Here is a 56,761-nt window from a genome sequence, read left to right as displayed (position 1 = left end):
GCGCTGCATGGTTTGGGAGGACTGCCATTTGCAGTATGGAGTCTGTCTTCACAAAGCTCTGCGGCGTTTCTTTTTACTGCTGGATTAGGTGCGTTTTTGGCGATGATGTTCGCTTTGATGGAACTGGGTCTGGGGTATATAACAAAGAAAGGTCGTATCGGGTGGCTTGTGTTGTATGTACCTTTTCTAGCTTATCTGACTGTCTACATTATTGGTCAGGTACAATCGGTACCGCCACCCATTGAGGAGGCAGAATATGATGAACCGGGTTATTCTGCCAAAGAAGCAGTAGAATTCGTTACACAGCGTCATGGTCAGGAAGAAAACGGAGGATTCCCGGCAGAAACAGGAAAAGTAGAGCAATGGGAGCTGTTCGGTGAGCATTTTACAAGGGAAACGATTATTGAAAACGTTCCGGGGGAAAAGGAAACCTATTATGTGACACTGATGGAAAAGAATTTAGATCGACAGGAAGTCTATAAGACGACCTACCTGACGAAGGAAAATGACATGATGCTTCATGATAGAATAAGTGAACAACTAGAGGAGGGATAGAATGGACGACAAGGCAATCATTCTTTTTGATGGTGTATGCAACTTATGTAATAACAGTGTCCAATTTATCATCAAACATGACAAGGATGCTTATTTTAAATTCGCTTCCCTCCAAAGTGATTATGGCGGACAGTTGAAAGAGGCTAAGCAAATACCAGATCATGTAGATAGCATCATACTTGTGGAGAATGGAAAGGTGTATATGCAATCCAGTGCAATTTTGCGTATTGCACGTCATCTGAATGGAATTTGGAAGTTGGCAGCTGCTGCGCTGATTATACCGCGGCCGCTTCGGGATTTAGCTTACCGGTACGTAGCTAAAAATCGTTATCGATGGTTCGGCAGACAAGATCAATGTATGCTGCCATCACCCGAATTAAAAGAGCGATTTTTGTGAGAATAAAGATTTTATGAAGATTGAGCGGAGCTCCTATACAAATTGCCTGATGAAAGGTATCATACTAGCAGTAGCCAAGAACGGCAAATATTGCATAGAAAAGAGCTAGCTAATGAGAATAACGATCCTGGCCGCAATCGTACTGTGCTTGATTGGCGCAGGTATTTATTCGATTGCATCGAACAACAAGAAGGAAGTGGAAGCAGTAACCGCTTCGAAACAGCTTTTTGTCGCCACTGATGGAGACGATGACAATGAAGGAACGAAAGAAAAACCTCTTCGTACGATACAGGCAGCAGTGGATCAAGCCACTGCAGGTACGACCGTTTATATCCGCAGCGGCACCTATACAGATGGATTTGATGTAACGCATAGCGGAACGAAAGAGGCACCAGTTATCATTCGCAACTTTGAAGATGAACAAGTCATCATTAGCGGCAAAGAAAAGGTAATGAAAGAAGATGCAGCGCTTGTGAATGCGGACGGCAAGCAATATATCACAATCCAAGGTCTGACGATTCAGGATTTGAATGCAGATTCTCCAGACTTTGCGGTGATGGGGATTTTCGTGACCGGCAATAGCTCTCATATAAATATCATTCAAAATCATATTCATCATATAGGCAACATATCGGATGAAGGCAATGCCCACGGAATTGCTGTATATGGAACCGGCAAAATGGAGCAGATCCGAGTGATGGATAATATTGTGGAAGATCTGACTCTTGGCCTTAGTGAAGCGGTTGTGCTGAACGGTAATATCGATGGATTTGCTGTGACAGGCAATACTGTCCGCAATAATAACAATATCGGGATTGATTTGATCGGTTATGAGGGTACATCGGAAGACCCTGATTCAGATTATGTACGGAACGGAACGGTCCGGGGCAACGTGGTGCATGATAATTCTTCCTATGGAAATCCAGCATATGGCGAGGATTATTCTGCAGGCGGCATTTATGTCGATGGTGCTAAAAATATAAAAATCAAAAGGAATACAGTTTTCCGAAATGATTTAGGTATTGAAGCGACTTCCGAGCACAAAGGACAGTACGCAGATAATATCGAGATTACTGAAAATGCAGTATATGAAAATAACTATACTGGCATTTCTATTGGCGGCTATGACGAAGAGCGGGGCGGAACCAAAAATTCGTCCATCACTTATAACGTGCTCTTCCGGAATGACACAAAAGACCTTTCAGGAGGTCAGCTGCTTCTGCAGCATGATATCAGCGGCAATGATATCTCGCACAACGTATTTTCAGCCAGCAAGACAGGATTATTCATCGCAAATGACTTCCAGACAAACACAAACACTACGATGGATAGAAATGTCTACGATAAAAAGAAAGAAAACAGCTGGGTTTGGAAACAGCAGGAATATAACGACTTTGAGGAATATAAAGAAGCGGCCGGACAAGAAGAAGATTCTGCTTATATAGAAGTGGATTACATGGATGTCTCAAGTAAGGATTTCACCTTAAAAGAAGGCACGACTGCGCAAGCAGTAATAGACTGAAGAAAAACCTGCATGCTAATCATGCAGGTTTTTTCGTTTTCGTATGTAGGTTGTGAAATGATGATGAATCTTCCTTTTAGATAGTAGGATTATAGCTCTGCGTAAATATTCTCGAATTTTTGTAGCGTTTTTGTAAACGAATACAATAACGACAGAATATTTGCTATGCTTTATCTATTAAAACAAGGGAGGAATCTGCTCGTGAATAGAGCGATGGATTGGAAGTTCTTCGTATTGGCTGTTTTGCTTATTCCTTTTACTGTATTTGGCTATGCAGTGCAAAGTCAGGCCGAAACTGCATCTGACCCTGCACCAGAATTACAGCCTAAGGGGGAGGCGAACGGAAAAAAGGTCTTATTTGATAATACACATGGACAAACAGCAGGAGCTGCAGACTGGGTTATTGATGGTGCTTTTTCTGATTTTGGTGATGCATTAGCAGAAGAAGGTTATTACGTAAAGGAGTTACGAAAAACCTCGGCTATAACGTATGAGGATCTAAGTGCTTATGATGTTTTCGTCATTCCGGAACCTAACATTCCATTCAAGACATCAGAGCAGGATGCAATGCTGCGCTACACGCAAGAAGGCGGCAGTATCTTCTTCATTGGTGACCATTATAACGCTGATCGCAACTATAACCGTTGGGATTCTGGTGAAATCTTCAATGGTTATCGTCGTGGTGCGTTCGATGAGCCAACCAAAGGTATGTCAGCTGAAGAAGCAAACTCCGAACGTATGCAGGGTGTGGAGAGCTCCGACTGGCTTGGTGATAACTTCGGTATTCGCTTCCGCTTCAATGCTGTAGGTGATATCGAATCTGGACAGACTGTGGTCGAACCATCTGATTCTTTTGGAATTACAGAAGGTATCGAGGTCGTTGAATCCCATGCAGGGGCTACATTGACAATTCTCGACCCGGCGAAATCCAAAGGCTTGATTTATTTCCCGGAAAATATTCCAGCTTGGCCGAATGCTGTCGACCAGGGAGTGTATGCTGGGGGTGGAATAGATGAAGGAGCTTTTGCGGCGATTTCCAAAGTTGAGCAAGGTAAAGCTGCATTCATCGGCGATTCCTCACCTGTGGAAGATGCCACACCTAAATATCTGCGTGAGGACAGCGGTCGAACAAAGCGTACGTATGACGGCTTTACAGGAGAAGGCAATAACGGTCAGTATCTGCTTAATGTTATGGATTGGTTGAGTGAAAGGGAAAGCTATTCAAGCTTTGAGGAAACATCTATATCTTTGAGTGAGCCGACTCCTCTTCTAGAAACAGATACAATCAATGAAAATCCGGAACTAACTACTGAAACGGAAGCAGAGCCTTGGTCGAATCCGCCAGCTGGATATCGCTGGTATGATCCGAACACGTTTGCAGCAGGTGCTTACGGATCTGATGAAGTAGCCTCAAATCCAACGTATGATATTGTGACACCTGCTACACTGCCGACACAGCAGGAGTTTACTGTACGTGTTGTCGTAGAGGATCTACAGCCTGGAGAAACACTGACAGGTTTGCAGCTGGGCAGCTATTTGCCAGGCGGGCAGCAAATCGGAAAATTCAATACAACTGGATCTTGGCCGAGCAGCTATGGATATAGCAGCAGCTTCTCTGTGACAGCAGATGCGACAGGACGAGCTGTAGCAGATATCCCTGCACAATTAAATCCGTCGACTGCGGATGGTACAGCAAGCCTGCGACTTCGCAAGGATGGCAGCAATCTGCTGACGAAATCGGTGCAGGTTGGAAACGTGGAAACAGAACCATTACCGGAAGACGAAGTTGAGCTTCCGCAGCAAGTAGCTATTGAGGAAGCGCGTAACGTCCAGGATGGAGAAGTTGTCACTATAGAGGGGATTGTAACATCTACCCCTGGCAGCTTTGGTGGAAAAGGTTTCTACGTACAAGACGACACTGCCGGTATTTATGTTTTTCAAGACAGTGACAGTTTCAAAACTGGAGACCTAGTCCAAATCAGTGCTGTAAAAACTACTTATAACGGAGAAGTGGAAGTAACTGATGTCATCAAGTCCGAAGTTATAGGACAAGCAGAGTTACCTGAACCTAAGTCTGTTTCTGTAATTGATGACACAAACCAAGGACAGCTTGTTAAGCTTAGTGAAGTAACAATCCGAAATATCGGAGCAGTCGGCACATATGGTACGTTTGAGTTTGATGCAGAAAGTACTGATGGGAACGTAACACGTGTGCGAGTCGATAATCGAATTGGATTGAATTATGAAGATTTCACTTCACAGTTCCAAGAAGGGGATAAAGTTGATATCGAAGGCATTGCATCTATCTTCAATGACACGTATCAGCTAAAACCTGTTGCAACGGATAATATCGTCAAGTCGGCACAAGCTGAAGAGCCAGTTCCGTGTAAGACTGACAACGGAAAGCATAAGGGTGCGGATAAAGGTAAAGGGAAAGGCAAAGGTCACGATAAAAGCTGGAAATGTGCCGCATAAATACCAAAAGAAGCAGGAGTATAACAATTCCTGCTTCTTTTTTTGTGCTACTTCTTTCACCGTAACTTGCTTTCTTGCTATCGTTTTATAACCAAAGTACTGCCAAAACCATGTACATCTACCCGTTTTAAAATTGGATCAGCCCTTTAAATAGACTTACTTCCTAACTTCTCCGTATCTTGTTTATACGAAGAGTAACCGGGAATACATTTATCAAGCGCGGCCGCGCAAACGCAGACGTTAACTACTACGAAAGAGACATAAATTCTTGAGGAGGAGATTAACATGGCACAGAACAATAATAACAAGATGAGTAATGAAGAAGCTGGTAAAAAGGGCGGACAAGCAACATCAAATAATCATGACAGAGACTTTTATGAAGAAATTGGATCCAAAGGCGGACAAGCTAACGCAGATGCACATAGTAAAGAGCATTTTCAAGATATAGGATCTCAAGGCGGACAAGCAAATGCAAATGAGCATGATAAAGAACATTTCCAGAACATCGGCTCTCAAGGCGGCAATGCAACAGCAGACAGCCATGGACAAGATTTCTATGAAGATATAGGTTCAAAGGGCGGTAAGGCAAATGCAGATGCCCATAATAAGAAACATTTCCAGGAAATTGGATCGAAGGGCGGAAGCTCCAATAACAATAACAATTAAGAAAGCAGTGTGAGTAATTGAAGAGGCAAAAGTGATCGCTTCCGAATTCGTTGATTCGGGAGCGGTTTTTGCTGTTAAGAAACTTTTCTTTTTTGTTAATCGGTACGCATCCGATGTCATCTACATAGAATGACTTGAGTCAAAAAGGAGGGGATTTCATGTCTGAAGGTTACGGCGGTAAAGGATACGGGAGCGGTTTCGCGCTTCTAGTAGTACTATTCATCTTGTTGATCATCATCGGTGCTTCTTACGTTGGAGGCGGCTACGGTTACTAATCAATACAAAAAGAAACCGCGGTTATGTACTGCGGTTTCTTTTCCTCTTTTTCTTTTTATTATCCAATGTCACCTCTGTTAAGGAAATGAATGCTGCGATAACAATCTCTGTGTGCCATGCTATATGTACAGGTTCGTATAAGCCATTCACAATGGAGATGGCAAGCCAATTCATTAAAAAGTTCAATGAAAAAGCAACCATAAACTCATATAAATTCTGTGTTTTATGCTTCTTAGTGAGTATATAGTAGAAAGCTTTTGCAAATAACTCACCGAAAATACTTAGAACAAGGTATACACCGACGAATACGGCCAAATGGCTTGGTGATTCATAAGCAACACCAAGGATACTGAAAGCACCCAGGAATCCGAAATAATAAAGGACAGCTACGAATGCGAGCGGAACTCCCACCAGTATAGATATGATAATTGTTATCGAAATCTTTGAACCTCTATTTCTTTCCCCATTACGCTGCCGTATTGCCACTGCTATCACCTCGTGCATTCTCTCTGATCCTTAATACGAATAGTCCAGCTAAAGGTTTCATATAGATGGATAGTCAGAGCGAAGCAGGCTGTACATGACCATATCCAGGAATACACCATTCATTTTTTCATATTGACGCAGAATACCTTCTTCATGAAAGCCGGCTTTTTCGAGCAGACGACGTGAAGGTGTATTTTCTGGCTCCACCTTTGCTTCTATTCTATTCAACTGTAACGTCTGGAAACCTTCCTCAATCAAAGCATGCAGTGCTTGGCTCATATAACCTCTCCGCCAGAAGTCCTTTCCTATCTCGTAGCCTATTTCTCCGCGTTGGTTCATGGCATCAATGTAGTTGAACCCGCAAGTACCGACGATTGTGTCATCTTCCAGCACGATTGTGTAGCGGTCGGCATGTTCCAGCTGCGTTATGTACAGGATCATCTCTTCTGCTTGCTTTACAGATTGCATTGGAGTGATATTCATAAAGGCAGTTACATCCGGATCGGACCAGAATTGAAATAGGGTTGGCGCATCGGCAACAGATATGGGACGCAGATTGATTTGTTTTTTGGACAAGTTGTATACTCCTCTCATTGTATGATTAGTCAATATTACGTACATTTAATATATATGATAGGCGGTGATGCTCTTGTTATCTTTGTTTCTGACAAACGTGCTTTTAGGACTCTCCATCGCTCTCCCAGTTGGCACAGTGACGATTGAGATGACCAAACAAGGCTTAAAGAATGGTTTTGTTCATGGCTGGATGGTTGGCATAGGCGGCATGACAATTGATTTTCTGCTGATGGTGGCTCTTTTCCTTGGTCTGGCCCCCATTCTGGCTGCCCCAACTATCCAGACGGGCATGTGGCTGCTTGGTGCCATCTTCTTGCTGTATATTGCCTATGACAGTATCAAAAATGCGGACAAGCAGATTATGATCAACGGGGAAAAAACGACAAAAAAATTGCTGTCATCCTACAAAAATGGATTACTTGTAGCAATTTCACCTAGTAATCTCGTATTTTGGATAAGTGTTTTTGGAACGTTTCTATCAAGCAGTTTTTCAGAAGGAAACGAGCTTTCCTTTATTGTTGCTGGTCTCGGTATTCTAGCTGGTATCCAAGTGCATGATATTGGTCTGATGAGTATTGTTGCAGGTACCAGAAGAGTCGTCAATGAGACTTTCGTGAAATGGGTGTCCATCGGTGCTGGATTAGTGCTTAGTTACTTTGCTATCCTCTTTTTCACTCAGTTTTTGAAACGTATCCTCTAACCAGGGGCTATTTGTAGTTTACCGCTTTTCTCCTGTAGAATATAGATATAATCTCCTGGAGGCGGTAGTGATGGCAGAACCCTTGAAAGCAATGTATACGAAAAATTTCCTGGAAGGTTTCGCTTCCAAGGTGAAACAAGCCCATAACAGTTTCGATGACAGGACGTTTGTCGAAAAGGTAATGGACGCTGAATGGGAAGTCCTGGAATTGAAGGGTCGAATACGCCGGATCAGTTTGGTGCTCGGTGACCTTCTCCCAGAGAGTTATCCTGAAGCTTTAGGTATTCTGCTTGCGATCCAGGACCAATGCGAAGGTTTCCCGTATTTATTCTTTCCGGACTTTGTCGAGGTCTTCGGGCTGGAGCCAGAGCATGAAGTAATGTCACTGCATGCATTGGAGCAATTCACAAAACGCTCAACTGCAGAATTCGCCATAAGGGCATTTCTGATTAGGTCCCCAGAGCGGATTATGAAACAAATGCTGAAATGGGCAAAATCTGACGATCCTCATATACGCCGTCTGGCAAGTGAAGGCTGCCGACCGAGGCTTCCATGGGGGCAAGCGATTCGGCAGTTTAAAGAAGATCCAAGTCCTATATTTGAAGTGCTGGAATTATTGAAAGCCGATTCCTCTTTGTATGTGCGGAAAAGTGTCGCCAATAATTTGAATGATATTGCCAAGGATAATCCAAGACAAGTTATCTTAACGGCAAAACGCTGGAGCGGTTTTTCACCAGAAACAGACTGGATCATCCGGCATGGCTGTCGTACATTGCTTCGGAGCGGTGAACCAGAGGTGATGGCTTTATTCGGATATGAAGAAGCGGCTGACATGCTGGCTGGCGCTGTAATAGCAACAGATCGTAATCTTGTTGCTATTGGAGAAGCCGTAACCTTATCGTATTCATTTATCGTGAAACAGCAGGCGAAGCTTCGTATAGAGTATGCAATAGACTTTGTGAAGAAGCGCGGGATATCCCGGAAAAAATTCCTCCTCTCGGACCGGATATTTACTTCTGGAGAGTGTATCACAAAAGAACGAGTCCATAATTGGAAAGACTTGACCACCAGGATCCATTATCCGGGTATACATCGTATTGTCCTGCTTGCCAATGGGGTGGAAGTGGCACATACAGATCTGGAACTGATCAAGTAAAGGAGTGGAAAAAATGAAAAGCATTGCAGTTTTTTGCGGCTCCAGCGTTGGTGCATCACCAGCATACATCGCTGCAGCAGAAGAGTTAGGAAGGACGCTGGCTGCCGAAAATCTGACACTTGTCTATGGCGGTGCAAGTGTAGGTTTGATGGGGGCAGTTGCGAATGGAAGCATGCAAGCAGGCGGTCATGTGATCGGTGTGATGCCTGAGTTCCTGGAGAAACGGGAAATTGCCCATTCCCATGTATCGGAACTAATCGTCGTGACTTCCATGCATGAACGGAAAGCGAAGATGGCAGAGCTCGCAGACGGCTTCATTGCACTTCCGGGAGGACCGGGTACGCTTGAGGAGTTTTTCGAGATCTTCACATGGGCACAGCTTGGACTGCATAAAAAGCCGCTCGGGATTTTGAATGTAGAAGGCTATTATGATCTGCTGGTAAACTTATTTGACCGCATGGCAGATGAGAAGTTCATGCATGAAAAATATCGGACAATGGCAATCTCTGATACGGAGCCGGTCAGCCTTTTGGAGAAGTTCCGCCATTATGAAGCGCCGGAAGTAAAAACCTATATTAGACGACCAGAGCAGACGTGACAGCGTCTGCTCTTCTATTTACCGAATATTTCTTCCTCTGGATAAGCATGAGTCCAATGAAACGGCTGTAGCTCCTCTAAGGATACATATTTCACCTTATTCTCTTCGTGTGTCACAGCCACTTGTACGTCACGTCCCCAGTAAAGTAATCGCTCCTGGCAGATACCGCATGGAGTCAGTACTTTAAAGGGGCTATTCTCATCATCACGTGTTACGCAAATGGAATGGGTTACTGATGTTTGTAATTTATGAGCTTCCAGAATAGAGCCAACTTCCATGCATAGCTCGGTCGCAGCATTCAGTACTTCAGGAGCTACACTTGTAAGAATAACGCCTTCCCTAGTACGCATCGCAGCAGCACCACCCCAGCCACTCGGATAACGTTGCTTGATTAACTGGATTGCTGCCTCATATAACATATCCATTACTATCACTCCTTTGTTTTTATTATAGAAGGGTACTTTTATTGCTTTTTAGCTAAACGACGTAGTAATCATAAGGTGCTTGTACTTCTTTTTACGTTCTCATCTAACCTATGACCTATATTACCATCCTAACCCTTATGGTAAAATATTCAAATATAGGAGGCGTTGCAGTGTGTCAGATTTCAAGATTGGCAGTGTGTTTGTACACGTGAAGGATGCGAATAAGGCAGCAAATTGGTATGCAAATCTTTTAGGAAAACCTGAACCGCAGCCAACGGCAGGACCGGTGCAGTTCATGGAAACTGCTGATGGAAGAGGACTTGTCATTGATGATAACCGAAAAAATGCACCGGGTATCCGTCCGGCCTTTATGCTAGAGACGACAGATATTAAGCTTGCATATGAGCGTGTTAGCGAGCAAGGAGGCAAAATTGTCCGGGAGCTGGAGGAAGATGCAGCTGTTGCATTCTTCAATTTTGAGGATCCTGATGGCAATATCGTCATGGTGTGTGAACAGCGCACATGATTATCTGGCTCAATGGTGCATTCGGTGCGGGAAAGACACAAACTGCGATTTCTTTACGATTTCGGCTTCCGAATGCCTTCATTTATGATCCGGAAGAAGCGGGGTTTTACATAAGGAGTAATATACCGGATTCGATGCAGAAATCTGATTTTCAGCAGCATACACTATGGCGTTCCATTGTATATGAACATCTGGCTTATATGGCTGCAAATAAGGATAATGTCATTATCGTCCCAATGACAATCACGGAACCATCTTACTACAAAGAAATCGTCGGAAAGTTGCGTAAGGATGGCCACCAAGTCCATCATCTTGTATTGACTGCTTCTGAGGAGACATTGCGTGGTCGGCTTGCAAAGCGAGGGAACAAGCAGAATTCTTGGGCTGCTCAACAGATAACACGGTGCCTGCAAGGCCTGTCCAATCCAATCTTCGAAAACAAGCTGATAACTGATAATATGTCGATAGCCGAGGTAGTCGAGGCTGTAGGCCTGCAAATGGACCTTCATCTGCAGAGCGATCCTCGTTCCTGGTGGAGGATACATTGGCCTCGCTTAACCTCAAGATGGAGATAGAGATGTGTATCTTTATACTATAATGCCTCAAAAAGGTGGTGGATGAAATGAGTATTGAGAACGTAAAAGATTATCTCGCAAATTACAACCGAAGCAGTGATATCATAGAGCTCGACTTATCCAGTGCCACTGTAGAACTAGCTGCTGCTGATCTTAATGTGGAGCCTGCACGTATTGCGAAGACGTTAGCCTTCAGAGGCAGAAAAGATGGGGAATCCGTCCTGATAGTTGCTGCAGGGGATGCAAAAATCGAAAATAAAAAGTTTAAAGAGCTATTCGGCGTAAAAGCACGGATGCTTTCAGCTGAGGAAACGTTAGAACAAACGGGTCATGCTGTTGGCGGAGTTTGTCCGTTTGGTTTAATAAATGATTTGCCCGTGTATATGGACATTTCCTTAAAGCGGTTCGCTACGGTGTTCCCAGCCTGTGGAAGCAGTAATTCAGCAATAGAACTGACTTGTGAAGAACTTGCCGAATATGGCAAGGGAAAAGAATGGGTGGATGTCTGCAAGAGCTGGACAGACAATAGCTGATTTGGAGGCAACAGCTTAGCATGCAGGGGGTTCCGCTTTGCTTCTAACTCTGACACTGCTAAACTTAGCATGTACCCTATACTTCACAAAAAGATAGGTTAGGAGAAAGAATCATGTCAGATAATAATACAAAAAAAGAGATATTTTCCTGGCTGCGAGCGATCGGAATTGCAGTCGTTATAGCTTTTGGCTGCCGATATTTCCTGTTTACACCGTCAACGGTACATGGAGAGTCCATGCTGCCGACATACCAGGATAGTGACCACGTCATTGTCAGCAAAGTTTCGAAGATAGAAAGAAATGATATTGTTGTATTCAATGCACCCGATGCGGATGCCCACTATATCAAACGGGTGATTGGTCTGCCTGGCGATACAATTGAGGTAATAGATAATGTGCTGTATGTGAATGGTGAAGCGCAGGATCAATCTTATCTGCCAGGGGATATGGTTACGGGTGATTTTAAACTGAAGGAATTGACTGGCAAGGAAAAGGTACCAGAAGGAAAAGTGTTTGTCATGGGAGATAACCGGACCAATAGTAAAGACAGCCGCATGTTCGGATTCATTTCAGAGAAAGAAGTAATCGGAGAAGTGAAGATGACCTTCTATCCATTCTCTGATTTCCACATCGGTAATTAATATGTGTGAGGTACATGGAAAAACAGTAGATGGAGAGACAAGGTGTGTACATTATCACTCTCCATTGGATGTTATAGCAATCAAGTTCGCCTGCTGCAATCAATTTTATCCTTGCCATCAATGCCATGAAGAAACAGCTGGTCATCAGGCCGAGGTATGGCCAAAAGACCAATTCGATGAGAAAGCGATACTATGCGGTGTGTGTAAAACAACGCTTCGTATCGACCAGTATATGGATACAGACCATTGTCCAGCATGTGATGCAGCATTCAACCCTGGTTGTCAGCTGCACCATCATCTATATTTTGAGCGAATAGAAAGAGACTGTCGTTGACTGACAGTCTCTTTTTGTCTGTTTAAGATACGGACCGCTGCTGAGAGGTATCGCCTGTTTTGGAGAAGATAAATTTCAGCATGGACGGTGTTACAAGTGTGGTCACAATGACCATGATGATAATACTTGTGTAGTATTCCGGATCAAGTAAACCGGAGCTTAAGCCAGTACCTGCAATGATCAATGCAACTTCGCCTCTTGAGACCATACCAGTTCCAATGGCCATGGAAGATCTTCCGTTGAAGCCAGTCATTCTTGCTCCCAGCGCTCCGCCGAAGAGCTTTGTGATAATGGCCATAATGCTGATAAGAACGATGAACAGAAGCTGTGATCCAACACCTTCGAAGCTGATATTCAAGCCGATGCTGACAAAGAATACGGGTACGAATACGCCATATGCAATCGGCTCTAATTTATGTTCCACTGTTTCTTTATACTTTGTCTGGGATATTGCAATACCAGCTGCAAATGCTCCGATAATCCCCGCAACACCCATATACTCGGCAAAATAGCTGAACACTAGTGCCAAGATGATGCCGCCTGAAACGACTGTTTCACTTACTCGAAGACGAGAGAACAGCTTCATTACTAACGGAATAAGCCAAATACAAGCGATAATGATCACGCCGAAGAAAAGAACTTTTTTCCCAATCAAAGCGCCCAAACTTACTGATTCCCCTGTACCGAGCACACTCATCAGCACCGCCAGTAAGACAACAACGAGAATATCATCAACAACAGCTGCTCCAAGGATTGTCGTACCTTCTCTTGAATTCAGCTTGTTCATTTCCTTCAATGCCTGGACGGAAATGCTGACGCTTGTTGCACAGAAGAGCAGAGCCATGAACAATGCATGTCCCTGACTCATGTCAAATGCAAGGGCAAGGCTGTAACCGCCGATGAAAGGAAAGAGTACACCAAGAACAGCGACAGTAAATGCGGATTTCCAGTTTTCTTTCAGTTGTTGCAGATCTGTTTCCAGTCCGGCAATGAACATGAGGACAAGTACTCCGATTTCGGAGAATTCATGGATGAAGGAAGTTTGCTGTATCCAGCCGAGTACGGCGGGACCAAGGATGACACCGGCAAGCAACTCCCCCAAAACAGAAGGCTGCCCAATCTTTAAGGCTAGCTGTCCGGCAATCTTCGTAAACAACAAAATTAAAGCTAAGTGCAAAATGAATTCCATATCTTACTCCTTTGAAGTGTATTTATGCATTTAGACGCAAAAAAGGCATGTCCTCCAGTTTTCACTGTGAACATGCCTAAATAGACACAGAGGGGCCTGGGGTGGCAGGCTCCTCCGAAAAATGCATATGTAATTAATTTATAGTTACTCATTATAGAGTAGATATAGAACGAAAACAACCACTTTTTCATCTGTTTGCAGCTGGCAGAAAAGGGAAAACAGGTGACGTAACCTATGTAAAGGAGTGTCAGACGTGAAAAATACATTTGATTTTCATACAAAACAAGGACTCTATCAGCATATTGAAGAGACACTTTCATTCTATTATCCTGCAGCGATAGACAGCACTTATGGAGGATATAACGAAGGCTATCATAAAGATGGGACACTCACAGAGAATACAACCAAACATATCGTCGGACAGGCGCGACACTTATATAATTTCAGTGTCGGCTTCGAACTTACAGGTAAAACGGAATATAAAGAAGCAGCGGAGCACGGCATTGTCTTTTTTCAAGAAAATGTGCGTGATACGGAGTATGGCGGTTATTTTACAGAAATGAAAGATGGCGGTGTGACAGATGATAAAAAGCTGGCATATGGGCATGCATTCATTTTCCGGGCTGCGGTCGCTGCAGTAGAAGCAGGGATAGAAGGTGCAGAGGAATTGCTTGCGGATGTTTATCAAGTGCTGGAGGAAAGGTTCTATGAACCATCCGCGAAACTATACAAGGATGAAGCATCCCGTGATTGGCACGGCTTTTTGGAATACCGGGGTCAAAATTGCAATATGCACATATGTGAGTCAGCGATAACCGCGTACGAAACAACTGGCCAGCAAAGGTATTTGGATCAGGCTTTACAAATTGCAAACCAAGTCACCAATAAACTGGCAGCTCAAAGTAACGGTCTTATATGGGAGAACTACGATGAGGCTTGGATGAAGGATGAACAATTCAATCATGGCGAAACAAGAGACGAATTTCGTGCCTATGGGTTTGTAGGCGGACACCAATTTGAATGGAGCAAGCTCCTTGCTTGGCTGTATAACCATAAGCAAGACAGCTGGCTGCTTGAACGTGCGGAAGAGCTTTATCAAACCGGCTGGAAACATTACCACGACCAAGATCAAGGCGGCATATTCTTTGTGATGAGCCCTGATAAGGAGTTGATAGATAAAGGGAAATCTTATTGGGTTTTAGCGGAAACGCTGGCAGCATCAGCATTGCTGCATGGTCAGACGGGAAATGATATATATCGGGAACATTATGATGAGCTGTTCCGATATGTACAGGAGCATTTCATCGATCCTGTACATGGTGCTTGGTATCAATGGCTTACAGCAGACAATAAAGTGGAGGACGAGGTGAAAAGTCCTTCCCCGAAAACGGATTATCATCCGATCAGTGCCAGCTATTTGATAGCGTCTTACCGTGGAGAGGATCTGTAGCATAATGCGCATTTCCTCTTTCTTATTGCTATAATGAATAGGAAGGGAGTGGATTAGTATGTATCAAAGTGAAAGACTGCAAATCAAACCATTAGAGAAAAAGCATGCCAGTGAGCTTCTGGATCTGAACCTTCGGAACAGGGAACTTTTCGAGTCTATCTCACCGGTAGAACGCAGTGATTCGGACTATACCATCGAGAAATACAAAAAGAATATCGAAGCCGCACAGAAAGATTGGCAGGAAGATAAACGCTACGAATTCGGAATATTCCTGAAACAGGATGATATTCTGATTGGAACAGCTTCCTTATTCTTTGTAGAGCGGAATACAGCAGAAAAATGCATGATTGGGTATTCGCTTGATGAAGCGCATAATGGGAAGGGGTATATGACGGAAGCAGTACAGCTTATTTTGGATTTTGCTTTTGGAGACGGAAAGTTCCACCGAGTAGAAGCGGGGGTAATGCCGCGGAATCTAGGGTCGGTTGCGGTACTCGAGAAATGCGGGTTTCAACGAGAAGGGTTGGAACGCGACTTGCTGCGTATTGATGGCAAGTTCGAGGATCACTATAAGTATTCCATTTTGGCGACTGATCCGCGGACAAACTAAAACCCAGGAGCATATACCCCTGGGTTGATCATCAATGCTGCTGGGATGGAATAGGACGGGAATGTCTGCGTTCCTTATTCTTCTTGGCAGCAACAGGCTGCTGCGGACTGCGGACTGTAACCGCAAGGAAGAATGAAATGACGCAAAGTACGGCGATGGCAACGAATGTTGGCTGGAAACCGCCGAGCAGTGTTGCGATGAAGGATCCTCCTAATGCCCCAATACCAAACCCCTGATAAATGACACCATAATTTTTGCTCTGATTTTTCAATCCGAAATAATCAGCGACGATAGTCGGGAAGACTGTGATGTTACCGCCAAAGAAGAAGGCGATTGCCGCCACACAGACAAAGAACAATGTTGTTGATAGTTCTACCATGCTTAACACGGCGACAGCTCCTGCAGTGACAAGCAGTCCTGCTGCAACCAGGTACAGCCGTTCTACCTTATCGGACAGAGCCCCCAGCACAACTCTTCCAGTCGTATTACAGATAGCCACGACAGCTACAGCGTTCGCTGCTGTTGCAGCAGATAGACCAGCAAGTTCCATGCCGGCATCTTTGACGATACCGATCAAATACAAGCCGCTCATACAAGCTGTCAGGAAGATGATGAATAGAATGTATGCTTGTTTTGTGTGCAGCATTTCCTTGATGCTGAAGTTTTTAGTTGCCGCGCCAGTCGCCGTTTCCTGTGGAAGGATAGCATCCTTTAGGAAGAAGGCTCCTCCGCTGATTAAGATGATTGCTGCGATTCCCCAAATCAGGAATGTGCCTTGCACGCCTGCAGATGAAAGCAAGGCTTGGTTGATATATTTGAAGACTAAGCTCCCTGTTCCGAATGCGCCTACTGATATACCAGATATGAGACCTTTCTTTTCTGGGAACCATTTGATTACGTTCGATAGTGTAGTGATATATGCAATACCGTTGGCGAAGCCGACAACAACGCCTGCTAATAGATAAATGAGCCATAGTGATGTAGCTAGAGAGCTTAGAATCAGTCCTGCGCCGAGCAGGATTCCAGCAAAGATGACCAGTTTCTTGATGCCGAGTTTATCCTGCAGCTTTCCGCCAAAAAGAGTGGCTACTGCTAGTGCAAAGCTCGTAATAGAGAAGGTGATTGCTACAGAAGATGTGCTCCACCCGTATGCATCAGCCAATGGCTGGTTAAATAAACTCCATGTATAGATAGTACCTAGACCAATTTGGGTAATGATAGTCCCTAGTACAATCAGCCAGCGATTCGTTCCTGTTTTCATGAGAAATCCCTCATTTCATCTACGTTGTTTTGATAGTTTTATCATATCCGCAATAGATGTATCTGAAAGCGTTTTCTCATGAGTTGCTCGATATGAGGAATGAATGGTCCTTAAAGGCGCATGATCTGTCGAAACTCTTTTGCTTTACTGCGGCTCACCGGAATCTGCTCATCAATTCCTTTCATTTTGACAAGATACGTATTATGGAACCAAGGCAGAATCTCATGTATTTTTTCTGTATTTACAATGTAAGAACGATGGCAGCGGAAAAACATATCTGCTGGAAGCTGCTGTTCGAATGTACTGATAGAACCAGGGTAGGTATATGCTTCATCCTTAGTGTGTACAGTTGTCTGTTTTTCATCAGCTTCAGCGTAGGCGATTTCCTTCAGATTGATTACATAAATCTTCTCGTCCTTCCAAACATTGAGCCGTGCCGGTGTTTCTTCCGGTTCTATTCGCTCTGTATCTGCCGGTGCATTCTGTGATTCTAGTTTCTTAAGCATTGCTGCAACCCGCTCCTCGCTGTATGGCTTCAATATATAATCGAAAGCCTCAAGCTCGAATGCTTTCGCTGCATGTTCTTTGTAGGCAGTTGTAAATACGATGGTCGGTTTATGCTTGAACTGGGCGAGGCTTCCTGCCAGCATCATCCCATCCAGTGACGGCAGGTTGATATCGAGGAACAATACATCCGTTGTATGTTCCTGAAAGTATTTCAGCACATCCAGTCCATCATCGAAGCAGTTTGTCACCTCGATGGAACTGTATGTATCAATCAGATATTGCAGCTCCTCCTGTGCAGGTAATTCATCTTCTGCAATGATTGCACGTAATGTCATGGTTATTTCCCTTCCTTCACTGGTATATCAAAGTAAATCTCCGTACCGGGATCAAGCCGATTGATGGTCAGTCCTTTTCCGTAAATCAGCCGGACACGCTGATGTACGTTGGCAAGTCCGATATTTTTCACACTTGCTTCGTCTTTATAAAGCTTTTCGACAATCTCCGGGTCGATCCCAGCCCCGGTGTCCCGTATACTGATGCGGATGTCATGTTCCCGTGCTTTGACAGAAAGATAGACGGCACCCTGCCACTTGCTTTTCCGGACACCATGGTGGATCGCATTCTCTACTAATGGCTGCAGCAGCAGACTAGGCACCTTTATCTGTACCGAATCAATATCATAAATGATCTGGAGTTTGTCACCGAAGCGGGATTTTTCGATTTCCACATAGTCCCGTACCTGTTTCAATTCTTCTTCTATAGCGATCATTTCATCATGCAGCTCCAAGTTATAGCGCAAGTAGCCAGATAAGTTATGGATAAGCTCGCGGGCACGATTCGGATCGCGTCTTGTTGTCGATGCAATCGCATTCAGCGAGTTGAAAAGGAAATGCGGGTTGATTTTCGATTGCAAAGCCTTTAGCTCGGCTTTGTTGGCAGTCTCTTTCATTTGTTCAATTCGGGAAATCTCCATTAGGTTTGAAATGATCTGTGCCAGACCGATGCCAAGCGTCTGCAAAGAGTCCGTTATCCGGTTTTCCTTTTCATAATATATTTTCAAAGCGCCTGTTACCTCGTCGCCCTCCTGAAAAGGAACGATAAGCAGGCAGTGCATCTGCGGCAGGTGATGATCATCCACCTCATTGCGAATGACAATTTGACCGCTATTGATGGCTTGTTTCGTCATCTCGCTTACGATCGACGTTGTATCCTGATAGCGCTCCGCTCCCAGTCCGTAATATGCTACGACTGTATTCGTATCCGTTATGGCCACAGCATCTGCACCAATCTCTTCTTTGATGATTTGGCAGATACGCTGCAAGGAAGCAGGAGTGATGGACCGGAAATAAGGAAGTGTTTTATTGGCGATATCCAATGCAAGCTTCGCCTGGGCGGCAGCAATCTGTTTCTTTTCTCCTTCGATATTATGGACGAGCAGGATAAGCAAACCGATGCTGATTTCGCCTATCATCATCGGAACAGCTATTTGTTCAACAATCGAAACACCTTGGGACCTTGGTTCACCGAGCGCGATGATAAGCAGCATGGTCATTGCCTGACTCAGAATCCCAGCACCAATACCGACATACCACCAACGATGCTTTTTGACTCTGCGATTGATGAATCCCGACACAAAGCCTGCTGCTACACTAGTAATCAAACAAGGTAAGGATGTGATGCCGTCGATGTCGATCAAATAACGGTGCAAGCCAGAAACAATACCTGTAATGATACCGACCCATGGACCAAATAAAATTCCGCCAGAGATGATAGCCACTGTCCTTATATTAACGAGACTGCCTTCCACTTCAATCCCGGAATATGTTCCGAATATGGCGAAACTGCAAAAAACGATCGTCAGTACGCTGAGTTCCCGGACTGAGTGATTTTCTTTTTGTAGTATTTCTTTGAACCCTTTAATCTTGGTCAGGAAAAACAGGATGATCAGCAGCAAGGCAGCGCGCTCGAATATCGATATGATCATTTCCAAAGTTGAATTCATAGTTGTAATCCCTTTCATCTGTATTACTAACAGTTTATCAGAAATTTAGACTGGAAGGGAATGGATGCGATGATAAATAGCTTGGTAAATGATAGATTCATTTGATAGAAATTACTGCTTGGAAATAATATGTCATATTGTATAATTAGGCTGGATTTATTAAAATGAAAGCGCTATAATTAGTATAATGAAACACCGTTCCACAATGTGGAATAATGAGGGCATCGTTGAAGATGCCATAATTTTTGAATTGTAATGTAAGGGGTTTCAATGAGGCTGTGGAGCCACAAATCAATGTAAGGAGATGATAGAAATGGAACTTCGATATGCAACTCATCCAGACCACGCCAAGACATTCACTACCGAGGAATTACGCAATCATTACTTAGTTGAGGAACTTTTTGTACCTGGGGAAATCAAGCTTGTATACAGCATGGAGGACCGGACGATCATCGGCGGTATTCAGCCAGCTGGCAGCTCAATCGCTTTGGAAGGCTATGATGAGATCAAGGCAGATTACTTCCTGGAAAGACGAGAAGTAGGGATTTTTAATATCGGCGGTAATGGAACGATTTCTGTTGATGGAGAATCATACGATATGGCGAACAAGGATTGCATCTATATCGGAAAAGGCAATCAGGAATTATTGTTTACCAGCAGTGAAGAGTCAAAACCAGCGAAGTATTATCTGTTTTCGGCACCTGCACATACCTCTTATCCAACTAAACATGTCTCTTTCCAAGATGTGCCGGGAGATGCTATGGGTGCAAAAGAAAGCGCGAATGAACGCGTAATTCGCCGGATTATCCATTTGGAAGGTATTCAAAGCTGTCAAATCGCGATGGGTATCACAATTCTGGAAAGCGGCAGTGTCTGGAATAGCATGCCGACACATACCCATAACCGCCGAATGGAAGCGTACCTGTACATCGATTTGGATGAGGATGCACGTATGTTCCACTTAATGGGGGAACCGACTGAAACGCGTCATCTTGTCATGAAGAATGAACAAGCTGTCATATCTCCGCCTTGGTCCATCCACTGCGGAAGTGCCACAAGCAACTATGCATTCATTTGGGCAATGGCTGGAGAAAACAAGACGTACACCGACATGGATCAAGTGTCGATGGATGAGCTGCGCTAAAGGGGGATGACGATGAGTTTAACGGACTTTTCCATGAGTTATTTCGATTTGACCGGCAAGGTTGCCATTGTCACAGGCGGCAGCAAGGGCCTCGGTCAAGGCTATGCAGTTGCCTTGGCAAAAGCAGGGGCGGATGTCTTCGTCGTGACACATCGAGACGATTGGGAGGAAACGAAGGCGCTGGTCGAGGAGGCTGGCGGCAAGGCACATTTCCATCAAGCTGATCTGACAGATAGAGAAAAAGTGAAGCAAGTTGTGGCAAGCTGTGTAGATGTGTTCGGCAAAGTTGATATTCTCGTAAATAACGCTGGTACGATCATTCGTACACCGCTGCTTGAGTACAAGGAAGAAGACTGGGATAAGGTCATGGACGTCAACCTGCATGCTGTCTATTTGTTGGGCCAGGAAGCAGCTAAAGTGATGGCAGAACAAGGCGGCGGAAAAATCATCAATGTCGCATCGATGCTGTCGTTCCAAGGCGGTAAATTTGTACCGTCCTATACAGCCAGTAAGCATGCTGTGGCAGGGCTGACAAAGGCCTTCGCCAACGAGCTGGGCGCTTATAATATCCAGACAAATGCGATTGCACCGGGATACGTAGCCACTGCTAATACAGCACCAATCCGTGCTGATGAAAAACGTAATGCAGAGATTTTATCCCGGATTCCAAGCGGTCGCTGGGCAGATCCGTCTGATTTGATGGGGGTAGTCGTATTTTTGGCAAGTCGTGCTTCCGATTATATGAATGGCCATGTCCTTGCTGTAGATGGAGGCTGGCTGGCAAGATAAACAGGTTGTAAGAATTGCGTCGGAGTTGTTTGACGGGAAAGAGAGATTGAGAGGACTGGGAAGGTGACCAAAGATCTGGAGAATCTTTGTGTATGCCACCCTCTCATTCCAATGATCTGGGCGATCACTATAAAAATAGCATATCACGTAAAGTGATTCAAACATCTCAATTTCTTTTGCTCGATTACCTATAAGGAAAGGTAAGGGATGCAAAATGAAAATAATGAAAACGATGGAGAGAATTCCTGGCGGGCTCATGCTCGTACCGTTATTTTTAGGGGCAATCATTAATACCTTCGCGCCGAATTCGGCGGAATACTTCGGATCCTTCACAGGCGGACTCATGACTGGCACGATACCGATTCTGGCAGTTTGGTTCTTCTGTATGGGTGCAGGAATACAGCTCAAATCCACTGGTACAATCCTTCGTAAATCCGGCACACTCGTTATCACGAAGATTGCTGTTGCTTGGGTTGTAGCTATCATTGCTGCACAATTCCTGCCAGAAGGCGGCATTCAGACTGGCCTATTTGCAGGCTTTTCCGTCCTGACACTTGTTGCAGCCATGGATATGACGAACGGCGGCTTATATGCATCCATCATGCAGCAGTACGGTTCAAAGGAAGAAGCTGGAGCATTCGTCCTTATGTCCTTGGAATCCGGTCCGCTTATGACAATGATCATCCTTGGTTCCACAGGTCTTGCTGCTTTTGAGCCGCAAGTATTCGTTGGTGCAGTATTGCCATTCCTTTTAGGTTTCCTGCTGGGTAACTTGGATAGTGACCTTCGCGCGTTCTTCAGCAGAGCCACACAGACAATGATTCCTTTCTTCGGTTTTGCACTGGGTAACTCAATCGATTTAGGTGTCATCCTGGAGACAGGTCTTGCAGGTATCATCCTTGGTGTACTTGTTATCGTTGTTACTGGTATTCCGCTTATGATAGCGGACAGATACATCGGAGGCGGAAATGGAACAGCTGGAATCGCAGCTTCCAGTACTGCCGGTGCGGCAGTTGCCAACCCGATGATCATCGCTACAATGATTCCGGAATTCATGCCAGTTGCAGAAGCAGCTACTGCACTTGTTGCAGCGTCTGTTGTTGTTACGTCGGTTCTCGTACCGATCCTCACTGCATATTGGGCGCAATATATGAAGAAGAAGGAAAAGCGGAAGACAGACGATACAAATATCGATCCCAACAATATCAACTCAAATACTGTATAAAACAATCGGAGAGGCATATACAGTATGTCTCTCTTTGCATAAAGGAGACGTTGACAGATGAGCAGGATTTTAACAATCGGGGAACCGATGGCACTTTTTGTAGCGGAGCAGGAAGGGCTGCTGGATGATGCCGAACGCTTTTCCCGTTTCATTGCTGGTGCAGAAGTGAATTTCTCTATCGGAATGGCACGCCTTGGCCATCAAGTGACGTATGTCACGCAACTGGGTTTGGATCCATTCGGCCGGAACATCCATAAATTTTTACGGAAAAATAAAATAGATACGACGTACGTCAGCTATGAATCTGCCTATGTGACAGGGATGCAATGGAAACAGAAAGTGAAAAGCGGAGATCCGGAAGTTTTTTCGGCACGGAAGAACTCGGCAGCTTCCCATATGGATAAAAAGCTGATTAAGAAAATCAAATGGACAGATTATGATCATCTCCACCTGACTGGTATTCCTCCAGCCTTGTCGGAAAGCTGTCGCGAATTGGTTTTCCAAATGATGAAGGAAGCCAAGGAAAATGGTCTGCAGGTATCATTTGATCCAAACCTTCGGCCAGGTCTGTGGCCTGATAAGCAGGAAATGGCACAGGTCATTAATGCGCTTGCCAGCCAAGCAGATATTATCTTCCCTGGTATAGCGGAGGGCAGGCAGTTGACGGGTAAAACTGATCTGCTGGATCTTGCTGCACATTATCATGATGCTGGGGTGCCGACTGTTGTGCTGAAGCTGGGAGCTGAAGGAGCGTTCACGAGCTGTATGGACGGAACGCAATTTTATACAGAAGGTTTTCCGGTGAAAGAAGTGGTCGATACGGTTGGAGCGGGTGATGGATTTGCGGTTGGTGTCGTGAGCGGTTTGCTGGAAGGATTGGAACTGCCTGAGAGCATTGCAAGGGGAGCAGCCATCGGTGCACTTGCCGTCATGTCTCCAGGAGATAATGATGGCTTGCCGAACCGTGAAGAGCTTACACATTTCATGAAACGGGAGCCAATCGGATAAAAAGGAAGACCTTCCGCTGGGAAGGTCTTCTCCTTTATCCGGAATAGCCTAGTGCATGGGATATCTCCAGGCTGCAGGCTTTCATTTTAGTTATCAATTCGGTGTTCACTCTGTCCATTGTTACACGATTGCTAGGACCGGAGATACTGAAGCTCGCTACAATCCGATGTTCATGGCTGTAAATCGGGGCTGCAATACAGCGAATGCCTTCTTCATTTTCGATATTATCGAGCGCATATCCCTGTTGGCGGACCTTTCCCACCTCGGAGCGCAGCTCTTCTGGCGATTTAATTGTACGCGGAGTGCGCGGCGTAAAGGTAGTAGCATCTGCTATTTCTTCCAGTCGGCCTTCTGTCATGCCTGATAGAAGGATTTTCCCGACGGCCGTACAGTACATGGGCGCTCTGTTGCCAATACGTGAGTACATGCGGATAGTCTGGTTGCTCTCTAGCTTATCGATGTAGACGATTTCACCTTTATCTTCGATGCAAAGATGCACAGTCTCATTGACATCTGCACACAGCTGCTTTAAATAAGGCTTGGCCACATTGGCGATGTTGTTGTTATTCAAAACACTGCGAGCCACATAAAGTGTTTGCAGACCAACTTTATACTTGTCCGATTCCGGATCCTTCGCGACATAATTCATGTCCACAAGTGTTGCCAAGAGGCGATGCGTCGTACTCTTCGATAAGTCAACCAGCTTTGTCAGCTTTGCGATGGGCAGACCATCAGGATGATCGGAAAGCGTATTCAAAATAGTCAAGGCACGTTCGAGTGATTGCACATTAGACATAGATATTACTCCGTTTCTATTGCATTCATTGCTTACTTCTATGATACGGGAACGGCTGGAGTTTGTAAATTCAGTACACATATGGAGGGAAAACAGATGAAAAAAACAGAGATTTTATCCAAGCTTACGGATCAAGCTATTGTAGCTGTAGTTCGTGCCGAATCGCCGGAACAGGCGATTCAAATTTCAGATGCTTGTATTGAGGGCGGCATTACAGGAATAGAAGTGACATTTACCGTCAAGGACGCTGACCAAGTGATCAAACAGCTCACTGCCCAGTATAGTGAAAATGCTGATGTGGTTGTAGGAGCAGGGACTGTGCTGGATAGTACGACTGCTCGCCTGGCCATACTCGCAGGCGCTGGTTTCATTGTCAGTCCGACATTTGATGCTGCAACTGCAAGGCTATGTAATCTATATCAGATTCCTTACTTGCCGGGATGTATGACGATCGGGGAAATAAAGCAGGCAATGGAAGCAGGAGCAGATATCATCAAGCTCTTCCCGGGAAGTGCTTTCGGCCCAAGCTTTATCAAAGCAGTCAAAGCTCCGCTTCCACAGGCAAATATTATGCCGACAGGGGGAGTGGACTTGGAGAATATCGGAGACTGGCTGAAGAATGGGGCTGTTGCTGTTGGAGTCGGAGGCAATCTTGTAGCTCCTGCCAGCACAGGAGACTATGATAAGATCACATCGATTGCCCGGAAGTATATCCAAAAGGTGAAAGAAGCAAGAACAGATCGTGTGAATATTTGAACATGGGTCAAGCTGCCCCGCACATAAACTGAACACGGAGGAAGGGGGCTTGCTTTGTGTCAGCTAAAAAGCGGGAATTTGTAATCGTTGTTGTGAAAGCAACTGCTATTTATTCATTTGTGATAATTGATATTGCTGCGGGTACAGGGTTATATCTGACTGCAAAGCTGTTAGGTGCGGGAATGATTATTGCCTCAGTCTGCAGTATGGCAGGTGTGGAGAGTTTGAAGAGGGGTCCTGCTTTAGCGCGCAATTTTATAAGAAAAGGATGAATTCACAGAAGGAATATATGGTAGAATAAGGTAATTTAACTAGTTTCGGATGTCAGGAGCCTTCCGCAGCTTTTAAAGAGGCGTTCATAATGGAGAAATTTAATCTATTAAACAAGCATAAGGAAGAGGTAACACGCTGCTTAAAAGCTGTTTGGAAGGGGAAAGAAATGGCTGTCATTAAAAACTTAAATTAATAAAAATAAGAAGGAATGCAAAAAATGCATTCCTTCTTATTTTGCTTTAGTCCCACCTACCCGCATATTGCCGACCGTAAAATAGAATGGTGCAGGAAAGGGAGGTTTTTTTCCTCGTTTAAGCCGATAGCTCGCTTCATTGAGCCAATAAATAGATTTATTGATAGCCGAGAAGAATACGACCAGCTCCCCGCTATCATCTACGCAAAGACATGATCCGAATATGCCATTCTGATACCAGTCTTCTCCCTTGTCTGCTTTGATCAGTGGTTTTGGTTCTTCCGTCCAATCTGCTCTCGTGAAACTAGCTGTTTTACTCTTGAACAACCAAAGGTCCTGCGGCTTATAAGTGTCCTCGCCAAAAGCATTGCCACAGCGGCTGACGAGTAAATAGTACATATCATGAATTCGTTTCGGCCTTGCATGCGTGAAGGCATCCTCTCGAGTGAAAAACAAACGTGGCTTCGTCCATGTATCAAGACCATTCTTGCTTTCGGCTGCATATACCTCGTGCATCGGGATGTCTCCCTTGCCAGGTTCATGTGGTGTCGCTGCAAACCACATCTTCCATTTTCCTTCGTCATAAATCACTTTGGGCGCAAGTACACTATCATTCCGAACAGTGCCGACCATAACTGGCTTAGGGTGACGAAACCATTTGCCGTGCCTCATTTCCAGACAGCCTATCGAATACGGGGATTCATTTCCCAAGACATTGCTTGCACTCCGCCCTGTATAGTAGATTCGGCGAACAGGCTCTCCATCCAATTCTCCTTCCACATAACAAGGTTCATGCAATCCGTATCGATCCCAGGCAGCTTCCTTCGGCTGAGGCAGCAAAGGTTTTGCCTTGTGTGGCTTTCCAGGGTAAGTTGAGATTCTCCAGGCGTTTGCGGTCGTCAATGGTGCTCCTTTTGGAAGACTGGCACTGAATAAATTATTTTTGAAGTTGCGCTGAAATCCGCCAAAAAACATCCACCACTGGTTATCTATTTTTTGTACGCTAGGATCACCTAAACCTAGCAGATTGCGAATTGGCTTATAGCCATCCAGCATGGAATATAATAGATTCGGTTTTGTATCCATCCTAACCACCTCACTAGCAAGCAGTATGGACGGAAGAAGCATCAAACATACCAGACATTATAGTCTTTCAAAATAGAAGATATTCTGTGATGATGATTTTTGTTCAGCCATGAGCCTTCCTAAACATTTTGATCAATAAAGTCTAAATGTCGTTCGATTTTGACCCTTCTTTGTGCAGGTTCTGTTTAGGTACTTTCATTCGGCGGATGAGGAGCCAGCCTAACAATGCGCCTGTGATAGAACTGGCAAGAAAGCCCGGTACAAATGCCAATGCACCGGCTTTTTGCCCCAGCAGTAAATTAGCAATTGGAACGGAGAGCAGGGAACCGAAAACTCCGGTTCCTATCATTTCACCAACTGCCGCTGCTGCCTTGCGGCGGGTCAACCGATAAAACAATCCAGCAAGCAAGGCACCTATCATTCCCCCTGGAAAAGCTAGCAAACTACCAAGACCAAGCATATTGCGAACTAGTCCGATAAGGAAAGCAACGACTACTGCCGGGCCGGGTCCAAGCACGATAGCAGTGATAACATTTATGGCATGCTGGACAGGAAAGGCGCGGGCAGCACCTGTAGGGAACCAGAGAAACTGTGCTCCTAGTACGCCAATTGATACTAGAATTGCCATTAAGGTGAGCTTTTTCGTATCCATTGCTATCTCCTTGTTCATGTATTCTGCTTATATTATAAGAGTAAATGTCAGTAATATGGAAGGTGAGTATGCAGAAGGAAATTTACAATAAAATTGTTTGGGGTGATATAAAAAATCATAATTTTCAAACATTATTTACAATAAGAAATCCATCGAAAGCGAATGATAATAGCTGATTTTTCAAGATAACGTATTCTTAGGTCGCATTTTCCGGCTTGTTTGACTGAATATGTGATGTAATCCGGATTTAATCGGATTTTCTGCAGTTTTACTATCCATCATAACGAGCGTAGAATAAGGTTCATCTTCCAAGTGTAACCAAACAAAATTGCATACAATTCGTAATCGCTTAATTCCTGATCCAGGAAGCGGGGGAACCAACCGTAACTTTTGTTACATGGGGTGAATCTCTGAAAAGAGTAGGGCTACTCTCTGGCCCGAATCCGTCAGCTAACTTCGCAAGCGTTCGAGAGGAAGCCAAAAATGTGATAGGCACACACGTTTATTTCGTTATGCCCAGAAGTCACAGAAGAGGGCCCTCTTCTGTGGCTTCTTTTTTATGCACTTTTTTAGGGTGTAAAACCAGATAAGAACCAAGGAGGATCAGCATGGATTTATTTTACATTGGATTGAGTTTAGTTCTTTTCGGAGGAATGGCGCTGCTATTGGCAGCTGCTGCACAGATTGCGGAGAAAGAAGGGACACGATAATGGTTCAGATTGTTTTGCTTGTACTAGGTGTTGCGGTCATCGGTTATCTGGTCTACGCCTTATTTTACCCAGAAAAATTTTAACGAAGGAAGGTTCGCGTGATGATCGTTTCGCTAGTTATGCTGGCCATTGTGCTTGTTGTCATTGGAGCTTCCCTGAAGCCGATGGGCTTATATATGGCTGCAGCATTTTCAGTATCAAGACTTGACCGGGTTTTCCTGCCGGTAGAAAACGTATTGTATCACTTTTCTGGAATCAAAAAACAAAAGCAGACGTGGAAACAATACGTGCTTTCGCTGCTTTTGCTAAACATGGTATTTCTGATATTCATTTATACGGTGTTCCGTTTACAAGGGATTCTGCCCCTGAATCCACTGGATATTGCAGGAATGGATCCAGCTTTAGCTTTCAATACAGCTATCAGCTTTATCACGAATACAAATCTGCAGCATTATAGCGGGGAATCAGGGTTGTCCCTATTTTCACAGGCCGCAGCCATCTTGTTCATGATGTTCGCAGCACCAGCATCTGCACTTTCCGTCGCAATTGGATTCATCCGATTGCTTGGGGGTAAGCCAATCGGGAATTTCTTCGAGGATTTTGTCAGGGCGCTTTTGCGTGTGCTGCTTCCGATTTCCTTCCTTGCAGCAATTGTATTCATTGCGCTCGGAATGCCGCAAACATTCTCAGGAGCAGTGCATGCAACTACGATGACAGGTGCAGAACAAACCATTCTGCGCGGGCCGATTGGTGCATTTCTTTCTATCAAGGAGCTGGGCAATAACGGCGGTGGATTCTTTGGTGTCAATTCTGCTCACCCATTCGAGAATCCCAATGCTTATACGAATTTGCTGCAATGCTGGCTGATGCTTTTGTTACCTGCATCCTTGCCATTCACATATGGGAAGATGGTTGGAAAGCCGAAGCAAGGCGTCATGCTTTTCGGTGCAATGGCAGCTGTATTCCTTGTCATGCTTGCGGCTGGTATCGCTGCAGAAATACAAGGCAATCCATTGCTGCATGGTGCAATGATGGAAGGAAAGGAAACCCGTTTTGGGGTTATCGGAAGTGTGTTCTATGCTATTGTCACAACCGCTGCAGAAACCGGTGCTGTAAATACAATGCACGATACACTCAGTCCTCTGACCGGGATGCTCGCACTAGGAAATATGCTGTTAAATACAGTTTTTGGCGGAGTAGGGACTGGATTCATGAATGTCATCCTGTATGTGATGATTGCTGTCTTTATTGCGGGTTTGATGGTAGGACGCACACCAGCATTTCTTGGTAAAAAGCTTGAGGGAGCGGAAATGAAGCTGCTGGCAGTCACGCTGCTCGTTCAGCCGATTCTTATCCTGGTTGGGACAGCTATCGCAATATATTTTCCAGCAGGCAGCGACGCCATATCAAATCCTGGGTATCATGGCTTGACGCAGGTTTTGTACGAGATTACCTCTTCAGCTGCTAACAACGGTTCGGGGTTTGAAGGATTGGGAGATGCGACTATCTTCTGGAATGTCCTTACAGGATTCATCATGTTCCTTGGGCGTTATATTTCAATCATCACCCTGATCGCTGTCGCTGCATCACTGGCGAGGAAAACAGCTGTCCAAGAGAGCAAGGGAAGTTTGCGGATAGACAGTCCTTTGTTTGCGAGTTTACTAGTCGGAACTTTCTTCTTGGTAGGCGCTCTTACATTCCTGCCTGTACTGGTTCTTGGCCCGATTGCAGAATACGTAACTTTATAGGAGAGTGACTTGTTATGGCAGCACATACAGCAGGGAAAGATGACATTCCCTCTACAGGCTTATTTACAAAGAAGATATGGAAGGATGCTTGTGTGGATGCAGTGGTGAAATTGCATCCTGCATATATGGTTCGGAATCCGATTCTTTTCATCGTTGAACTAGGGTTTTTGGTGACATTACTGCTCGCGGTTTTTCCTGGCGCCCATTCCCGGACAATGGGCAGCGGGTTTTACTGGTGCGTTTCAGTGATTCTGCTGATGACAGTGCTGTTCGCGAATATAGCGGAGGCGGTGGCCGAAGGAAGAGGGAAGGCACAAGCGAATACGCTGAAACAGACCAAACAGGATACCGCCGCCAGACGTCTCCTCCGGGGAAAAGAGGAAACCATCTCATCAGCTGATCTTCGAAAAGGTGATGTTGTGCTAGTGAAAGAAGGAGAGGTCATCCCTGGTGATGGAACGATTATTGCTGGTATGGCGAGTGTGGATGAATCAGCAATTACCGGTGAATCAGCTCCTGTGCTAAAGGAAGCTGGAGGAGATTTCAGCTCTGTCACAGGCGGTACGACCGTTGTCAGTGATGAGCTTACAATCGAAATCACCAGTCAGCCAGGAGAAAGCTTCCTGGATAGGATGATTGCACTTGTAGAAGGAGCAGACCGTAAGAAGACACCTAATGAAATAGCTTTGAACACGGTGTTGATTAGTTTAACGATCATCTTCATGCTCGTCGTTATCACGTTGCCATTCTTCACAAACTACATCGGCTTTTCTATCGATACAGGCATGCTTGTTGCGCTGCTTGTCTGTCTGATTCCAACAACGATTGGCGGTCTGCTCAGTGCGATCGGAATCGCCGGCATGGATCGTGTGACGCGATTTAATGTCCTGGCGATGTCAGGTCGGGCTGTGGAAGCAGCAGGCGACATTGATACAATCATTCTGGATAAGACCGGTACAATCACTTTCGGGAACCGGATGGCAGCTGATTTCATACCAGTGGCAGCTGCCTCTAAAACAGCCTTAATGCAAGCTGCAGTGATCACTTCCTGGAAAGATGAAACACCAGAAGGACGATCCGTGCTCAGCTTGGCCGAAGAAGAGGGCATAGCAATGGATCAGAAGAAATGGGAAGAAGCGGTATTCGTGCCTTTCCAAGCGCAAACAAGGATGAGCGGCATGGACTTGGCTGACGGCGGCAGCTATCGAAAAGGCGCAGTCGAAGCGGTCAAAGCTTGGGTAATGGAGCGGGGCGGTAAGGTTCCGGCGGATTTGCAGGAAAAGTCTGATCATATCGCGAGAATGGGTGGCACTCCACTGGCGGTTGCAGTGGATACAGAGCTATTAGGTTTGATCTATTTAAAAGACACCGTTAAACCAGGAATGCGGGAACGCTTTGACGAGCTCCGGAAGATGGGAATAAAAACGATCATGTGTACAGGTGATAATCCCCTTACTGCAGCGACCATTGCGAAAGAAGCCGGAGTTGATGATTTTATTGCAGAAAGTACGCCAGAGGATAAGATCGAGGTAATCAAACGGGAGCAGGCACAGGGGAAGCTCGTTGCGATGACCGGAGACGGTACGAATGACGCACCGGCGCTTGCTCAAGCAGATGTCGGACTTGCGATGAATAGCGGAACGACAGCTGCGAAGGAAGCGGCCAATATGATCGACCTGGATTCTGATCCGACAAAAATCATCGAAGTAGTCGCAATTGGAAAACAGCTGCTGATGACGAGAGGGGCACTGACAGCTTTCAGTATTGCCAATGACGTGGCTAAATACTTCGCGATCATTCCAGCATTGTTCATGCTTGGCATCCCGGAGATGAATGTCTTGAATATCATGCAGCTGGAATCGCCGACAACAGCAATTCTTTCAGCGCTTCTATTCAACGGATTGATCATCCCTGCGCTAGTACCGCTGGCAGTAAAAGGCGTTTCGTATAAGCCTGTATCTGCAGATAAGCTGCTGAGGAAAAATCTGTTCGTTTATGGACTTGGCGGGGTTGTTGTCCCGTTTATAGGTATTAAAATCATTGATATGCTGTTAAGTCTGTTTTTATAGGAGGCAAATAGTATGAATAAACAAGTTTCCAATATAGTCCCTGTACTGCGGCTTGGTTTGGTATGCCTGGTTCTGTGCAGTGTCCTTTACCCTTTGGCTGTAACGGGCATCGGCCAGCTATTTTTCCCTTATCAAGCTGACGGAAGCTTGGTGAAAGATGCGGATGGCCGTGTAATTGGTTCAGAGCTGATCGGACAAACGTTTACTGATCCTGCACTGTTCCAGGGCAGAGTGTCGAGTATAGATAATGATGCTTCGGGATCTGGAACACCAAACTACGCACCATCAAATCCGGATTTGATTTTGCGGACAGAAGAAGCGATACATGCACAGCAAGCAGCTAATCCAGATGGAGGTTCTGTGCCGCTGGATCTAGTGACAAATTCCGGTTCTGGTTTGGATCCGCATATATCGATCGAAGCTGCAGAATACCAGGTTCCAAGAATTGCTGAAGCCAGCGATATATCAGAAGAGGAGCTATATAAGTTGATCGGCGAGAATCGTACATCAGAGGTCGAGGAGTTGCTTGGTGCTCCCGCTGTAAATGTATTGAAGCTGAATACCCTTCTCCAGGCATTGAAGTGATGGAAACAAATGATAAAGCAGCTGCGTTTTTGGCAGCTGCATCGGCACAAGGGAGAGGGCGTCTGAAGCTATATATCGGCGCAGCTCCCGGTGTCGGTAAAACCTATAAGATGCTGACCGATGCACAGCAGATGAAAAAGGAAGGTATAGATGTTGTTATCGGTGTGATTGAAACGCATGGAAGGCCGGAAACAAACGCCCAGCTAGGGGATCTGGAACAAGTTCCATTGCTCGATATCCAGTATAAGGATCGTCCATTTCTTGAGCTTAATGTAGATGGAATATTGCAGCGTGCGCCCAAAGTGGTTTTAGTCGATGAGTTGGCACATACGAATATTCCAGGTTCGAAACATGCGAAACGTTACCAAGATATTATGGAATTACTGGATGCAGGCCTTGATGTGCACGCTGCCGTCAATATTCAGCATTTGGAAAGTGTGCATGATATTGTGCAGACGATTACCGGAGTTCGAGTCAATGAACGTGTGCCGGACTTATTCGTGCAGCAGGCAGACGAAATCCAGCTGATTGATGCTACTCCTGAAACCTTGCAGAAGAGATTGCGGGAAGGGAAAATCTACCCCTCGCATCGTATTCAAAAAAGCTTACAGAATTATTTTCAGCTGACCAATCTCGCTGCACTGCGTGAACTTGCTCTTCGGGAAATTGCGGATGAGGTGGACGAAAAGCTGGAACGACAAAATGGAACGGATTATCGCGGACCTTTGGGGGTTCACGAAAAGATACTTATTTGTGTACAGCATGCCGATACTGCTGAGAGGCTTATACGACGCGGATATCGAATGGCAAATCGTTTGAATGCGGAACTTTTCATTCTTCACGTAACGCGTGATGCGATGGCTGAAAAAGAGAAGGTTGATTACATTAGGCAGCTTTGTTCAACATTCGATGCACATTTTCTCCTGCATACATCCAATAAGCGTACAGCAAATGCGATAGTCTCGGAAGCGAAGAAACATTTCATCACCCAAATCCTATTGGGACAGTCTGCCCGAACCCGCTGGGAGGAAATATGGAAGGGATCTATTGTAAATACGATCATGCGGCAGACATGCAACATTGATATTCATATTGTTGCTGATCAGCAGTCTGTACATTAGTTTTAAATTATAGTGGAACACAAAAGAGGTGTCACCAAAGGTGGCACCTCTATTTCTTCTGTTCCCGTATGACATTATTGATTCGCACCATGGTTTCTGTCATCTGATGCAATTCCTCAAGGTCGATTTTGGAATAGTACTTATCGATGAGTATTTCATCCAATTGCTTGAGACTATCCATATACTCTCTGCCGTTATTACCAAGAGCTAAAAAGTACTCACGCTTGTTAGTAGGATTGGCTTGCTTCGTAATCATCTCTCTTTTCTCCAGTTTGGACAGTACTTGGCTGACAGCACTTTTGGAGATGCCGAAATCTGCTGCAATATCGTTGGCTGTAGTTTGTTTATTCCTTTGGATATAAGACAGCATATATTCCTGCTGAACAGTTAAATCCAGCTCATCAAGTTTCTTTGTTTCTTGGGAGATAAGAATGCCAAACTCCTCATACGCTTCATTCATTCTTCGGATGATTTCCTTATATGAACGGCTCATGTGCATCGTTCCTTCCAAAACAGCTTCTTTATTGCATATTACGCCATTTTTTAGCTTTTGCAAATACCAGGGCTGCCATTAGCAATCCATTACCTGCGAAAGCGGCCAGCAAAATACGTGCAGAGAAACCAACGCTCATTAAAGAACTGAACAGGGTTTGAGATATAGGATCGAAAGCTGTGGAAGCCAAGAACACGATACTCATGACCCTTCCCATCATGGCAGGATCCGTTTTCTCCTGAATGATGACATCAGTCGGAATGTATGTGATAAAACCGAAAAATCCAATCATTGCTGCAACTGGAATCAGCCAATATAAACTTGGGATTTGACTGAAGACGCCAAGAGCTAAAACACTGGCAATCAAGAATATTAGAACCAGTTTTCCGCGATTCCTTCTAAGTGAGAAGAACAGCAAGAAGATAGTGGCTGCAAGAGAACCCACAGAGAATCCAGCCTCCAGAAAGCTAAGATCTAAAGCGCTGCCGCCAAGTTCTTCAGCCAAGATAGGCAAGCTCAGGAACATTGGACCAAAGACAAAGAAATTCACAATGATAATAATGCTTATTGCTGATATATAGATAGAAGAGGATCGCAAATAACGATATCCTTCTTTGAATTCCGTAATAAAGGAAGTTCTTTCTTTGTGTTTATCTGGCTTTGCATCCTTGATAAGGGCTGGAAAGACAAAACAAGCACCTATTGCAGTAGCTGTAATACTGACAGCGAAGGTAGCACTGAAGTTGTAATAATGCAAGATAGCACCAGCAGCAACTGGACCAATTAGATAAAGCAGTTCCTGAGAACTATGAATAAGTGTATTGGCGGGCTGGAGTTGTTTCTGGGAAACAATGCTCGGGATTAAAGATGATAGAGCCGGGAAGAAAAAGCCATCCAAACAGCCGATGAAAAAGGATACTATCAGAAGTAACGCTAATGTTAAAGAATCATCCGTCACACTCCAAAGCAGTATACCTAGTAACAACCCCTTCATTAACTGAGTGCTGAACAGAATCTTTGATTTTTGGATACGATCTGCAAGCACTCCGCCAATTATCATTGTGATCATCCTCGGTATCGATGCAGCTGCCATAACCAAGCCAAGGTATTGAGGGTGATGCAGCACATCCACAACATACCAGGACATTGTGATCATATACATGGAGAAACTCAAAACCGTAAAGAGTTCTGAAAAGAGAAGACAGTTGAATTGTTTGTTTTTAAATAAAGCCTTCATTGTAAGCACCTCATAAATTAAGTTAACTAAACTAAACTATATGAGTTTCTTTGTTTGTTGTCAACGGCGAAATATCCAAATGGTATATACTGGAGATAAAGAGGGGGTATGAAAATGAAAGAAGTCCGAGTAGCCTACGCATTGATTCACGATGAAGAAACACAGCAAGTCCTTATGGTACATAACAAAAAGAACGGCAGCTGGACACTGCCAGGCGGCTTGGTTGAACCAGGTGAATCTCTAGCCGATGCTGCAGTAAGGGAAGCGAAGGAAGAAACAGGTTTGGAAGTAGAAGTAACGACAATCCTTGCTGTAAACGAGGCAAAACTCCAAGCTATCAATGAACATGCTACCTTTGTGACGTTTAAAGCGGAGCATATTAGTGGAGAAATTCAGATCCAGGATACGAAGAAAATAGCCGAAGCTGAATGGAAGTCGTATGCTGAAGTCGATGAAGTAATGACCTATCATCCAGGTGGAATTGAGAGTTTGCTTGGTGTCGGTGTGCCTTACTTAGATGAGGGCATCATTGCTCCTATCGAGGAATAATTACAGGGAAAAGAAGAACCTGTAAGTGGATGGTAGAAAATGATACCCAATTGATTGATCATCTAGTTCAGAGGGATTTATTTATCTGTCTAAAGAATATGGATGGCAAAGGAGATCGCGTTCGCGATCTCCTTTTGAAGTTTATCGAAGTGTGGGATGTACGTAAAAAACATTGATTTAAAGCTGTGTAGAGCGATTTGGGCCCTTTATACTGCAATATACAAGGAGTCCTGGAAAAGGAGGGAATTATGCGCTGAAATTTACTACTAAATGCCGATATTGTCAGATTATAGAACATGTTACGCTTATTAACATAAGTTTTGAATGGAGGATGAAAAATTGAATAAGAAATTAATGCTGTTCTTCGGCGCAATTCTTTCTGTGATTATCATTAGTGGTTGCGGAAGTGACAGTAAAAAAGAAGCGAGTACGGAAGAAAAACCGGCTGCATCTGAAACAGCAGGCCAAAAAGATGAAGAAGTAAAAGCAGAGGAAACAGCTGCAGATAAAGGAGAAGCTGATTCCGGTTCTGCAGATTTCGCCGAACTAATTGATTATATGAAAACGACTACAGATGCAGAGGAGACTACGGTTTTCTTTGAAGCTAAAGAGCCCCAAACACATGAAATGGAAGGTGTGACAGTCTCCTTGGATTCCTACTCCCTAGTCGGTTTGAAGGACTTCCACACAGACTACAGTATTCCTTTCAACGATGAAACAAATGGAGGCGTCATTCTTGCTCAATATACAGTTAAGAATGAAACAGATAAAGATCTCCACTATACACCATTTATGTATATGAGTTTTACAGGTGCCGTTAAAGCTTATAATAACTACAAAGATATTATCCCGGAAGAAGGTCAACTAGCGACAAAGCTAAATCCTGATAACAAATACGAGATTAAAGCAGGAGAAACCATAACCGGTACTTATGCTTATCCAATGGGTGAAACGGAACTTAAAGCAGCAATGGAATCCGGATCCGCTACTATAGAAGTTCCTGCACCAACGACTGATCCGGATGATTTAAGTACAACTCTTGGAACCAAAGGTCAATTCACTGTTAATTTGAGTGAAGAAGGCGCAAAACAAACAGAAGCAAATGCAGCTTTTTATCAGGATGGAATTTCGGTGGATAACATGGGTGAAAAAACAATGATCGAGGAGAAGGAAGGCATCGGGCAGAGTCAGGAGCTTGGTGATTCTACCATTACATTGGATGGCTACCAATTCACTGATTTTACACCAAATGAATACGAAGCACCTCGCTTTGAGAATTTTAAAAATGGTGTTGTCCTGTTGACTGTTAAATTCAATGTTGATAACAAAGGATCAGACAATATCGGGTTGGATAACATCGCATCCAATCTTTATGTAAACGATGGGTCACAGTACCAAATGAGCGAACGTATGCTATCTCCTTATGAGTACCAGCAAAGCATTGCAGCTGGTGAATCTGGTGAATTGCTTCAGGTATATGTACTTGATAAGGAGCAGTACGACAAGATATGGAAAGATAAAGCATTCGATATCGAGCTTGGACCTTTGTATGATGAAAATTCAGAGGATATTTCCAAAGGAAAGAAAGCTGAATTCAAACTTAAATAAAATTTACTTATACTAGTAATAGCAACATCAGATTGAGATAAAAAAACAGACTGGCACTCGCCAGTCTGTTTTTTAGTATGACGATCTGACTAAAATACTAGATTTAGTCCTATAAACAATATGTTCACATATTTATATCAACTACCTACTATATGTATGTTAAGATTGTATTGAAAAGTCTATATATAGTTTTCGTTACTATGGCAAAGGGAATAGCTTACAGTACCGAAGAGGCTCGGAATATGATAGAATTATCAACAGATTGGACTGATACGATGGGACTTTCTGAAAGAGGATTAGCAACGATGCCGAAATCACTCCAAACAAAAACCTTGCTCATCGCCTATGCTTCCGTCAGCGGTAATACAAAGGAAGTTGCCGAGCTGATTGCACAAGAGCTGACAGATAAGCAGCAGGACGTGACGCTTTATTGCATGACTGGCAATGAGCCGTTTCCGCATGTGCCAAATTACGATGCGATGCTGATTGGTACGTATACATGGGGATCAGGAGATACTCCATTTGATGTAAAGGATTTTGTAGCGGATGTCGGATATAAGCCGGAGAATGTGTTCGTGTTCGGCACTGGTGATACGCAATTTGGCGGTGATGATATGTTTTGCATGGCAGCAGACAAGCTGGCCAAATTCTATCATTCGCCGATTGCTCCGCTCAAAATAGAGCAATCACCAAGAGGATCTCAGGAAGAAGAAGTATTGGAATGGACGAGAGGAGTATTGGAATGTCTAAATTGATGAAGGCTACCGTCCTGGAGCCGACGAATCCAAATAAATCTACTGCATTATTTAACGGGGATGCAAGCGGAATCCTGCATTGGGATAACGTTGCTTACCCGCATTTCTATGAACTGCGCAAAACAATCCGCGGTTTGTTCTGGACTGCCAATGAAGTGAACATGGTGGCAGATACAAAGCAATTTGCGAATCTATCTGATCAGGAGCGTACAGCATTTCTGAAAATCATCGGGTTGCTGGCGACATTGGACGGTCCTCAAACAGATATCGCCTCCAAAATAGCTGCATATTCGACAGACCCAAGTGTCAAATCGATCTTAGCGACAATTGCTGACCAGGAAAGTGAGCATAACCATAGCTATACGTATGTTCTTGCGTCTGTAACGAATTATGATAACCAGATTGCTTCCTTCAATGAAGGACGTACGGACAAAGTTTTGCTCGAACGCAATGAACGAATCGCTGCTGTTTACAACGAATTCGCACAAAATCCAACGATCGAGACAGTGCTTAAAGCAATGGTGTACTCTGCGCTTTTGGAAGGGTTATTCTTCTACAGCGGTTTTGCGTTCTTCTATAACTTGGCGCGTAACCAGAAAATGGTCGGTACATCAACAATGATTTCCTATATCAACCGTGATGAACTGCATCATGGTCGTTTTATCAGTGAGCTGTTCCGTGCGACACTAGCCGAGAATCCAGAATACAATAACGATGACTTCATCGAATGGGTATATGACCAATTCCGCCATTCTGTTGAGCAAGAAACACGATGGAGCCGTTATGTGCTGGATGGTATCGATGGTATCAATTTGGATGATATGGAAGGCTACGTCAAATATCGTGCGAATAAAATGCTTCGTATGCTTGGGTTGAGTGAGATATACGAAGGCTACGAAAAGAACCCAATGAAATGGATCCGTGCTTACACCGATAACTTCAACGGAACAAAATCTGATTTCTTCGAACAAAAATCCCGTCAGTACACGAAGACGAGTGATCTGAACGGTTTCGATGATCTATAAGAACAGCAAAAGAGCCAGCCGGTAACGGCTGGCTCTAGCTGTGTTCCTCTTTTTTCTGTACAATCCGGTGAATATGGATTGTCAGGTAAAGCAAATCTTCATTCGTAAGCTGCTCCTGGTACATCTTCTGGATATAGGACTGCACCTTCTGCGCACATGCAAAAGCTTTACTGTAATTTGTCTTTACCATATCAAAAAGACTATTGTCTTCTTCTTTTTGTTTACGATGGTTCAAAATCCGCTGAGCGAAGAATTTGAGGTGGGTAACGAATCGATAATAAGCCAGGGATTCTTCGTCATATTCTATGCCAAAATGAAATTTTACAATATGAAGGACGTCCTGGATGAATTTTGTAATATTAATCATCACAGGCATGTCTTCGTTCATTTGCGCATTGACTATATGCAAGGCAATAAAGCCTGCTTCATCCTCTGGCAGAATGATACCGACTTTCTCCGCAATGATCGAAAGGGCGTGCTGCCCTATCCGGTATTCATCCGGATAAAACCGTTTTGTTTCCCAAAGGAGCGCATTCTTTATATCGATACCTTGCTGGAATCTTTCTACTGCATAGTAGATATGATCAGTCAGACTAACATAAATATTGTCATGTATTTTTTTACTGGTGTTTTGCTTGGCATATCGGATAATCTCTTCGGATACTTCGACGAAGGAAAGGGGAATCTCACTTAAGAGCTCCATCAGTCGCTTATTCATTTCCTTATCATCGAGTTTGAAAGTCTTTTCTATCTTGGATTCATCCACTATATCGCCTGCTTTGCGGCCAAAGGCAATACCCCGTCCCATGATGACAAGCTCATGTTCCTGCTCATCCAAGACGGTGATGACGTTATTATTCAACACTTGCTTGATCTGCATCAGGACCACCTATTCCTTAGGAAGGATAAACTATCTAGGTCTATAGTATAGGAAATTGATAACGATTACAATCCGAATTATCCGAATAAGCTGTGACAAAAATTGATAAATCTATGTAGCAGAAAGAAGCCGGGCGTAAAAGCCCGGCCTTAACATCTTACAAGATATCTATTCTAACCAAAAGAGCCAATAGAACCTGAAGCAGCAATTGAACGTTTACAGCTAAATCAGTATCTGTTGTAGTTACTCTTACTTTTCGGGAATTCTTGATAAAGGTCTTCTGTACATTTTTCTGTTTGATAGTAGCTCTTTGGAAGAGTTCTTGTGCGATTTGATCAGCTTTGCTGCTATCAGCAATAGAAAGCTGCAATACGACGCCGATAGCTGCTTGAAGAGCTGCTTGTATGGTAAGAGCTGCTTGTGTGTCAGTTGTTGTTACCTCTACATCCGCGGAATCGATAACATAGATACTTTCCTTGGAATATTGTTCAGTTTCGGATTTCTGTCTTGCGGATTGATTCACCTCTGGATCGGAAAAAGATCCTGCTGTTCTTGGATCAAGTGCACTCCATTTTTGGTTTCTGCTTGGTTGCCAAACGTCACCCATCTATATCACCTCCTTAATCTAGTATTCGTTTTAGTTCTACCTGAAGTTCGTCGGAAATCTTTTTGATTTTACGGCGTCTTTCAGGAGAGAGATTTCTTAGAGCATTATCGGAAACCCCATGTTTAGCCAGAACATCTGATAGCATTAGATCCATAAGAGATCCTTGAGGATTGGTTCTAGCGGTTTCCATGAACCGTTTTTTGAAGTTTTCATCCATGTGTAGCAGTCCTCCTTTTCGCTTTTCGTATAGTTTAGATTATGAGAAAAGAAGATTTTGTAGTGGGTAAATCACAGTCGTGAAAAACCTATTTTTTAGAAGAATAGAGTAGATAACCTAGTTTTAACTAGATTACTGTCCTGTTTGAAGAAAAATGGACAGGTGCCGTTAATAGGTCATGGATAAGTCTAAAAATAAGAATGCTGTACAATGATTTTCTGTAATTATGCTTTGCAAAGAGCTACCCAGGATGTTATTTTATTACTGTACCGTCTGGACGGTTAGGGGTGATAATGTGAAAACACAAGCTAAAATCCTGGATGCAGCAGCTGAACTCATTCTGGAACATGGCGTCAGTAATGTCACACTGGAGAAGATAGCCAAGCGTGCGGAAATCAGCAAGGGCGGCCTGCTGTATCATTACCGCACAAAGGAGGCATTGTTCCAGGAACTGAATGTAGCTGCAATACAGGATTTTGAAGAATCCATTGCTCGCAATTTGAATGAACAGCCAAATGGAAGAGGGGCATTTGCACGGGCATATGCTTTAGCAACCATTGAAGATATCCAAAAAGGCGGCACGCATCGCAGCAGTGCGCTGATATCTATTTTCAGTGACCACCCGGAAATCATGGGAATATGGAAAGAAGGCTATGTGAGATGGCAGCAGCAATTTGATCAAGATGGCTTGGAGTGGGAAGAAGCTGCGACCATTCGCTATGTTTGTGATGGCCTTTGGTTCAATGAGATGGCAGGAACAATAAGTACAGCCGCTTTTGCTGCTGACCTATTGCACAGCTTGCTTGCACGTATAGACAAGAGGGAGGGGGAGTAATATGTCTTATTTATTTTTGGCGGCGTCCATCTTATTCGAGGTTTTCAGCTCCACAATGCTGAAGTTATCGAATGGGTTTAAACGTTTGCTGCCTGTTGTCGGGATTGTCGCTGGATATGGTATCAGTTTTTATGCATTGTCCATTACATTGCAGTCCCTTCCGCTTGGGGTTGTTTATGCCACGTGGAGCGGTGTAGGTACCATATTGACTGTTGTGATCGGTGTATTGCTTTTCAAAGAGAAGGTAAATAAAAAGGGTGCGCTGGGTATCGCCATACTGCTGGTCGGCCTGGTATTGATGAACTTATCAAAGTGAAGGAGGCTGTAATATGAAAGCAGGTATTTTTCTGGCGGTAGCAATCGTACTGGAAACAATTGCATCGTCCATGCTGAAAGTATCAGATGGGTTTTCAGTCTTGTTTCCATCCGTCATCGTAATAATCGGATATCTAGGTGCATTCCTATTTTTATCTTTCACGCTGAAGTCCATGTCATTATCTACCGCTTATGCCACTTGGTCCGGTGCGGGAACGGCATTGACAGCAATGATTGGAATCACTGTATTTGGGGAATCAGCTTCCTGGATGAAGTTTATAGGCTTGGCATTTGTGATTATCGGACTTGTATTATTGAATACACAGCACAAGGAATCAGAAGAAAAAGAAGCTTCTGTCCAATAGAAAAAAGAGGTACTGCACATGCAGTACCTCTTATTTTTTCAGCAGCAGGTAAAGGAAATATGGTGCGCCTATGAAGGCGACAACGATACCAGCGGGCAGACCATCCACAGTTGAAATATTCCGTCCAATCGTATCAGCCAGAAGCAAGAGCCAGCCGCCGATCAAGGAGGCAACAGGAAGCACGTACTGATGTCTGGCTCCTACAAGCGCTCGCGTGATATGCGGTGCCATCAAACCAACAAAGCTAATGCCACCGGCAACTGATACAGCAGCTGCAGCGATCGCTACCGCAGCAATCATAAGGATGATACGATCGCGATTGAGCTGAACACCTATCCCCACTCCAACTTCTTCACTAAGAGCAAGTACATTGAGCCGATTCGCCATATAAAGCATAAGCGGCAGAATGATAAGGATCCATGGCAGCAGTGCAAGGACGAACGGCCAATCTGTTCCCCAGATATTTCCCGCCAGCCACTTCGCGATGAAATCTACTTTTTCCCTGTCAGCAGAGGATATCAGCACAATCATCATTCCGGATAAAGCCATCGAGAATCCGACCCCGACCAACACAAGGCGGACCGGCTGCAGGCCGTGCTGTTTGCTGTAGGAGAAAAGATAAATCAGAGTAGCTGTCAGAAGTGCACTGACAAATCCCACAAGCGGCAATGCATAAGCAAAGCTTCCTGCATCAATCGGCATAAAGAGGAAGAATACCGCGATACCTAATCCGGCACCGGAATTGATACCGATAATTCCTGGATCCGCCAGATCATTCCTAGTGATTCCTTGCAGGATTGTACCGGATAGGGCTAGTGCCATCCCTGCGAGCAGTGTAACCGTGATGCGAGGGAGCCGAATATCAAACAGAACAAATGATTCAGGAAAAGTTCCATTTCCAAATAACGTTGGCAGTAATCGATTATAAGAGAGCGACGCAGGACCAAGTCCCATACCGATGATGATTGTAGCTAGTATCAATGCAGTTAAAGAAAACATCAAGATCGCTTGCTTGCCTTTTTTTGCTGTTTTCATGAGAAAGCGCGACCTCCCCTATGGACGATGAATAAGAAGAATGGCAGACCAAGAGCTGCTACGATTGCCACAAGCGGCGTTTCATACGGTGCATTGATCGTCCGGGCAGCCGTATCAGCAAGCAGCATGAAGATTCCACCAGCAAAGAAGGACAACGGCAGTATATAACGATAATCTGTGCCAGCAAAAAAGCGGACAATATGAGGAATCATCAGACCGATGAAAGTCATATTTCCGACCAGTGCGACGGATGCTCCTGCCAGCAAGATAGTCACAAGGAATAATAATGCTTTGATAGCAAAGGTCTTTTGGCCAAGACCTACAGCTACTTCATCGCTCAAGCTGAGCAGTGTCAGCTGATGTGAAAGAAATAACGACAAGAGGATTCCTGCCAGTATGATTGGAATGACAAGCTTTAATTGCGTCCAGTTCACACCGACGAGACCGCCAGCTGTCCAAGCCGATACTTGCTTGGACAGCTTGAAGCTTAAGCCGATCGCTTCTGACACTGCATACAACAAGGCAGAAACAGCAGCACCAGCCAGGACGACCTTTACTGGAGAAAGGCCGCCTCGACGAAGCGATCCGATTCCGAATACAAGCCCGGCTCCGACAGCAGCTCCGATAAAGCAGGCAATAATAATAACGGTGTAATTTGCTTGGGGGATGAACGCCATAGCAGCTGCCAACGCGGCATTTGCTCCAGCTGTCAAACCGAGAAGACCCGGATCCGCCAGCGGATTACGTGTCATACCCTGCATGATGGCACCTGCCACAGCTAAAGCTGCGCCGACAAAAAAGGCCCCAACTTCGCGCGGCAGTCGGTTCTCACGGATGATGAGTATATCGCCATTGGTTTTACTGCTGAATAATGCATTCCAAATATCTCGTAAGGAAATATCTGCAGCACCAAGGGACAATGCTACAGCAAATGCTGCAATGGACAATATCATTCCAATTATGAGTTTTAAAACAAACGGTATGTTCTTCATCGGCCACGCATCTTTCTATGTAAGGATAAGGGAAAGAGCTTCCTATTTTCCTAGGAAGCTCTCTTTGATAAATTCCAACTGATAATCCAATGTATTGGAATCGTTAAAGTAGAAGGCATTTCCATCGACTTCGAATACCTGATTGTTTTTTGCGGCAGTCGTATTCTGGAAGGACTCGGAATCTTCGACAGATGTATCTGCATCATCGAATTTGCTGAATATGACATAGTCACCCATATAATCAGGCAGTACTTCTGTCGATAATGCGAAGTATCCCGCTTCCAATGCATCCTCTTTCACCTTTTCCGGCATATTCAGTCCCATTGCCTGATACAGCACTTCGGTTCCGCGTCCCCAGTTCTCGCCATACACATACAGCTGTTTATCGAAATTCTCGACAACAGAAACTGTTGCATCATCTCCGATTTTCTCCTTGATTTGCTCCCCAGCTTCTGTGGCACGCTTAGTAAAATCATCAGCCCAGGCCTGTGCGTCATCTTCTTTATTGACGAGCTTTCCGATTTCGATATGCTGATCGAGATAGTTCAATTTACCGTAAGTGAACGTAACAGTAGGGGCAATTTCTTTGAGTTTATCGAGATTCTTCAATCCACTAAGACCAATGATCAAGTCTGGTTTAAGCTCGATGATCTTCTCCAAATCATCCTCGGTTACTTCTTCTGCATTCTGTAATGCATCCTTAAATCGGGGATTCTGCATTGACCAGGCATCTGCTCCGACAATCGGTACATCTAAATCGATTAAATCACCAACGTAGGAGGAGAGCACTACAACACGCTGCGGATCAGCAGGTACCTCAACTGGACCGTCTTCTGATTCATATGTAATAGTTTCATTCTCGCTTCCGGATGAAGGCGCTTTCTCGCTGGAGGAAGGAGAATTATTGCTGCCGCAAGCAGCCAATACAAACATTAAAATAAGTAAGACCGGGAATAGCTTTTTCATTATGTATGTCACTCCTCATTTTATAGGGGGAGTGCCCTGTTAGGGGGACAGGGCACCAGGGTTATACGATGAGAATGAGAATGATTATCAATCTCGCTTGATTCCATCATAAAGGCAGAAAATTTGTATGTCAACATTGATTTTGAGAATTTTTTCCGTTATATTTGAATGAGAATGATTATCACTATCGGAATAAAGGAGGAGTCAGTGTGCAGGAAGAATTGCTGTATGATGTTACGATCATTGGTGGAGGTCCAGCGGGTTTATATTCCGCTTTCTATAGTGGGTTGCGGCAAATGAAGACGAAAATCATCGAGTTTCAGCCTTATTTGGGCGGTAAGCTTCATGTTTATCCAGAAAAGATGATTTGGGACGTGGGCGGATTACCGCCGCTTCCAGCAGGCAAGCTGATTGACCAGCTGACAGAGCAGGCGCTTACCTTCGATCCGGAAGTGGTATTGAACGAAAAAGTAACAAGCATCAAACGGAATGATGATGGTATTTTTGAATTGCATGCTGCAAGTGGTACAGTCCATTATTCGAAAACAATCATTACAGCAGTCGGCGGCGGAATACTTAATCCGCAAAAACTGTCTATCGAAGGCTGTGAAAAGTTTGAGGTAGCAAACCTTAACTATACAGTGAAAGACATGCAGCGTTTCAAGGATAAGACTGTCATCATCTCCGGCGGCGGCAACTCTGCTGTTGATTGGGCAAATGAGCTGGAACCGATCGCGAAACAGGTATACGTTACATATCGCAATGAGGCGCTGAAAGGTCATGAAGCATCAGTAGAGCGATTACAGTGCAGCGGTGCCAAGTGTTTCCTTTGTACATCAATTACGAAACTCGTAGCATGTCCTAACCAGCAAAACATTGAACGTGTGGAATTGACGAATCATGAAACGAACGAAACGACTTTCTTGCCGATAGACGAGGTAATTGTCAATCATGGCTATGAACGGGATATGGACCTGATTCAAAACAGTGAAGTGGATATTGAGCTTGTAGATAATTACTATATAGCTGGAACATCAAGCGGGGAATCCTCTGTACCTGGTCTGTTTGCTGCAGGAGATATCCTGAAGCATGATGGCAAGGTCACTTTGATTGCCGGCTGCTTCCAGGATGCGGCAAATGCTGTCAACAAAGCGAAACAATTTATCGAGCCTGCTGCTGACAGCTGGGGTATGGTTTCTTCTCATAACGTACTGTTCAAGCAGCGTAATCGCGAGCTTGCAAAGAAATTGGTATAAGAGCGCATATTGCGCTCTTTTCTTTTTTGGCTATGCGGATGAATCAATCAGACTATTGGCAGGTATTCCATAGGAAAACACTTAGTATAACTGAATCAGAAGTAAAAGCCTTTTTATGAGAAAAGTACCTTTATTTTACATAAGATTACAATAACTGCTTATTCTTTCGTTTTCGGTGGTATAGCTTATCGAGGTGATGAGATGAATAAAAAATTTCTGATTGCGCCATTTGCTGCATTACTCTTATTCCTGTGCGGCTGTGGGGCGAGCGCAACCGACGAAGCTGCTAGTGACGAGAAGGCTAAAAGCGAAGCAACGGAAACGGAATCATCTGTTAATGAGAATAAAGAGACATCGGAATCAGATACGATTGCCAGTGAAGACAAAGAAGAAGCGGAACCAGATGAATTTTTTGCATCAGAGGAGAATAGCACAGAATTGCCCGAAAGTGATCCTCCTGTCCAAGAAGAAGGAACAGATGTACTGGAAGCTGACACCCTGGAATCAGAAACTTCATCTGCTGAACCTGTAGATGGAAAAGTAACGTTTGAAGGCGTGACCTTCGAGCTGCCGTCTGATTATATTTCTTTAGGTGAAATGGAAGAAATGGGCATACCTATGGTTGGCTATCAGTATGGATCCACAACGATCAGTGTCGTAGCAGAAGACATTTCCACATTCCCAGATCTTACATTGGAAACATATATTGAACTTGCAAAGCAGCAAACTGGCTATGAGTATACTAGTGATGAAACGTATGAGGTTAACGGCAAGGAAACTAATGAACTTATCAGCAAGATGGATGGCTTCACGTTACAGCAAAATACCATCATCCATGATGGAACAGCATATATTTTCTCATTCAATTCCATGGATGATACCTATGAACAAGATAAGGAAGTCTTCAAGTCGATTTTGGAATCCGTTTCATTTGAGAGCGAAAGCAATATTTAAAAAGAAGCCGCCAGAGAGCAGCTTCTTTTTTCTTTAGCAATTATAGCTTTTGTACCCTTTCCACAATTGCTGTGGTCACATCCTCGGTACCGTACTTCCCTCCCAAATCAGGAGTCAGGACGCCGGCAGCTGTCACATCCTCAATGATGTCCAGAAGTTTTACACCGAGCTCTTCCTCACCAAAATGGTCGAGCATCAGTTTCGCTGTCCAGATTTGTCCTATCGGATTGGCAATGCCTTTACCGACGATATCGGGAGCAGAACCGTGGACGGGCTCGAACATGGAAGGGTACTTGCCATTTACATTGATATTGGCGGCAGGGGCAATACCGATACTTCCCATGATGGCGGCGCCGATATCAGTAAGTACATCACCAAATAGATTGCTTGCGACAATGACATCGAAGCGCTGCGGCTGCGTGACGAAGAAAGCAGCAAGGGCATCGATATGCTGACTGTCTGTATCTATATCTGGATAATCCCTTTTCACAGATTGAAAGACTTCATCCCAAAACGGCATAGAATGGACAATTCCATTTGATTTTGTTGCACTTGTTACATGCTTTCGGCGTTTTGCGGCAAGTTCGAATGCATAGCGCATCGCTCTTTCTGTACCGCGTCTTGAGAATATCGCATTCTGGATTGCTAACTCGTCTTCTCCGCGGAAAATCCGGCCGCCGACCTCGCTGTATTCGCCTTCGCTATTTTCCCGTACGACTAGTAAATCGAAGTCCTTCGGGTTAGTTAGTGGGGAGGTAATGCCCTTTAGCAGCTTGGCTGGTCGGATATTGATAACCTGTTCGAATTCACGCCGTATCTTGATCAGCATGCCCCACAAGGAAATATGATCCGGTACGAGCTTTTGATTGCCGACAGCTCCGAGGAATATAGCATCAGCATCCTGCAGGCGATCCAATGCATCATCCGGCATCATTTGATTGTGCTCCAAATAATATTCACAGCTCCAGGGATATTCGCTGAACTCGAACTGCAGCCCGCCATGCACCTTAGAAATCGCTTTCAAAACTGTCTGCGCTGCTGGGACTACTTCTTTACCTACTCCATCTCCTGGTAAGCTGGCTATCTTTAATTTTTTCATATGTCTCCTCCTTGTTTGGCTCAGTGATTTCTCCCGCTTTTTTTCATGAGATTATGTCTTGTGATACTGAAGCAATGTAATCAAAAAGGAGTATAACTGTTATCTGGCACAGCTTTATGTATAACAAGTTAATAAAACTGTCGTCTAACAGCGAATCAACTCCGATACAGAAAGAAAGAATCAAAATCAATAAAAGAGCATATCTTCCTCCCATATGGTAAGCGGTTACTACTATTCTACCCGAGTGAAATAAAATTCGAAAATAATTCACGGTGATTTATTTGAAAATACAGCATATATACCTTATAATTTCGATAAGCTAGTATACAAGAGCGGAGAAAAAAGCCTCCATCCCGGTAACGAGATGGAGGCTTTTTTTCAAAACTGAAAGGAGGCGATTCCCTTGGGAAGGTGAAGGTATTGAATCTATTGCCGCAACGGAAGAAGACACCAATATAGAAAAACAACATCATACGGAGGTGAACCCCTGTTTAGGGGGAAAATTTGGACCCATTATTAGTACTTAATCTAGCTTTAGTAGCCTTGTTCATCATTCTGACGGCATTCTTCGTCGGTGCCGAGTTCTCGGTCGTAAAGGTACGTATGTCACGAGTCGAGCAGCTCATCGAGGAAGGAAATAAGAACGCCATAGTCGTCAAGAAGCTTGTCCATAATCTCGATTACTACTTATCTGCTTGTCAGCTTGGAATCACTGTTACCGCATTGGTACTTGGTGCATTAGGTGAGCCGACTGTCGAGAAGATATTACACCCAGTATTCGATTACTTTGGTTTTTCAGAATCTCTTTCTACCATTCTTTCATTCGCCATCGCCTTTGCGGTCGTGACTTTCCTGCACGTCGTTATCGGTGAGCTGGCTCCGAAAACATTGGCAATCCAATATACAGAGAAGATGACGCTCATTCTGGCGCGTCCGCTGTACTGGTTCGGTAAGCTGATGGCACCTTTTATCTACACATTGAATGGATCTGCACGCGTATTCCTGCGCATGTTCGGTGTGAAGCAGGTTGCGCATGAACAGGCCCACTCCGAAGAGGAACTGAAGATTATTATGGCACAAAGCTTCCAGAGCGGTGAAATCAACAAAACTGAGCTGGATTATATGGAGAACATCTTCACATTCAACGATCGAGTCGTCAAGGATATCCTTGTTCCAAGGACACAGGTTGTCGCGATTTCTGACACAATGTCACGCCAAGAAATCCAGGAGATAATGGTGGAGCATCAATACACACGCTATCCTGTGACGGAAGACGGTGACAAAGACCGGATTTACGGCTTTGTTAACGTGAAAGAAATGCTGACTGATTTCACATCGAAAGAGGATAAGAAATTAGATGCATTCATTCACCCAATCCCGACAGTGCATGAAGGAACAAGTCTGAATGATACACTACTGACAATGCAGAAGAGACGTGTCCATATCGCGCTAGTCGTCGATGAGTACGGCGGAACTGCCGGTATTGTAACGATGGAGGATATGCTTGAGGAAATCGTTGGGGAAATACGTGACGAATTTGATGAAAATGAAAAACCGGACATCCAAAAGGTTGCAGAAAATAAGTATCGCCTGAATGGCCGAGTACTGCTCGAGGAGATCGAAGAGCAATTCAACATCCGATTTATCAATGAAGCAGAAGTTGATACAATCGGCGGCTGGATGCTCACGAATCTTCGCAGTATCGAAGAACACAGTGTCATTGAAGCCCACGGATATGAGTGGGAAATAACCGAGACACTGAATCATCAAATCGTTGAAGTGGAAATGCGCAAGCAAACCCAGGTCGAACAGCTGGAAGAAAGCATCTCTAGTTAAAGATACGCCGCCCTATTAAACGGGCGGCGTTTTTTGTTGTTAGAAATAACGTTTTAATGCAGACTTTATAGTATTAAAAGTCAGTTTTAAGTATACTGTGTATTGTTCATTGTTAACAATTTAGAATATTTAAGTGATAATTATTAACAATATTATGTTGACAATTAACATTAATAAGCATATCATTGACTCATAAGATGTTCATGATTAACAAAGGTGATATAAAATGCAGCCAAATGAACGCAGAAATGTGATTTTAGAACAATTAAATAAGAATGAAAAGATAGATATCGATGCATTGGCAGCAGAGCTGAATGTATCTGCTATGACAATCCGAAGAGATTTAAATTATTTGGAGGAGCAAGAGCAGATCATCCGAACGCTGGGCGGTGCAATTCTCAACAAGCCACTGGTGATGGAGTCCTCATTCCAGACAAAAGAAGGCAAGCATGCTGAAGAAAAACGTCTGATTGCGAAACGGGCTGTTCAACTGGTGCAGGAGCACTTTACAATCCTGCTTGATTCCGGAACGACAACGCTTGAAATCGCAAAACTGCTGAAGCACAAACACAATCTGACTGTCGTAACGAATGACATCAAAATTGCAGCAGAGCTGATGGACAGTGAGGTAAAGGTGATCCTGACTGGCGGTGAGATGCAGAACAATATTGGGGCGTTATTTGGACCGCTCACAGAGCAGACTTTGCGTAACCTTCATGTAGATCTGTTTTTCCTGGGAGCACACGCGGTTCACCTTCAGGTTGGTGTGACAGCGCCTACGTTTGAGAAGGCATCCATTAAGAAATTGATGGTCGAATCAGCGCAGGCTACATGGCTGGTAGCAGATTCAAGCAAGCTGGATCAGAAGGCACTGGCTAAAGTTTGTGACTTGGAAGTATTATCCGGTGTCATTTCGGATAGCGGTATTAAGGCTTATCATCCGAGAGAATTACCGGAGCTTTTGGAGGTCGTAGCAGCAGAGGAGGAAGCCTGATGAAGATTGGTGTAATTGCAGATGATCTAACTGGTGGAAATGGAACTGGTGTTAAGCTGACAAAGCTTGGATATAACGTTGCAACGATGGTCTTCTACGACCATCTGCCTTCCTCAGACCAGATCAACGGTGTGATTGTAGATACCGATAGCCGGTATGTGAAAGGGGAGGTCGCGCACCGTCGTGTGAAAACAGTTGCGGGGAATTTGAAGAAGTGGGAGACGGATATCGTTTGCAAGCGGATCGACAGCACCGTGCGCGGAAATATTGGTGTTGAGCTCGATACACTGCTTGATGAACTTGGACCACAGGCGGTCGCTGTAGTCGTACCAGCTTATCCGGATTCCGGACGAATCGTGTCTGGCGGGTACTTGCTCGTTCATGGTGTACCAGTTCAATTGTCAGATGTGGGTAAGGATCCGGTTAAACCGGTTACAGAATCACATGTACCGAAACTGGTAGAAAAACAAAGTAAATTCAGCGTTGCAAGCATCGGACTTGAGACAATCCTTTCAGGCAAGCAAGCGATCGAAAGCAAGATGCAGGAAGCAATCGACGCTGGTGCCAGAATCCTTGTGCCGGATGTTATCACAAATGAAGACATAGATGCCGTTGCAGGTGCCATGGCAGAGCTTGAAGCTTACCAGATGGTGCCGGCTGATCCGGGTCCCCTGACAGCGGCATTCGCTCGGGCGTTCAGCCGTAAGCGAATGAAGGATAAAAAGATTATCGTCACAGTTGGAAGTGTCACTTCGAATAGCTCGAAACAGCTGCAATACCTGAAGGATAAGACGAACCTCCGACCAATTTATGTGGATTCCAAAAAGCTGGCGACAGTGGATGGAGTATGGGATGAAGAGGTAGATCGGGTAATTACCCTGGCAAAGCAGGAGATGGAGAAACAAGACATCCTGTTGATCACAACTGATGCTCCTGGTGCTGAAATCCTTGATTTAAAGACGCTTGGAGCACAGCAGGGAGTAAGTCAAGACGCATTAGCGAAACGGATTGCCGATGGCCTCGGCAAAATAACACGGGTAGTTGTACAAGAAAGCAAATTTGAAATTGGTGGCTGTTTCTCAAGTGGCGGAGATGTAACCGCTTCACTTTGTTCGATAAGCAGAGCAGAAGGAATTCAGCTGATGGATGAGATCCTGCCGCTGATCGCTTATGGGAAGTTCATGGGAGGCTATTTGGATGGTATTCCAATCGTAACTAAAGGCGGTACAGCAGGCGGAACGAAGGCAATTTATACAAGTGTTAAATATTTGGAAGCTAAATTTTAAGGAGGAATAAACAATGGCAGAAAGAGCAATTATCGCAATTCCAATGGGAGATCCAGCAGGTATCGGACCGGAAATTACAATGAAGTCACTAACAAAGCAGGAAATTTACGATGTATGTAAACCACTCGTGATTGGTGATACAGCAGTTATCAAAAAAGCGATTGAAATCGTCGAAGCAAATCTGGAAGTAAACGAAGTATCTTCTCCAACAGAAGGAAAATACGAATTAGGTACAGTCGACGTTATTAACTTGGACAACATTGATATAGAAGCACTAGAGTACGGCCAAGTTTCCTCTCAAGGCGGTCAAGGTGCTTTCGAATATATCAAGAAATCTGTTGAGCTTGCAATGGATGGCCAAGTGCAAGCACTTGCGACAACGCCGATCAACAAAGAGTCCTTGAAAGCAGCGAAAGTTCCTTATATCGGACATACGGAAATGCTGGAGGACCTAGCTGGTTCTGATGATCCGCTAACAATGTTTGAAGTAAACGGTATGCGTATCTTCTTCCTTACTCGTCACCTTTCCTTGAAAGATGCTATTGCACAAATGACGAAGGAAAGAGTACAAGATTACTTGATTCGCTGTGACAAAGCACTTCAGCGTCTAGGAGTGGAAAATCGCCGCTTTGCAGTGGCAGGCTTGAACCCGCATAGCGGAGAAGGCGGCTTGTTCGGCTGGGAGGAAGTAGAACAAATCAAACCAGGTATCGAGCTTGCTGTTAAAGATGGCATCGACGCAGTTGGACCAGTTCCTGCAGACTCTGTCTTCTTCCAAGCATTAAACGGCAAGTACGATGCAGTTCTTTCCTTGTACCATGACCAAGGTCATATTGCGGCGAAAATGACAGACTTCCACCGCACTGTTTCCATCACAAATGGTCTGCCGTTCTTGCGTACATCCGTTGACCACGGTACTGCATTTGATATTGCCGGCAAAAACATTGCAGAGAGCATAAGCATGGAAGAATGTATCAAAGTTGCAGCACAATATGCGCCGAACTTTACTCGTACAACACTATAAGCAAAATAACATACCAGAGGATTGGAAGGATGCGTTAGTCCTTCCTTTCTGACGGGCAACAATGTAAACACTTACAAAGAGATTTGGGGGAAATCATCATGCCATTACTGATCATAGCTTTAGGTGTACTATTATTGCTTATCATGATTATGGGGCTTAAGCTTAATACGTTTGTTTCCTTGATCATTGTTTCCTTTATTGTGGCATTGCTGCTTGGCATGCCGATGTCAGATGTAGTTGGCTCTATTGAAAGCGGTTTAGGTGGTACACTCGGTCATATAGCGCTGATTTTCGGTATGGGTGCGATGCTTGGCCGTCTGATTGCAGATGCTGGCGGTGCCAACCGAATTGCGACTACGCTTATTGATAAATTCGGTGAAAAACGGATCCAATGGGCTGTTCTATTTGCTTCATTCATCGTTGGTATTGCGTTGTTCCTTGAAGTAACAATCGTCTTGCTGATTCCGATCATCTTCTCGATTGCAAAAGAATTGAAAGTCTCCATCGTTCACCTCGGTTTGCCGATGGTAACAGCGGCACTTGCGACTCACGCATTCCTTCCGCCGCATCCAGGTCCGACTGCAGTAGCAGCGGAATATGGTGCAAATATTGGTCTTATGCTTATTTATGGTATCATCGTTGCGATTCCTACTGTTATTCTTGCAGGTATTCTGTATCCGAAGCTTGCTAAAAAAATCGTTCCAACTGCATGGACACGTGAAGGCAGTGCATCCTTTGGTGTTGCAAAAACATTCAAAGAAGAAGAAATGCCAAGTTTCGGTATCAGTGTTTTCACTGCACTATTCCCAGTTATCCTCATGGCAATTGGTGCAGCTGTGGATATCCTCCAGGCAGAAATAAATTTCGATGACAATCTGTTGATAGAAATCATCCGTTTTGTGGGTAACTCCTCCACAGCAATGGTAATTTCACTATTAGTTGCGATATACACAATGGGGATAAGAAGAAATATCCCAATCAAAAAACTGATGGATTCTTGTGGATCAGCTATTAATGCACTTGGTATGCTGCTATTGATCATCGGTGGTGGCGGAGCCTTGAAGCAGGTTCTTATCGACGGCGGTGTTGGTGACTATGTAGCATCTATCTTTGCAGACACTTCAATGTCACCAGTATTCTTCGCCTGGATGGTTGCTGCAATCCTTCGTATCTGTCTTGGATCCGGGACTGTTGCTACACTGACAACAGCTGGCTTGGTGATTCCGTCACTAGGTACTATGCCGGATGTTAACCTTGAGCTGGTAGCTCTTGCAACAGGTGCAGGCAGTGCAATTGCTTCCCACGTCAATGACGCCGGGTTCTGGATGGTAAAAGAATCCCTCGGCATGACATTGAAAGAAGCCTTCGGTACGTATACTGTACTATCAACAGTTGTGGCGGTATCGGGTCTAGTATTCACTATGATTCTGGATATATTTATTTAAAAAAAACACCCAGCCAAGTAATGCTTGGCAGGGTGTTTTTTATAATAGTAACAACGTGATAATCGCTAAGAATAAGCAATAGATAGAGAAATATATCAATTTACCTTTTTTCATAACATCGATAAACCATTTCAAAGCAAAATATGTCCCTATGAGAGAAGCCATAAACGCTAAAGCATATGCGATAAGATAATCTGTCGTAATCTGCTGGCCGAACATGTTAGGAATCTCTAAAATACTAGCGCCTAAGCTTACCGGTATATAGAGTAAAAATGAGAACATTAATGCTGTGTCCCGATTCATCCCTGTCAGCATGCCTGCCACTACTGTGGCACCGGAGCGACTTACACCAGGAATAAGAGCAACTGATTGTCCAAGTCCGACTAATAGAGCCTCTTTCCAGCCTATCTTTTGTTCATTCTTCTTACCTTTCATGTTTCTGATTAGAAACAAGGATATGGCAGTTAAAAGCAGTGCGATCCCGACCGTAAATGTACTCTTCAAATTTTCCCCAATAAAATCATTAAATAGCAACCCAAATAAAGCGGCTGGTATTGTCCCAATTATAAGATAGATAACGAGTTTGAAATCATCTTTTTTTTCTTCTTCTCGTCTCATTATGTATTGGTAAGATGAGGAAGATAGTTTAGCAATTTGATTTTTATATACAAGTATCACAGCAATTAGAGAAGCTGTGTTGACGATTACTTCAAAGCTTAAATCATTTACTTCTATTCCGAATAGATGCTGAGCAATTATCAAATGTCCGCTTGAGCTGATAGGAATTGGTTCAGATATTCCTTGAATAAGACCTAAAAAGAGATATTTGCAGAGCAAAATAAATAAATCCATAGTTAAATATCCTCGCTATTTGTTTCTGACTTTTTTCTCACTAAGTTAACATATAGAAATGTTGATGTTTTGTCAATGATTAGCATGAAATATAGCGGTAGTGTTGACAATATGTCAACACTACCGCTATCATGGCGAAAGTCGGTAATTTTCTATGACTCATTTTTCTTAATTGGAGTTGCTCAATATGTTTTCGAAAGTGAAAGAGCTGGATAAGACATTGCTTTTTTTTGTTATATCAGTTTGTATATTTGGATTGATTATGGTGTACAGCGCTAGCTTTCCATTAGGTTTAGTGAGATATAATGCCTCGAACTTCTTTTTTCATCGACAGTGGATATCTTTTTTGATTGGAATTATTGCGATGACAATAGGTTTTTTTCTGCCCTATAAGCTTTATCAAAAATGGAATCCGCTTCTAGTCATAGGATCAATCATATTACTTATGCTTGTCCTCACACCATGGTTTGGAGAGGTTCGGAATAACTCCCAACGTTGGCTGCAGTTAGGTCCTGTTGTCC

The 56,761-nt window shown here is 44.2% G+C and carries 62 protein-coding genes and 1 riboswitch (2 of these 63 only partly in view); of the genes, 42 read left to right on the top strand and 20 right to left on the bottom strand.

From position 1 onward, the window contains the following. The 6 genes from SFC25_RS01665 to SFC25_RS01640 form a co-directional block, all read left to right on the top strand. A protein-coding gene (locus SFC25_RS01665; RefSeq protein ID WP_411213609.1) for a hypothetical protein crosses the window boundary here: on the top strand, positions 1-555 show its 3' portion. It extends 249 nt beyond the left edge of the window; 555 of the gene's 804 nt are visible here — the last part of the coding sequence; the start codon falls outside the window, past its left edge; it ends in the stop codon at positions 553-555. A gap of 1 nt (position 556) precedes the next feature. Further along, positions 557-952 carry a thiol-disulfide oxidoreductase DCC family protein gene (locus tag SFC25_RS01660; RefSeq protein WP_411213608.1) on the top strand — a complete coding sequence of 132 codons (396 nt, stop codon included), beginning with the start codon at positions 557-559 and terminating at the stop codon, positions 950-952. A 112-nt stretch (positions 953-1,064) separates the two neighbouring features. Further along, positions 1,065-2,474: a right-handed parallel beta-helix repeat-containing protein gene (locus tag SFC25_RS01655; RefSeq protein WP_411213607.1), complete on the top strand. Its 1,410-nt coding sequence runs from the start codon at positions 1,065-1,067 to the stop codon at positions 2,472-2,474. A gap of 213 nt (positions 2,475-2,687) precedes the next feature. Beyond that, positions 2,688-4,949 carry an endonuclease gene (locus SFC25_RS01650; protein WP_486389259.1) on the top strand — a complete coding sequence of 754 codons (2,262 nt, stop codon included), beginning with the start codon at positions 2,688-2,690 and terminating at the stop codon, positions 4,947-4,949. Between the two features lie 285 nt (positions 4,950-5,234). Continuing rightward, the gene (locus SFC25_RS01645; protein ID WP_411213606.1) at positions 5,235-5,615 is read left to right on the top strand and encodes a KGG domain-containing protein; all 381 of its coding nucleotides are present in this window, start codon (positions 5,235-5,237) and stop codon (positions 5,613-5,615) included. A gap of 158 nt (positions 5,616-5,773) precedes the next feature. Continuing rightward, complete coding sequence (locus SFC25_RS01640; protein ID WP_411213605.1) at positions 5,774-5,890, top strand: YjcZ family sporulation protein; 117 nt, start codon at positions 5,774-5,776, stop codon at positions 5,888-5,890. Positions 5,891-5,912: 22 nt separating this feature from the next. Here the strand turns inward: SFC25_RS01640 and SFC25_RS01635 are convergent, their stop codons facing one another. Then, positions 5,913-6,395, bottom strand: a complete 483-nt coding sequence (locus SFC25_RS01635; protein ID WP_411213604.1) for a YrvL family regulatory protein — start codon at positions 6,393-6,395, stop codon at positions 5,913-5,915. A 39-nt stretch (positions 6,396-6,434) separates the two neighbouring features. Next, a complete protein-coding gene (locus SFC25_RS01630; protein ID WP_411213603.1) occupies positions 6,435-6,953 on the bottom strand; it encodes a GNAT family N-acetyltransferase in 519 nt (172 codons plus the stop codon). Positions 6,954-7,026: 73 nt separating this feature from the next. On the opposite strand from SFC25_RS01630, the gene SFC25_RS01625 reads away from it, so the two are divergent. From SFC25_RS01625 to SFC25_RS01615, 3 genes are all read left to right on the top strand, one after another. After that, a complete protein-coding gene (locus SFC25_RS01625; protein WP_411213602.1) occupies positions 7,027-7,653 on the top strand; it encodes a LysE family translocator in 627 nt (208 codons plus the stop codon). A 70-nt stretch (positions 7,654-7,723) separates the two neighbouring features. Then, complete coding sequence (locus SFC25_RS01620) at positions 7,724-8,809, top strand: DNA alkylation repair protein (RefSeq protein WP_411213601.1); 1,086 nt, start codon at positions 7,724-7,726, stop codon at positions 8,807-8,809. Positions 8,810-8,822: 13 nt separating this feature from the next. Continuing rightward, entirely contained in the window at positions 8,823-9,407 is a 585-nt protein-coding gene (locus SFC25_RS01615) for an LOG family protein (RefSeq protein ID WP_411213600.1), read from the top strand. A gap of 14 nt (positions 9,408-9,421) precedes the next feature. Here the strand turns inward: SFC25_RS01615 and SFC25_RS01610 are convergent, their stop codons facing one another. After that, positions 9,422-9,841, bottom strand: coding sequence for a cytidine deaminase (locus SFC25_RS01610; protein ID WP_411213599.1), 420 nt, complete (start codon positions 9,839-9,841; stop codon positions 9,422-9,424). Positions 9,842-10,004: 163 nt separating this feature from the next. Here SFC25_RS01610 and SFC25_RS01605 point away from each other — a divergent pair, with 163 nt between their 5' ends. The 5 genes from SFC25_RS01605 (at position 10,005) to SFC25_RS01585 (ending at position 12,441) form a co-directional block, all read left to right on the top strand. Next, a complete protein-coding gene (locus SFC25_RS01605) occupies positions 10,005-10,358 on the top strand; it encodes a VOC family protein (protein ID WP_411213598.1) in 354 nt (117 codons plus the stop codon). Then, a complete protein-coding gene (locus SFC25_RS01600; RefSeq protein WP_411213597.1) occupies positions 10,355-10,933 on the top strand; it encodes an AAA family ATPase in 579 nt (192 codons plus the stop codon). The genes SFC25_RS01605 and SFC25_RS01600 overlap by 4 nt, the downstream gene beginning before the upstream one ends. A gap of 47 nt (positions 10,934-10,980) precedes the next feature. Continuing rightward, positions 10,981-11,466 carry a YbaK/EbsC family protein gene (locus SFC25_RS01595; RefSeq protein ID WP_411213596.1) on the top strand — a complete coding sequence of 162 codons (486 nt, stop codon included), beginning with the start codon at positions 10,981-10,983 and terminating at the stop codon, positions 11,464-11,466. Positions 11,467-11,579: 113 nt separating this feature from the next. Next, the gene (lepB, locus tag SFC25_RS01590; RefSeq protein WP_411213595.1) at positions 11,580-12,107 is read left to right on the top strand and encodes a signal peptidase I; all 528 of its coding nucleotides are present in this window, start codon (positions 11,580-11,582) and stop codon (positions 12,105-12,107) included. A 1-nt stretch (position 12,108) separates the two neighbouring features. Continuing rightward, positions 12,109-12,441: a CHY zinc finger protein gene (locus tag SFC25_RS01585; protein WP_411213594.1), complete on the top strand. Its 333-nt coding sequence runs from the start codon at positions 12,109-12,111 to the stop codon at positions 12,439-12,441. 22 nt (positions 12,442-12,463) lie between these two features. Here the strand turns inward: SFC25_RS01585 and SFC25_RS01580 are convergent, their stop codons facing one another. After that, the gene (locus tag SFC25_RS01580; RefSeq protein WP_411213593.1) at positions 12,464-13,630 is read right to left on the bottom strand and encodes a cation:proton antiporter; all 1,167 of its coding nucleotides are present in this window, start codon (positions 13,628-13,630) and stop codon (positions 12,464-12,466) included. Between the two features lie 253 nt (positions 13,631-13,883). On the opposite strand from SFC25_RS01580, the gene SFC25_RS01575 reads away from it, so the two are divergent. Together SFC25_RS01575 and SFC25_RS01570 are read left to right on the top strand one after the other, a co-directional pair. Continuing rightward, positions 13,884-15,080, top strand: a complete 1,197-nt coding sequence (locus SFC25_RS01575; RefSeq protein WP_411213592.1) for an AGE family epimerase/isomerase — start codon at positions 13,884-13,886, stop codon at positions 15,078-15,080. Between the two features lie 58 nt (positions 15,081-15,138). Then, positions 15,139-15,690, top strand: coding sequence for a GNAT family N-acetyltransferase (locus tag SFC25_RS01570; protein ID WP_411213591.1), 552 nt, complete (start codon positions 15,139-15,141; stop codon positions 15,688-15,690). Positions 15,691-15,721: 31 nt separating this feature from the next. Here SFC25_RS01570 and SFC25_RS01565 read toward each other — a convergent pair whose 3' ends face one another. From SFC25_RS01565 to SFC25_RS01555, 3 genes are all read right to left on the bottom strand, one after another. Then, complete coding sequence (locus tag SFC25_RS01565) at positions 15,722-16,951, bottom strand: L-lactate MFS transporter (RefSeq protein WP_411213590.1); 1,230 nt, start codon at positions 16,949-16,951, stop codon at positions 15,722-15,724. 110 nt (positions 16,952-17,061) lie between these two features. Next, entirely contained in the window at positions 17,062-17,793 is a 732-nt protein-coding gene (locus SFC25_RS01560; RefSeq protein WP_411213589.1) for a LytR/AlgR family response regulator transcription factor, read from the bottom strand. Positions 17,794-17,795: 2 nt separating this feature from the next. Next, a complete protein-coding gene (locus SFC25_RS01555; RefSeq protein WP_411213588.1) occupies positions 17,796-19,460 on the bottom strand; it encodes a LytS/YhcK type 5TM receptor domain-containing protein in 1,665 nt (554 codons plus the stop codon). A gap of 313 nt (positions 19,461-19,773) precedes the next feature. Between SFC25_RS01555 and kduI the strand changes: the two genes are divergently transcribed. The 4 genes from kduI to SFC25_RS01535 all read left to right on the top strand — a co-directional run bounded on the left by kduI (position 19,774) and on the right by SFC25_RS01535 (position 23,626). Next, the gene (gene kduI / locus SFC25_RS01550) at positions 19,774-20,604 is read left to right on the top strand and encodes a 5-dehydro-4-deoxy-D-glucuronate isomerase (RefSeq protein WP_411213587.1); all 831 of its coding nucleotides are present in this window, start codon (positions 19,774-19,776) and stop codon (positions 20,602-20,604) included. A gap of 12 nt (positions 20,605-20,616) precedes the next feature. Further along, entirely contained in the window at positions 20,617-21,393 is a 777-nt protein-coding gene (gene kduD / locus SFC25_RS01545) for a 2-dehydro-3-deoxy-D-gluconate 5-dehydrogenase KduD (RefSeq protein ID WP_038562874.1), read from the top strand. Between the two features lie 214 nt (positions 21,394-21,607). Continuing rightward, positions 21,608-22,618, top strand: coding sequence for a 2-keto-3-deoxygluconate transporter (gene kdgT, locus SFC25_RS01540; protein WP_411213586.1), 1,011 nt, complete (start codon positions 21,608-21,610; stop codon positions 22,616-22,618). Between the two features lie 57 nt (positions 22,619-22,675). Then, positions 22,676-23,626 (top strand): sugar kinase, encoded by a 951-nt coding sequence (locus SFC25_RS01535; RefSeq protein WP_411213585.1) that lies wholly within the window; start codon positions 22,676-22,678, stop codon positions 23,624-23,626. Between the two features lie 34 nt (positions 23,627-23,660). Here SFC25_RS01535 and SFC25_RS01530 read toward each other — a convergent pair whose 3' ends face one another. Continuing rightward, positions 23,661-24,422 carry an IclR family transcriptional regulator gene (locus tag SFC25_RS01530; protein ID WP_411213584.1) on the bottom strand — a complete coding sequence of 254 codons (762 nt, stop codon included), beginning with the start codon at positions 24,420-24,422 and terminating at the stop codon, positions 23,661-23,663. 96 nt (positions 24,423-24,518) lie between these two features. Here SFC25_RS01530 and SFC25_RS01525 point away from each other — a divergent pair, with 96 nt between their 5' ends. Further along, positions 24,519-25,178 (top strand): bifunctional 4-hydroxy-2-oxoglutarate aldolase/2-dehydro-3-deoxy-phosphogluconate aldolase, encoded by a 660-nt coding sequence (locus SFC25_RS01525; RefSeq protein ID WP_411213583.1) that lies wholly within the window; start codon positions 24,519-24,521, stop codon positions 25,176-25,178. Between the two features lie 56 nt (positions 25,179-25,234). Further along, a complete protein-coding gene (locus SFC25_RS01520; protein WP_411213582.1) occupies positions 25,235-25,450 on the top strand; it encodes a hypothetical protein in 216 nt (71 codons plus the stop codon). Between the two features lie 230 nt (positions 25,451-25,680). Here the strand turns inward: SFC25_RS01520 and SFC25_RS01515 are convergent, their stop codons facing one another. Beyond that, a complete protein-coding gene (locus SFC25_RS01515; RefSeq protein WP_411213581.1) occupies positions 25,681-26,730 on the bottom strand; it encodes a glycoside hydrolase family protein in 1,050 nt (349 codons plus the stop codon). A gap of 142 nt (positions 26,731-26,872) precedes the next feature. Then, complete coding sequence (gene thiW / locus SFC25_RS01510; RefSeq protein WP_411213580.1) at positions 26,873-27,382, bottom strand: energy coupling factor transporter S component ThiW; 510 nt, start codon at positions 27,380-27,382, stop codon at positions 26,873-26,875. Positions 27,383-27,718: 336 nt separating this feature from the next. Beyond that, positions 27,719-27,862, top strand: a riboswitch (cyclic di-AMP (ydaO/yuaA leader). 229 nt (positions 27,863-28,091) lie between these two features. Between thiW and kdpF the strand changes: the two genes are divergently transcribed. Genes kdpF through kdpDN form a run of 5 tightly spaced genes read left to right on the top strand, consistent with a single transcriptional unit; the run spans position 28,092 to position 33,615 of the window. Further along, positions 28,092-28,175 carry a K(+)-transporting ATPase subunit F gene (kdpF, locus tag SFC25_RS01505; RefSeq protein ID WP_411213764.1) on the top strand — a complete coding sequence of 28 codons (84 nt, stop codon included), beginning with the start codon at positions 28,092-28,094 and terminating at the stop codon, positions 28,173-28,175. Between the two features lie 18 nt (positions 28,176-28,193). Further along, the gene (gene kdpA / locus SFC25_RS01500; protein ID WP_411213579.1) at positions 28,194-29,840 is read left to right on the top strand and encodes a potassium-transporting ATPase subunit KdpA; all 1,647 of its coding nucleotides are present in this window, start codon (positions 28,194-28,196) and stop codon (positions 29,838-29,840) included. Positions 29,841-29,854: 14 nt separating this feature from the next. Next, entirely contained in the window at positions 29,855-31,909 is a 2,055-nt protein-coding gene (gene kdpB, locus SFC25_RS01495; protein WP_411213578.1) for a potassium-transporting ATPase subunit KdpB, read from the top strand. A 12-nt stretch (positions 31,910-31,921) separates the two neighbouring features. Next, positions 31,922-32,494 (top strand): potassium-transporting ATPase subunit KdpC, encoded by a 573-nt coding sequence (gene kdpC, locus SFC25_RS01490; RefSeq protein ID WP_411213577.1) that lies wholly within the window; start codon positions 31,922-31,924, stop codon positions 32,492-32,494. Continuing rightward, entirely contained in the window at positions 32,494-33,615 is a 1,122-nt protein-coding gene (gene kdpDN / locus SFC25_RS01485; RefSeq protein WP_411213576.1) for a KdpD-like non-kinase potassium sensor, read from the top strand. The genes kdpC and kdpDN overlap by 1 nt, the downstream gene beginning before the upstream one ends. A gap of 49 nt (positions 33,616-33,664) precedes the next feature. Here kdpDN and SFC25_RS01480 read toward each other — a convergent pair whose 3' ends face one another. Together SFC25_RS01480 and SFC25_RS01475 are read right to left on the bottom strand one after the other, a co-directional pair. Further along, the gene (locus SFC25_RS01480) at positions 33,665-34,108 is read right to left on the bottom strand and encodes a MarR family winged helix-turn-helix transcriptional regulator (protein ID WP_374073840.1); all 444 of its coding nucleotides are present in this window, start codon (positions 34,106-34,108) and stop codon (positions 33,665-33,667) included. A gap of 28 nt (positions 34,109-34,136) precedes the next feature. Next, positions 34,137-35,345, bottom strand: coding sequence for an MFS transporter (locus SFC25_RS01475; protein ID WP_411213575.1), 1,209 nt, complete (start codon positions 35,343-35,345; stop codon positions 34,137-34,139). A gap of 114 nt (positions 35,346-35,459) precedes the next feature. On the opposite strand from SFC25_RS01475, the gene SFC25_RS01470 reads away from it, so the two are divergent. From SFC25_RS01470 to SFC25_RS01455, 4 genes are all read left to right on the top strand, one after another. Beyond that, entirely contained in the window at positions 35,460-35,894 is a 435-nt protein-coding gene (locus SFC25_RS01470; protein ID WP_411213574.1) for an NUDIX hydrolase, read from the top strand. Between the two features lie 339 nt (positions 35,895-36,233). After that, positions 36,234-37,502 (top strand): DUF5068 domain-containing protein, encoded by a 1,269-nt coding sequence (locus tag SFC25_RS01465; RefSeq protein ID WP_411213573.1) that lies wholly within the window; start codon positions 36,234-36,236, stop codon positions 37,500-37,502. Positions 37,503-37,807: 305 nt separating this feature from the next. Continuing rightward, on the top strand, positions 37,808-38,257 hold the full coding sequence (locus SFC25_RS01460; protein ID WP_411213763.1) for a flavodoxin: 450 nt from the start codon (positions 37,808-37,810) through the stop codon (positions 38,255-38,257). Next, the gene (locus SFC25_RS01455) at positions 38,245-39,282 is read left to right on the top strand and encodes a ribonucleotide-diphosphate reductase subunit beta (protein ID WP_411213572.1); all 1,038 of its coding nucleotides are present in this window, start codon (positions 38,245-38,247) and stop codon (positions 39,280-39,282) included. The genes SFC25_RS01460 and SFC25_RS01455 overlap by 13 nt, the downstream gene beginning before the upstream one ends. Before the next feature lie 34 nt (positions 39,283-39,316). Here the strand turns inward: SFC25_RS01455 and licT are convergent, their stop codons facing one another. The 3 genes from licT to SFC25_RS01440 all read right to left on the bottom strand — a co-directional run bounded on the left by licT (position 39,317) and on the right by SFC25_RS01440 (position 40,986). Continuing rightward, the gene (gene licT / locus SFC25_RS01450) at positions 39,317-40,162 is read right to left on the bottom strand and encodes a BglG family transcription antiterminator LicT (RefSeq protein ID WP_411213571.1); all 846 of its coding nucleotides are present in this window, start codon (positions 40,160-40,162) and stop codon (positions 39,317-39,319) included. A 157-nt stretch (positions 40,163-40,319) separates the two neighbouring features. Next, entirely contained in the window at positions 40,320-40,769 is a 450-nt protein-coding gene (locus SFC25_RS01445) for a spore coat protein (protein ID WP_411213570.1), read from the bottom strand. Between the two features lie 13 nt (positions 40,770-40,782). Beyond that, positions 40,783-40,986: a spore coat protein gene (locus tag SFC25_RS01440; protein WP_411213569.1), complete on the bottom strand. Its 204-nt coding sequence runs from the start codon at positions 40,984-40,986 to the stop codon at positions 40,783-40,785. Positions 40,987-41,281: 295 nt separating this feature from the next. Between SFC25_RS01440 and SFC25_RS01435 the strand changes: the two genes are divergently transcribed. Genes SFC25_RS01435 through SFC25_RS01425 form a run of 3 tightly spaced genes read left to right on the top strand, consistent with a single transcriptional unit; the run spans position 41,282 to position 42,501 of the window. Then, positions 41,282-41,821: a TetR/AcrR family transcriptional regulator gene (locus SFC25_RS01435; protein WP_411213568.1), complete on the top strand. Its 540-nt coding sequence runs from the start codon at positions 41,282-41,284 to the stop codon at positions 41,819-41,821. A 1-nt stretch (position 41,822) separates the two neighbouring features. Next, entirely contained in the window at positions 41,823-42,137 is a 315-nt protein-coding gene (locus SFC25_RS01430) for a DMT family transporter (protein WP_411213567.1), read from the top strand. Positions 42,138-42,150: 13 nt separating this feature from the next. After that, positions 42,151-42,501 (top strand): DMT family transporter, encoded by a 351-nt coding sequence (locus tag SFC25_RS01425; protein ID WP_411213566.1) that lies wholly within the window; start codon positions 42,151-42,153, stop codon positions 42,499-42,501. Between the two features lie 30 nt (positions 42,502-42,531). On the opposite strand, the gene SFC25_RS01420 is transcribed toward SFC25_RS01425, so the two are convergent. From SFC25_RS01420 to SFC25_RS01410, 3 genes are read right to left on the bottom strand one after another with little or no spacing between them, the layout of a single operon-like run. Then, on the bottom strand, positions 42,532-43,536 hold the full coding sequence (locus SFC25_RS01420) for a FecCD family ABC transporter permease (RefSeq protein WP_411213565.1): 1,005 nt from the start codon (positions 43,534-43,536) through the stop codon (positions 42,532-42,534). Beyond that, positions 43,533-44,528 carry a FecCD family ABC transporter permease gene (locus SFC25_RS01415; protein ID WP_411213564.1) on the bottom strand — a complete coding sequence of 332 codons (996 nt, stop codon included), beginning with the start codon at positions 44,526-44,528 and terminating at the stop codon, positions 43,533-43,535. Before SFC25_RS01415 ends, SFC25_RS01420 begins: the two co-directional genes overlap by 4 nt. Before the next feature lie 42 nt (positions 44,529-44,570). Beyond that, positions 44,571-45,494, bottom strand: coding sequence for an iron-hydroxamate ABC transporter substrate-binding protein (locus SFC25_RS01410; RefSeq protein ID WP_411213563.1), 924 nt, complete (start codon positions 45,492-45,494; stop codon positions 44,571-44,573). A gap of 209 nt (positions 45,495-45,703) precedes the next feature. Here SFC25_RS01410 and SFC25_RS01405 point away from each other — a divergent pair, with 209 nt between their 5' ends. Both SFC25_RS01405 and SFC25_RS01400 read left to right on the top strand, forming a co-directional pair. Further along, positions 45,704-46,750 carry an NAD(P)/FAD-dependent oxidoreductase gene (locus SFC25_RS01405; RefSeq protein ID WP_411213562.1) on the top strand — a complete coding sequence of 349 codons (1,047 nt, stop codon included), beginning with the start codon at positions 45,704-45,706 and terminating at the stop codon, positions 46,748-46,750. A gap of 201 nt (positions 46,751-46,951) precedes the next feature. Further along, positions 46,952-47,704, top strand: coding sequence for a hypothetical protein (locus SFC25_RS01400; RefSeq protein WP_411213561.1), 753 nt, complete (start codon positions 46,952-46,954; stop codon positions 47,702-47,704). 40 nt (positions 47,705-47,744) lie between these two features. Here the strand turns inward: SFC25_RS01400 and SFC25_RS01395 are convergent, their stop codons facing one another. Continuing rightward, positions 47,745-48,803 carry a tartrate dehydrogenase gene (locus tag SFC25_RS01395; RefSeq protein WP_411213560.1) on the bottom strand — a complete coding sequence of 353 codons (1,059 nt, stop codon included), beginning with the start codon at positions 48,801-48,803 and terminating at the stop codon, positions 47,745-47,747. Between the two features lie 504 nt (positions 48,804-49,307). Here SFC25_RS01395 and SFC25_RS01390 point away from each other — a divergent pair. From SFC25_RS01390 to SFC25_RS01370, 5 genes are all read left to right on the top strand, one after another. Continuing rightward, complete coding sequence (locus SFC25_RS01390; RefSeq protein WP_411213559.1) at positions 49,308-50,639, top strand: hemolysin family protein; 1,332 nt, start codon at positions 49,308-49,310, stop codon at positions 50,637-50,639. Positions 50,640-50,865: 226 nt separating this feature from the next. Then, the gene (locus SFC25_RS01385; protein WP_411213558.1) at positions 50,866-51,633 is read left to right on the top strand and encodes a DeoR/GlpR family DNA-binding transcription regulator; all 768 of its coding nucleotides are present in this window, start codon (positions 50,866-50,868) and stop codon (positions 51,631-51,633) included. Next, the gene (locus SFC25_RS01380) at positions 51,633-52,919 is read left to right on the top strand and encodes a four-carbon acid sugar kinase family protein (protein ID WP_411213557.1); all 1,287 of its coding nucleotides are present in this window, start codon (positions 51,633-51,635) and stop codon (positions 52,917-52,919) included. The genes SFC25_RS01385 and SFC25_RS01380 overlap by 1 nt, the downstream gene beginning before the upstream one ends. Before the next feature lie 13 nt (positions 52,920-52,932). After that, positions 52,933-53,943 carry a 4-hydroxythreonine-4-phosphate dehydrogenase PdxA gene (pdxA, locus tag SFC25_RS01375; RefSeq protein WP_411213556.1) on the top strand — a complete coding sequence of 337 codons (1,011 nt, stop codon included), beginning with the start codon at positions 52,933-52,935 and terminating at the stop codon, positions 53,941-53,943. A 98-nt stretch (positions 53,944-54,041) separates the two neighbouring features. Continuing rightward, on the top strand, positions 54,042-55,388 hold the full coding sequence (locus SFC25_RS01370; RefSeq protein ID WP_411213555.1) for a gluconate:H+ symporter: 1,347 nt from the start codon (positions 54,042-54,044) through the stop codon (positions 55,386-55,388). A gap of 39 nt (positions 55,389-55,427) precedes the next feature. Here SFC25_RS01370 and SFC25_RS01365 read toward each other — a convergent pair whose 3' ends face one another. Continuing rightward, positions 55,428-56,240 (bottom strand): undecaprenyl-diphosphate phosphatase, encoded by an 813-nt coding sequence (locus SFC25_RS01365; protein ID WP_411213554.1) that lies wholly within the window; start codon positions 56,238-56,240, stop codon positions 55,428-55,430. Between the two features lie 187 nt (positions 56,241-56,427). Here SFC25_RS01365 and ftsW point away from each other — a divergent pair, with 187 nt between their 5' ends. After that, positions 56,428-56,761 carry the 5' portion of a putative lipid II flippase FtsW gene (gene ftsW / locus SFC25_RS01360; RefSeq protein ID WP_411213553.1) on the top strand. The gene runs 797 nt beyond the window's last position, so the window shows 334 of its 1,131 coding nt (coding positions 1-334); its start codon is at positions 56,428-56,430; its stop codon lies beyond the right edge, outside the window.

Source organism: Terribacillus saccharophilus (assembly GCF_046592595.1).
GTDB classification, from domain to species: Bacteria; Bacillota; Bacilli; order Bacillales; family Amphibacillaceae; genus Terribacillus; species Terribacillus saccharophilus_C.
This window is presented reverse-complemented; position numbering and strand designations above follow the sequence as displayed.

Excerpts from the sequence above, each read along its gene's own strand:
- kdpB (WP_411213578.1), top strand. The coding sequence starts at position 29,855 with ATGGCAGCACATACAGCAGGGAAAGATGACATTCCCTCTACAGGCTTA.
- thiW (WP_411213580.1), bottom strand. The coding sequence starts at position 27,382 with ATGGATACGAAAAAGCTCACCTTAATGGCAATTCTAGTATCAATTGGC.
- SFC25_RS01475 (WP_411213575.1), bottom strand. The coding sequence starts at position 35,345 with ATGAAGGCTTTATTTAAAAACAAACAATTCAACTGTCTTCTCTTTTCA.
- SFC25_RS01440 (WP_411213569.1), bottom strand. The coding sequence starts at position 40,986 with ATGGATGAAAACTTCAAAAAACGGTTCATGGAAACCGCTAGAACCAAT.
- kdgT (WP_411213586.1), top strand. The coding sequence starts at position 21,608 with ATGAAAATAATGAAAACGATGGAGAGAATTCCTGGCGGGCTCATGCTC.
- SFC25_RS01415 (WP_411213564.1), bottom strand. The coding sequence starts at position 44,528 with ATGAAGAACATACCGTTTGTTTTAAAACTCATAATTGGAATGATATTG.
- SFC25_RS01615 (WP_411213600.1), top strand. The coding sequence starts at position 8,823 with ATGAAAAGCATTGCAGTTTTTTGCGGCTCCAGCGTTGGTGCATCACCA.
- SFC25_RS01555 (WP_411213588.1), bottom strand. The coding sequence starts at position 19,460 with ATGAATTCAACTTTGGAAATGATCATATCGATATTCGAGCGCGCTGCC.
- SFC25_RS01640 (WP_411213605.1), top strand. The coding sequence starts at position 5,774 with ATGTCTGAAGGTTACGGCGGTAAAGGATACGGGAGCGGTTTCGCGCTT.
- SFC25_RS01395 (WP_411213560.1), bottom strand. The coding sequence starts at position 48,803 with ATGAAAAAATTAAAGATAGCCAGCTTACCAGGAGATGGAGTAGGTAAA.
- licT (WP_411213571.1), bottom strand. The coding sequence starts at position 40,162 with ATGCAGATCAAGCAAGTGTTGAATAATAACGTCATCACCGTCTTGGAT.
- kduI (WP_411213587.1), top strand. The coding sequence starts at position 19,774 with ATGGAACTTCGATATGCAACTCATCCAGACCACGCCAAGACATTCACT.
- SFC25_RS01455 (WP_411213572.1), top strand. The coding sequence starts at position 38,245 with ATGTCTAAATTGATGAAGGCTACCGTCCTGGAGCCGACGAATCCAAAT.
- SFC25_RS01460 (WP_411213763.1), top strand. The coding sequence starts at position 37,808 with ATGCCGAAATCACTCCAAACAAAAACCTTGCTCATCGCCTATGCTTCC.
- SFC25_RS01525 (WP_411213583.1), top strand. The coding sequence starts at position 24,519 with ATGAAAAAAACAGAGATTTTATCCAAGCTTACGGATCAAGCTATTGTA.
- kdpA (WP_411213579.1), top strand. The coding sequence starts at position 28,194 with ATGATCGTTTCGCTAGTTATGCTGGCCATTGTGCTTGTTGTCATTGGA.
- kdpDN (WP_411213576.1), top strand. The coding sequence starts at position 32,494 with ATGGAAACAAATGATAAAGCAGCTGCGTTTTTGGCAGCTGCATCGGCA.
- SFC25_RS01470 (WP_411213574.1), top strand. The coding sequence starts at position 35,460 with ATGAAAGAAGTCCGAGTAGCCTACGCATTGATTCACGATGAAGAAACA.
- SFC25_RS01410 (WP_411213563.1), bottom strand. The coding sequence starts at position 45,494 with ATGAAAAAGCTATTCCCGGTCTTACTTATTTTAATGTTTGTATTGGCT.
- SFC25_RS01620 (WP_411213601.1), top strand. The coding sequence starts at position 7,724 with ATGGCAGAACCCTTGAAAGCAATGTATACGAAAAATTTCCTGGAAGGT.
- SFC25_RS01445 (WP_411213570.1), bottom strand. The coding sequence starts at position 40,769 with ATGGGTGACGTTTGGCAACCAAGCAGAAACCAAAAATGGAGTGCACTT.
- SFC25_RS01480 (WP_374073840.1), bottom strand. The coding sequence starts at position 34,108 with ATGAGCCGTTCATATAAGGAAATCATCCGAAGAATGAATGAAGCGTAT.
- SFC25_RS01425 (WP_411213566.1), top strand. The coding sequence starts at position 42,151 with ATGAAAGCAGGTATTTTTCTGGCGGTAGCAATCGTACTGGAAACAATT.
- SFC25_RS01515 (WP_411213581.1), bottom strand. The coding sequence starts at position 26,730 with ATGGATACAAAACCGAATCTATTATATTCCATGCTGGATGGCTATAAG.
- SFC25_RS01370 (WP_411213555.1), top strand. The coding sequence starts at position 54,042 with ATGCCATTACTGATCATAGCTTTAGGTGTACTATTATTGCTTATCATG.
- pdxA (WP_411213556.1), top strand. The coding sequence starts at position 52,933 with ATGGCAGAAAGAGCAATTATCGCAATTCCAATGGGAGATCCAGCAGGT.
- SFC25_RS01560 (WP_411213589.1), bottom strand. The coding sequence starts at position 17,793 with ATGACATTACGTGCAATCATTGCAGAAGATGAATTACCTGCACAGGAG.
- SFC25_RS01420 (WP_411213565.1), bottom strand. The coding sequence starts at position 43,536 with ATGAAAACAGCAAAAAAAGGCAAGCAAGCGATCTTGATGTTTTCTTTA.
- kdpC (WP_411213577.1), top strand. The coding sequence starts at position 31,922 with ATGAATAAACAAGTTTCCAATATAGTCCCTGTACTGCGGCTTGGTTTG.
- SFC25_RS01535 (WP_411213585.1), top strand. The coding sequence starts at position 22,676 with ATGAGCAGGATTTTAACAATCGGGGAACCGATGGCACTTTTTGTAGCG.
- SFC25_RS01595 (WP_411213596.1), top strand. The coding sequence starts at position 10,981 with ATGAGTATTGAGAACGTAAAAGATTATCTCGCAAATTACAACCGAAGC.
- SFC25_RS01660 (WP_411213608.1), top strand. The coding sequence starts at position 557 with ATGGACGACAAGGCAATCATTCTTTTTGATGGTGTATGCAACTTATGT.
- SFC25_RS01400 (WP_411213561.1), top strand. The coding sequence starts at position 46,952 with ATGAATAAAAAATTTCTGATTGCGCCATTTGCTGCATTACTCTTATTC.
- SFC25_RS01635 (WP_411213604.1), bottom strand. The coding sequence starts at position 6,395 with ATGCACGAGGTGATAGCAGTGGCAATACGGCAGCGTAATGGGGAAAGA.
- SFC25_RS01600 (WP_411213597.1), top strand. The coding sequence starts at position 10,355 with ATGATTATCTGGCTCAATGGTGCATTCGGTGCGGGAAAGACACAAACT.
- kduD (WP_038562874.1), top strand. The coding sequence starts at position 20,617 with ATGAGTTTAACGGACTTTTCCATGAGTTATTTCGATTTGACCGGCAAG.
- SFC25_RS01380 (WP_411213557.1), top strand. The coding sequence starts at position 51,633 with ATGAAGATTGGTGTAATTGCAGATGATCTAACTGGTGGAAATGGAACT.
- SFC25_RS01585 (WP_411213594.1), top strand. The coding sequence starts at position 12,109 with ATGTGTGAGGTACATGGAAAAACAGTAGATGGAGAGACAAGGTGTGTA.
- SFC25_RS01430 (WP_411213567.1), top strand. The coding sequence starts at position 41,823 with ATGTCTTATTTATTTTTGGCGGCGTCCATCTTATTCGAGGTTTTCAGC.
- SFC25_RS01650 (WP_486389259.1), top strand. The coding sequence starts at position 2,688 with ATGGATTGGAAGTTCTTCGTATTGGCTGTTTTGCTTATTCCTTTTACT.
- SFC25_RS01655 (WP_411213607.1), top strand. The coding sequence starts at position 1,065 with ATGAGAATAACGATCCTGGCCGCAATCGTACTGTGCTTGATTGGCGCA.
- SFC25_RS01530 (WP_411213584.1), bottom strand. The coding sequence starts at position 24,422 with ATGTCTAATGTGCAATCACTCGAACGTGCCTTGACTATTTTGAATACG.
- SFC25_RS01645 (WP_411213606.1), top strand. The coding sequence starts at position 5,235 with ATGGCACAGAACAATAATAACAAGATGAGTAATGAAGAAGCTGGTAAA.
- kdpF (WP_411213764.1), top strand. The coding sequence starts at position 28,092 with ATGGTTCAGATTGTTTTGCTTGTACTAGGTGTTGCGGTCATCGGTTAT.
- lepB (WP_411213595.1), top strand. The coding sequence starts at position 11,580 with ATGTCAGATAATAATACAAAAAAAGAGATATTTTCCTGGCTGCGAGCG.
- SFC25_RS01580 (WP_411213593.1), bottom strand. The coding sequence starts at position 13,630 with ATGGAATTCATTTTGCACTTAGCTTTAATTTTGTTGTTTACGAAGATT.
- SFC25_RS01385 (WP_411213558.1), top strand. The coding sequence starts at position 50,866 with ATGCAGCCAAATGAACGCAGAAATGTGATTTTAGAACAATTAAATAAG.
- SFC25_RS01570 (WP_411213591.1), top strand. The coding sequence starts at position 15,139 with ATGTATCAAAGTGAAAGACTGCAAATCAAACCATTAGAGAAAAAGCAT.
- SFC25_RS01565 (WP_411213590.1), bottom strand. The coding sequence starts at position 16,951 with ATGAAAACAGGAACGAATCGCTGGCTGATTGTACTAGGGACTATCATT.
- SFC25_RS01365 (WP_411213554.1), bottom strand. The coding sequence starts at position 56,240 with ATGGATTTATTTATTTTGCTCTGCAAATATCTCTTTTTAGGTCTTATT.